We start from the raw sequence: 51,487 nt of genomic DNA on the forward strand, positions 1-51,487 counted from the left end.
GCTGGGGGGTGGTTAACAGCACGGAGCCCGCCGGTGTTTTACCCGGGGACAGAGCCTTTTACCCCCCGGTTACAACGACTCTGACCCCTTGAAACTGCTCTTTCCTGCCCCCTGATACCCTCCCCCCCTGCTTCCTAGGGAGTTTGCCGTTGCTCGTTGTCAGTTGCGCGCCGAGGCTAGACCGCGTTCACGAACGCGCACCCTGCTTCTTCCGCCATCACGTTCGCAAAAATGCCTGACGGCTGCAGAATCACGCCCGGAATCAGGAATGACTTGGCTTTATCGCGTGCGTCGGTTGGATTGAGCTTGTCCTGCTTCGCCACCGTGGACACGATCTGATTGAACGCCATGCCGCAGCCGAGCACGATGGCGCCGTTGGCCATCTGTTTGTCGAGCAATAGTGCGCTGAACGAGTTCTGCATGTCGGTGCTGGCATTCGACAGCATGGGGTTCGACATCGCCCACTTCTTGCCCTTTTCGTCCTTCACCTTGAGCTCCTTGCCCACGCCGTAGGTGGCCCAGAACTCGCTGTTCATGGCCAATGGAATCGCGGCGTGGCGAATCACGATCACCGTGCTCAGGTCGCCCGGTGCGAGCTTCAGCACCTCGGTGTACTGTCGTCCCCAGATGCCCGCGCGGAAGATGCCGACGCCGTCGCGAATTTCCGGCACGTCGAACATCGCCTTGTGCTTGCCGGTGACCCGCTTCGTCCAGCTGGTATCCCACGTTTCGGCACGCGCCTGTTCCCACGACTCCAGTTCTTCGGCCACGGTGTTCAGCGGCAGGGACGTCGGTGCATCGGCGTGAAGCACCGAGGATGCTGCGGCCAGCGCGGCCGCGCTGAGTCCGGCCGTTTTAAGGAAAATGCGACGGTCGCTGCTCATGGAGGAGTATGTAAGGAAAGAAGGGTGGGGAAACATTGTGTAAACGATTTGGGTACCTCGCGCTGTCTGCATGATGGTGTCGGGACGACCGAAAGTCACGGCGCTGCAGCTCGTCCCACTCCCTTTCCCCCCTCCCAATGCAAGTGCGCTCCAAGTTGCTGTTGTGCCTGCTCCTCGCGATTGCCCCCGGAGCAGCAATGGCGCAGCCCGTCGTGCCAACCACGCCGGCCTCGCCGGCCGCCAGCCCCGATACCTCGCAGGCCGCCGCCGTTCGGGTGTACCTCGACTGCCAGAGCAGTCGCTGCGACTACGATTTCTTCCGCGATCAGATGCGCTGGGTAAACTTCGTCCGCGATCGGCTGGTCTCGGACGTGCTGTTGCTGGTCACCTCGCTGCGTACCGGCTCTGGTGGGTCGGAGTACACCATTGCGGCCATCGGGCAGTCCGCCAACCGGGGGCGCGCCGACACGGCGGTGGTGTTCGTGGCTCCGAACGATGCCGACGATGTGGTGCGTCGACAGCTGGCGCGCACCTTTTCGCTGCTGCTTGCGCCCTACGCGGCGCGGACTCCGCTCGCGTCGCGACTCACGCTGAGCTATGCCGCACCCAGCACCGCAGCGGCCAGTCCCAAGTCGGTGAAGGACCCCTGGAATTTCTGGGTGTACCGCGCGTCCGTGAACGGATTCGGCAATGGCGAGAAGCGGCAATCGTTCGTAAATGGCTTCTCCACGATCAGCGCCAATCGTGTTACGCAGTCGCTGAAGGTGAATCTCGGCGCCAATCTGGGATACGATCAGAGTCGCTTCGAGCTCGGTGACGGTACGAAGTTCACGAATATTCAGCGCAACTACGGCGGCAACGCGTTGCTCGTGAAGAGCATCAGCGATCACCTCTCGGCGGGTATTACCGCCAGCTCGCAGTTCTCCGACTACAGCAACTACGATCTCAACCTGCGGGTCACACCGGCGGTCGAGTACAACCTGTTTCCGTACAAGGATTTTACGCGCCGTCAGCTGACCGCGTTCTACGCCATCGGTATCGCGTCGATGCGCTATCAGGAGGTCACGATCTATGATCGCACCACGGAAACGCGTCCGGTACATAATCTCACGGTAGCGTGGAACGCGCGGCAGCCGTGGGGGTCGGTGAACATGTCGTTGTATGGCTCCCAGTATTTGCACAACGTGAGCTACAACAGCTACGGCATCAGTGGATTCACCGACCTGCGCATCGCCAAGGGGCTCGCGATCAACGTGGGCGGCAACTATTCGCGCGTGAACGATCAGCTGTATCTGCGTCGCGGTGCGCTGTCGGACAACCAAGTCATTGCCCGACAGCAGGCGTTGGCGACGAACTACCGATTTTTCGTCCAGCTGGGTATGAGCTATACGTTCGGCTCCATTTACAACACGGTCGTCAATCCGCGCTTCAACGGACGCGGCGGCCAGCAGTTCTAACGAGTCGCGTCCAGCGCCCACTTGACGCGCGTGTACGCGAGGCAAAAGCCATTGCGCTCGGCATTGCGTTGCGACGCACTGCCGGGCAGCGCACCCATGACGGCCAGATCGCAGCCCTGTTCACGCGCGAACGCCAGCCGCGCCGACAGCAGGGCGTTCTGCGCACCGCGTCGTCGTGCCGTGGGAACCGTGCTCGCACCGGCGAGTACCGCCACGCCGTCGTGTATGTGCATGCTGCCGGTCGCGATCGGCTCGCCGTGCGACTCGGCGAAGAACGCGTACGTATCGGTCGCGCGGGCGCTCACCTCCCCCATCGCGCGCACGAACGCCACGATCTCCGGCGACTCACCCCATCCGCTGGCCGCCACCGATGCCCAGTGGTCGGCCTCTCCGTCGCGCGCGAGCCGCACCGATACCTCGGCGCTTACGGATACGCTCGCGGCTTCGATGGGCTGATACAACACGCTGGTGAGCTCGATCGGGTGATAGCCGCGCGAGGACAGTAGTGCGAGCACCGAGAGATCGACGACGGGCGACACTTCGTGCATCACCGCGGCGCCGCGCTCTCGGAAGAAGGCTTCGATGGTGTCCAGCAGCGGTGCAGACGCCGTTTCGCTGACCCCAAGCCCGAACGTCTGCGTGAGCGGCGAGCCCACGCCATCGAACAGGGCATAGGTGCCGCCAACGTCGAGGAGCGTGGCGCCCGACGCCGGGTCGACGGCGGCGCGGGATTGCACGAATGCGGCGTTCGCGTGCCCCTCGGCGCGTTCGATGCGACGGGCGAGGGCGAGATCGGCAAACGGAAAGGTGTGGCGCATGAGTCTATATTTCAGGAATGGTGTCCGCTTCGCTACTCCAGTCGCTCGATCCCCCTGCGGATTTCGCCGGCCGCTTCGTCGGGTCCGGCGTGCCGAAGGGCCAGGTGATGATCATCGCCCTTGCTGGCCTCTACATCCTGCCCGCCATGCTGGCCTGGAAGCGTGGCAGTTCACGTCGCTGGAAGATTACCGCCATCAACCTGCTGCTGGGATGGACGGTGATCGGTTGGATCGTGGCGATGGTGCTCACGTACGCCTACGAGCCGCCACCAACCGGCGAAGTCGACGAAGCGCACGAGCCCGGCGGCGCGCGTCCCCGCTAACGGCCGTACGTCTGCGCGAGATCGCGTAGGCGCACGGTCAGCGTGGTCGGAAGTTGGTCCCACGTGAAGCGGAAGCTCCAGTTGCCCGACTGACGACCGGGGAGATTCATCCGCGTGTCGCTGCCCAGGCCCAGCACATCCTGCAACGGGATGAGCGCCGTATTCGCCACCGACGCGAATGCCGCCCGAATCATGGCCCAGTGGATCTCGTGACCGTCGGTATCGAGATACGAGCGCGCGAACGCCTTCTCCTTCTCGACCGCGTCGGGCTCGCGCGTAGAATCGCCAGCGCCGGATGAATGCCACCACCCGACCGTCGTATCGTTGTCGTGCGTGCCGGTATAGGCCACGAGTTCACGGACATACCGATGCGGAATGAACTCGGACGACGGGCCGTCGAAGGCGAATTGTAGAATCGCCATGCCCGGATACCCGAACTGCAGACGCAGCGCTTCCACCTCGGGCGTGATCAGTCCGAGATTCTCGGCGACGATCGGCATCGGGCCCAGCGCCGAGGTGAGCGCCGTGAAGAGCGCCGCGCCGGGTCCCAGCACCCATCGACCGTTCACGGCCGTGGTGTCTTCAGCGGGCACTTCCCAGAAGGCTTCGAAGCCGCGGAAGTGATCAAGACGCACCGCGTCGAACAGCGCGAGCGACGCGCGCATCCGCTCGATCCACCAGCGATAGCCATCGCGCGACATGGCATCCCAGTCGTATAGCGGATTACCCCAGAGCTGACCCGTTTCGCTGAAATAGTCGGGCGGCACGCCAGCCTGCACAATGAGCGTGCCATCGTCGTGCAACTTGAACAGCGACCGATTCGCCCACACATCGGCGGAATCGTGCGCGACGTAAATCGGCACGTCGCCCATGAGCTGGATGCCCTGCGCCGCGCACGCGTGGCGCAGGGCCTGAAATTGTCCGGCGAACACAAACTGCTCTTTGTAGCAGCGTTCGATGCTGGGGCGCAGCTTCTCGCGCCAGCTGCGCAACGCGTCCGGGTCACGGTGCGCGGCACCGTGCTCCCACGCGGTCCATGCCGCGCCGTCATGCGCCTGTTTGAGCGCCATGAACAGTGCGAAGTCGGGCAGCCACGATTCCTGCTCGCGCACGAAGCGACGCACGAGATCGTCGTACGGCATCGTGGCGAGCCATGCATCGAGCAGCGCGCGTTTGGCCGGGATCACGGTGCCGAAGTCGCATACATGCGCCGAGTTCGGTTCCATATCGTGGCCAAAGTGCGCGCGCGCCTGCTCGGGCACGTGAATCAGCAACGGGTTGCCGGCGAACGACGAGAAGCACTGATAGGGGCTGTCGCCGTATCCGGTGGGACCGAGCGGGAGCACCTGCCAGATCTTCATGCCCGCGTCGGCCAGCCACCGGATGAACCGGAATGCATCGGGGCCCATGTCCCCGATGCCACCGGGAGACGGCAGTGAGGTCGGATGCAGCAGGATGCCGGCGGCACGCGGGAATTGCATTGATGGATAATAATCTTGACATGCTGCAGGCGGGGGTGTTTGATGGCCAGCGGACGTACCCCGTGGTTCTCCTTGGCGCCTTCGCTCATGACTCAGATCACCGCGTTGGACTACGTCGTGATGGCAATCTATTTCGCCGTCGTGCTCGGCATCGGCTGGGCATTACGGCGGAAGATGCGCACGTCGAACGATTTTCTGCTGTCGGGGCGATCGCTGCCGCCGTGGGTCACGGGGCTGGCGTTCCTGTCGGCGAACCTCGGTGCGCAGGAAGTCATCGGCATGGGTGCGTCAGGTGCCAAGTACGGCATCGCGACCGCGCATTTCTACTGGATCGGTGCCATTCCCGCGATGGTATTCGTCGGCATCTTCATGATGCCCTTCTACTACGGCTCGCGCGCGCGATCGGTGCCCGAGTATCTCAAGCTCCGGTTCGACGAGAAGACGCGCACGCTCAACGCGTTTGCCTTTGCGGCCATGACGGTGTTCTCGAGCGGCGTGTCGATGTACGCGATGGGCAAGCTGCTGAATCTGTTGCTGGGATGGGACTTCGACACGAGTGTGCTGGTGTCGGCCGGTGTCGTACTCGCATACGTGTTGCTGGGCGGTCTCACCAGCGCGATCTACAACGAAGTGCTGCAGTTCTTCATGATCGTGTTCGGCTTTGCGCCTCTCGTGTGGATTGGTCTGCGCAACGTCGGTGGCTGGGGCGGCCTGACCAGCAAACTCGCCACCGCGGCCACTGGACGAGGGCTGCCGGAGTACGCCTACACGCACGCGTGGCAGGGGATGGGGTCAGCCTCCACGAATTCCATCGGTATCGAGTGGTTCGGTATGGTGATGGGTCTCGGTTTCGTGCTCTCGTTCGGCTACTGGTGCACGGACTTTCTCGTAGTGCAGCGTGCCATGGCCGCCGATTCGATGACGGCAGCGCGCCGCACGCCGCTCATTGCGGCCGTGCCGAAAATGCTATTCCCGTTCCTCGTGATCCTGCCCGGCATGATCGCGCTGGCGATGGGGGACAACATCATCCCGCCCAAGCTCACCGAGGCCGGCGCTCCGCTGATGGATAGTCTGGGCCATGTCGTGCTCGACTACGACCTCGCCACACCGATGATGCTGGTCAAGCTGTTTCCCACCGGCATGCTGGGGCTCGGGCTCACGGCGCTGATCGCGTCGTTCATGTCGGGCATGGCGGGCAACGTCACCGCCTTCAACACCGTGTGGACGTACGACATCTATCAGGCCCACGTCAAGAAATCGGCGAGCGACGCGCACTATCTCTGGATGGGGCGCGCGGCCACCGTGGGCGGCATCGCCTTGTCGGTGGCCGCCGCGTACGTCGCGGGCGCGTTCAACAACATCATGGAGTTTTTGCAGCTCGTGTTTGCGTTCGTGAACGCGCCGCTGTTCGCCACGTTCGCGCTGGGCATGTTCTGGAAGCGCAGTACTGGACATGGCGCGTTCTGGGGGTTGGTGGCCGGAACCGTCGCGCCTGCCATTCACCATGGCGTCTCGCTGGCGGCGGGCGCTTCTCCCGGTGTGAAGGGCGGATACTTCGCCACGCTGATCAGCTACCCCAGCGAAATGGCGCAGACTTTCTGGACGGCGATCGCGGCGTTCACGACCTGCTTTCTGGTCACGATCGTCGTGAGCTTGGCCACCGCGCCGCGTCCCGACCGTGAACTTGAAGGACTGGTGTATTCCCTGACGCCGAAACCGGTCGATGATGTGCAATCCTGGTATCAGCGACCATCGGTGTTCGCCGTGGGTGTGTTGGCGTGCACGGTCGTGCTCAACGTCATCTTCTTCTAGTCTTGAGGGACTCGCCGGTGAGTGGCTCAGCCAACCTCGATCTTCGAACGCCGATCGGACTGCTCTTCATCGTACTCGGTGCGATACTGGCGATCTTCGGCGTGCTGACCAGAGCGGATACTGTCATGTACGCCCAGTCCGGGGGGATCAATCTCAACCTTGTGTGGGGCGTGGTCATGGTGCTGTTCGGGGGCATCATGACCGCCTTCGCCGTGGTGGCCCGTCGCCAGGCGTAGACCCGGCCAACCGCCACTGTCAGACCCCCTGCGCACCATACAGACATCCTCCAACGCGGAGTTTGTCTGATGGATGCCATCTTACTCGTCGATCACCAGCCCATCACCCCGCCCGCCGGTCCGGCCGGCGTGGTGGTCCGGGCTCTCGTGACCATCTCCGGCACGGTGCCGGCGCACCGGCAGCGCACTCCGCTGGCGATCTCCCTCGTGCTCGACCGCAGCGGGTCGATGGACGGCGACCGATTGGAGGCCGCCAAGGCCGCCTCGATCAGCGCCGTCGAGCGTCTGCATCGCGACGACGTCGTGTCCGTGATTGCCTTCGACGATCAGGTGCACGTCGTGGCACCGCCCGCCCTGCGAGCCCGCCAGCTCCAGCTGGTGCAGCAGCTGAGCGACATCGACAGCGGTGGCAGCACCAACCTCAGCGGCGGGTGGCTCCGCGGTCGTCAGCACATGGAGCAGGCGCTTGGGATGCTCGGCTCCCTCGAAGGATCGTCGCGCCGCATCGTGTTGCTCACCGACGGACACGCCAATGCCGGCATCACCGATCCGTCCACGTTGGTCGAGCTGGCCCGGACCGCCCGCGCGATGGGGATCACCACCACTACCATCGGGGTCGGTGAGGGCTACGACGACGAGCTTCTGCGTTCGATGGCTGACGCGGGCGGCGGCAATAGCTGGTACGTCGAACGCCCCGATCAAGCACAGGACGTCCTCGCCGAGGAGATGGGGAATCTGCTCTCGGTCTCGGCGCAGGGGCTATCGGTAACGCTCACGCTGGAGGACCCGGTGGCGATGTTCGCCACGCACTCGAGCTGGCCCGCCACCGCGGTGGCGAATACGATCACGTTCGATCTGGGCGATCTGTACGCCAGCGAGCCCAAGCCGGTGCTGGTCGAGCTGTTCGTGCCGGCCGATCAACTCGACGCGTTGGCCAGCGGCGGGGCGCCGATCGCAACGCTGGTGGTGTCGGCGGACGTGCTCATCGAAGGCGGCGGGGTTGAGCACCGCGCGATGACCCTCGGCGTGGCGGCGTCGCTGGAGACGCAGTCCACCCTCGTGCCGGCGGTCGAGCATGCCGTGCTGCTGGCTCGAGCCGCCAGGGCCCGCGAGGAGGCGGCACGCCGTCAGCGAGAGGGCGACGCCGGCGGGGCGGAGGACGAAATGCGGATGATGGTGGATTCGCTGTCGAGCAGCGCACTGGCGGCGCATCCGGACTTCGCCGACGAACTGCAGGCGCAGGCGCAGGATCTGCGAGGGCTGGCGGAGCGCTACGAGAGCCGCATGTTCAGCGAGGTCGAAGCCAAGTATCAGATGCAACGCAGCTACAATGCCCGTCGCGGAAAAAAGCAGAATGACCATGTGCTGAGACGAGAGCCGTAACGAGCGCGAGTGTCGGGCCGTAGATTTCGACGATGCGCCCGACACTCCTCGTTTCTGCGACGTTGCTGTTGGCGGCAATGTTGACCCCCCTCTACGATGGGTCACGCCTTGCGGCTCAGCCGCAGCCCGCTCCACGCCGTACCAGTGACCGCCGGGCGGCGGACCCGGCACCGTTGGCGGCTGTGACCACATTGCTCGACATCGACCGCGCGTTTTCAAAGACGAGCAGTGATCTCTCGATGCGGGCGGCGCTCGACGCGATGTTCGCCGACGGCGTCATCGCGCCGTGGCAACGCGGTGAGATCGTGAAGGGAAAGGCGGCCGTCATTCGTGCGCTGCTGCAGTCGCCCGACAGCGTCGCGAAGCTGTCGTGGGCGCCGATCCGCGGTGGTGTATCGGCCGACGGTTTGCACGGCTTCACCTTCGGCTATCTCGCGGCCGAACATCCCGATGGTCGTCTCGCGCATTCGAAATATATCGCGTACTGGGTGCGTGAGCCGCGCGGGTGGCGCGTGGCCGCGTGGAAGCGACGCCCCATCGGTGCGGCGCCACTCGCGTCCGAGCCGCAGGCACCGGCGTTGCCACGGCGCATGGTGAAAGCCACTGTCGACAGCGACGTCATCGCGCGTTACTACCGGAGCCTCGTGAACGCCGAAGTGGGCTTCTCGCAGCTCGCGCAGCGCGTGGGCCTGTCACGCGCGTTCGCCGACATGGGCTCTGCGGATGCGGTGAACATGGGCGGTCCCGATGATCCGCAGTTCGTGGTGGGTGCCGCCAACATTGGGCGCACGGTGGCGCCGAGGCACGGTGATCAGCCGACCACGATCACATGGGGTGCCGATACGGCGTTCGTGGCCTCGAGCGGTGATCTTGGTATTACCTTCGGCGTGATCCGACCCAACGTCCAACAGGATCCCAATGCCCCCGCTCCCGGTGCCGCGTTCTTCACCATCTGGCGGCGTGCCTCGTCGTCAGCGCCGTGGCGCTACATCGCTGAATGAGCTTCAACCTTTTCATCGCACATCGGGACTCACCTATGCACATCTCGGTACGGCGCGCTGCGCTGACGTTCGTTGCCGTGTTGCTGGCCGCGCCGGCCGTCGGCGCTCAGGCGCTCTCGCCGTCGACGCTCGGCCTCAGTGCTGCGGTGCACGGCGTCGGCGGTAGGATGAACACGGCCATCTATAGCGGAGCGAGCGGGAGTGCCGCCTTCGGGTTCGGCGGAGAAATCGCCTATGGCGCATCGCCGCGCTTGTCGCTCGTGGGCCGAGTGGCGCGCATTTCGTCCAAGTCGGAGATCATCACCGAGTCCACCGACTACGCGATGCTGCAGGGCGATCTTGGCCTTCGCTGGATGCAGTCGCCGGGCGCGCGCGTGAGGGCCTTCGCGGAGGCCGGCCTCGCGCTTCGTCGACTCGGGTTCGAGTACGCCGACAGCGCCGGTGTGGTCAGCGATTTCAGCGCCTTCAACGGCGGCGCCACGGTCAGTGCCGGTGTGATGGTGTTCAGGACCGACAAGATGTCGGTGGAGGCCGCTGGCACCTACACCACCGGCAACTTCAGCACGTGGAAAGTGAACGGGCAGGCGGCGTCGTTGGCGCAGATGACGTCCGAGATGCTCGGCGTGCGCGTCGGCGTGCGCTACTGGTTCAAGAAGTAGCGCGGTTTCGATCCAGGAACGCGCGCATGCGCGCGTTCCGCTCCTCGCTCGAGGCGAGATCGCGGAACGACGTATGCTCAGCGAGAAGCCCGTCGCCGAGTGTGGTGTGGTAGGCATCCAGCACTGCCCCCCGTGCCAGTCGCGTGGCCTCCCGCGGATGCGAGGCGATGCGTTGCGCGATCTCAGTCGCGCGGGCCAGCGCGCTGCCGGCCGGCACCACTTCGGAGACGATGCCGGCGCGCAGCGCGGTGGCCGCGTCGATCGGATCGCCGGTAAGGACCAACTGCATCGTCATCGACTTGCCGGCGCTCCTCGCCAACCGTTGCGTTCCCCCTGCGCCCGGCATCCAGCCCAAGGTGATCTCGGGCTGACCGAATCGCGCTGCCGCTCCCGCGACGGCGATATCGCAGCTCAGCACGAGTTCGTTGCCGCCACCGAACGCCACGCCTTCTACCGCGGCGATCATCGGACACCCTGCGCGCCAGATCCGCTGCCAGGCAATCGTGCGGGGATGACGCTCGAGCGCCGGTCCGTCGAGCGCCAGCATCTCGGTGATGTCGGCTCCCGCCGCGAACGCGCGCGCGTTTCCGGCCAGGACAATGCAACGCACGCGGTCGTCCGCATCAGCCACCTCGATCGCGGCGGCCAGCTCGCTCATCGTCTGATGGCGCAGCGCGTTGCGCGCATCGGGCCGGTCGATCGTGATGGTGACGACGCCGTCCACGCATTCGCTCACGAGTACATCGCGTGCGGTGCTCATGCGGGTTCGTCCGGCACGATCGCGGTGGCTTCGATCTCGACCAAGGCGTTGACCTCCATCAACGCGCACACCTGTACCGCCGACATCGCGGGATACACGCGGCCAAGCACTTCGCGGTAGGCCTCGCCCAACGCGGCACCACTCGCGATGTACTGGTTGCGGTCGGTCACGTACCATGTGAGGCGCACAAGATGCTCCGCTGTGGCACCGTCGCAGGCCAACACCTCGACGATGTTGCGCATGGCCTGCTTGGCTTGCTCCACGAAGTCGTCACTCACCATCTGCTGCTGCGCGTTCCACCCGATCTGTCCGGCCACATGAATCTGACGGCCGCGCGCTGACATCCCATTGGCGTATCCACGTGGGCGCGACCATCCGTCCGGCTGTAACGTGCGATGCATCAGCTGTTCTCCTTGAGACGGAATCGCTGAAGCTTTCCCGTGTCGGTTTTGGGCAGCGCGCTCACAAACTGCACTTGTCGTGGATACTTGTACGGCGCAATCGTCGCCTTGACGTGCTCTTGCAGCAGGCGCACGAGCGTCGCGTCGCCTTCAACGCCAGCTCGCAGTACGACAAAGGCGGTCACCACTTGTCCGCGCTCGTCATCGGGAAGCCCGACCACGGCACACTCGGCGACTGCTTCATGCTGCAGCAGTGCGCCCTCAACTTCGGGCGCTCCGATGTTGTAGCCGGCCGAGATGATGAGATCGTCGGTGCGGGCCTTGAAGAACACGTAGCCGTCGTCGTCCATCGTGCAGGCATCGCCTGTGAGATTCCACCCGCCCTGCACGTAGGATGTCTGTCGCGCGTCGGCGAGATAGCGACAGCCAGTGGGACCGCGAACCGCCAGCCGCCCCACCTCGCCGCGGGGCACCTCGCGCATGTCGTCGTCGAGCACGGCGATGGTGTAACCGGGTACCGCCCGTCCGATCGCGCCGCGTCGCCAATCCCTACCGGCCGCGCCGATGAACACGTGGATCAACTCGGTGGCGCCGAGACCGTCGAGCATCTCGAGACCGGTGGCCTCGCGCCAGAGGGTGCGTGTGGCATCGGGCAGGGCTTCACCGGCCGACACGGTCACGCGAAGCGAGGAGGTGTTGAAACACCCCGCACGATCCCGGATCATGATCGCCATATGTCGATAGAACGTCGGAGCGGTAAAACTGATCGTTGCACCGGTGTCGGCGATGGCTTCGAGCAAGCTCTCCGGCGATGCGCGCTCCAGCAATACGACGCTGGCACGCGCGGCCATCGGAAAGCACACGAGGCCGCCGAGCCCAAAGGTAAATGCGATCGGCGGGGTACCGATGCAGCGATCGTTGGGCGTGATGCCCAGTACCTGCTCGGAGAATCCACGGCACATCGCCATCACATCCCGATGAAAGTGCATGCATCCCTTCGGAATCCCCGTGGTGCCCGATGTGAACGCGATGAGTGCGACATCGTCACTCGCCGTGGTGGCCGCAGCGAACGGCGCGCTGTGTCGCGCCATGGCGCGCTCGAGGCCGTCGGCGCCGTCTCCGCCCCAGCATCGTACGGCGCGAACAGATGGTGTCCCAGCCGCGGCCGTGGCCAGATCCTCCAATAGCCGTGCATCGCACAGTGCGGCGTTGCACTGCGCGCGCTCGATCACCATGCGCAACTCACCGGCCCGCAGCATCGGCATCGTGGTCACGGCCACCATGCCGGCCTTGAGCGTGGCCAGCCACGCCACTGTCATGAAGCGGCCGTTGAAGCCGCGGCAGAGCACGCGATTGCCGGAGACGAGTCCGAGATCGTGCACCAGCACGTGCGCCAGCGCGTCGACCTGCGCCGCCAACTGCGCGTACGTGGTCTCTTCCCATCCACCGAGGCTATCCGGCACCACGATCGCTACGCGATCACCGTGCCCTTCCTCAATGGCGCGATCGAGTAGCTCCACCGCCGCATTGAGACGCGGCGGCACCGCGTACACACCCTCGAGCATGATCACCGGCCAGTGCTCGACCGGCGGCAGCTGCGCACGTGCGAAACCATCGACATGGCCGCTCGGGTGCAGCTGCACGGTCATGCGATCAGATGACGTCGTCATGGCGTGATCTCAGCGCTGACGGTGAGCCTTCACGGTCTCGCGGCCGACGAGCAGGCGCTGCACTTCCGTGGCACCTTCGTATATCCGCAACGCGCGCACATCGCGATACAGTCGCTCCACCACTTCACCCACGCGCACGCCACGGCCGCCGTGCAGCTGTAGCGCACGGTCGATCACCTGCTGCGCCAGCTCCGTACCGGCCAGCTTGGCCATTGCGGCCACGCCGGTGCTGCGGCTGCTCTGGGTGTCGCGATGCCACGCGGCCCGATAGGTCATGAGCGCCGCCGCGTCGAGATCGGTGGCCATGTCGCCCAGAATCGCCTGCGCTACGGGCTGCGCACTCAGCGTGGTGCCGAACATGGCGCGTGACTCGGCTTGTGTAAGCGCCTCGTGCATAGCGCGTCGCGCAAATCCCGTCGCGGCCGCGGCTACCGACACGCGGAAGATGTCGAGCGTGCGCATGGCGAGCGAAAAGCCCTCTCCCTCGACGCCGAGCAGCGCGTCGTGCGGTACCACGCACGAGTCGAACGACAGCAGCGCCAGCGGGTGCGGCGACATCACCGTGATGCGCTCGGCGACACGCAGGCCCGGCGTGTCGGCCCGCACGAAGAAGGCACTGATACCTTTGGATCCGGTCGGCTCGGCGCCGCTGCGGGCGAAGACGCAGTAAAAATCGGCGATGCCGCCATTCGAGATCCATGTCTTGGCGCCGTCGAGCTGCCAGCCCGCATCGGTGCGCGTGGCCCGCATACGCATCGCCGCCACATCGGAACCGGCATCGGGCTCCGAGAGAGCGAATGCGGCGATCGCACTGCCCGAGGCCACGCGCGGTAGCCACTCAGCGCGCATCGCGTCGCTGCCCCCCAAGCTGATCGCACCAGACCCCAACCCCTGCATGGCAAATGCGAAGTCGGCGAGTCCATCGTGGGCGGCAAGCGCCTCGCGCAGCAGGCAGAGCGCGCGCGAGTCGAGTGTGGGGAGCGCACCGCCCCATGGCGCCGGCACGCAGTAGCGCAGAAAGCCGGCATCGCCCAGTCGACGCACCCAGGCGCGGCAGGCGTCGTCGACCTCGGCCTCACCATGCGCAAGCGGCTCGGTACCCTGCGCCGCGGTCCACTCGGTCACGGACGTCGCGAGCGCGCGATGCGCGTCGTCGAAGAACGGCCAGGCGAGATGCTCAGTTGCGCCCTGCATCGTCAGTTCCCCTCGAATACGGGGGACTGCTTGGCGGCGAACGCTTCGAACGCCCGGCGGAAATCCTGCGTGCCCATGCACAGCGCCTGCGCCTGTGCTTCCATCTCGATGGCCTGATCGATCGACACGTTCCACTCTTGGGCCAGCATGGTCTTGGTCATGCTGTGCGCGAATGCCGGGCCGTTGGCGAGATCGCCGGCGCGCTTGACGGCCTCAGTCAACAGCGCGTCGCGTTCGACGAGCGCGTTGTAGAAGCCCCACCGTTCGCCCTCGGCCGCGTCCATCGCGCGTCCGGTATACAGCAGTTCCGACGCACGCCCCTGGCCGATGATGCGCGGCAGCAGCGCACAGGCGCCCATGTCGCAGCCGGCGAGGCCCACGCGCGTAAACAGAAACGCCGTGCGCGCCTGTGGCGTCGCCAGGCGCATGTCGGAGGCCATGGCGAGAATGGCGCCAGCGCCGGCGCAAACGCCGTCGACTGCCGCGATGATCGGCTGTGGACAGGCGCGCATTGCCTTGACGAGATCACCCGTCATGCGCGTGAACGCCAACAGCTCGGGTATAGCCATGCGCGTGAGCGGCTCGATGATCTCGAACACGTCTCCACCGGAACAGAAATTGTGCTCGGCACCCGTGAGCACGATGGCACGAATGTCCGATGCGTAACTGAGATCGCGAAAGAGATCGCGCAGCTCGGCGTACGACTCGAACGTGAGCGGATTCTTGCGCGACGGACGGTTCAGGGTGATCACCCCTACGCGACCGTCGTGCGCGGTCGACCACGCGAAGTGCTGCGGCTCGAGCGCCGCCAACGGGTGCCGCATCGCCGTCATTGAATTGGTCATGAGCTGCTCCTGGGAGAACGAACACGATCTTTCACGACGCCAAGCCGCGTGTGCATCGCGCGCTGGTCGTCGGCAGGAAGTGCGGCAAAGATGTCGGAGACCCAGCGCTCATGGGCGTGCGCCATGGCGGCGAAGTGGCGCTTGCCGGCCGCCGTCAGTCGTACGATGGCGGCGCGTTTGTCGGTTGGAGACACGCGCCGCGTGACGAGCTTGTCGGCCTCGAGGGCGCGTACCAGCCACGTGACATTGCCGCCGGTGGTGAGAATGCGCTCGGAGAGTTCTCCCATGCGCAGGCCGTCGGGCGCGCGTTCCAGCTGTGCCATCAAGTCGAAGCGTGGCAATGTAGAGCCGAACTCGCGCTTGAGGGCGCTGTCCAGCTGACGCTCGACGAGCGTGGTCGTCGTGAACAGGCGCAGCCAGAGGCGGAGCGATTCCTGATCGGTCCTCGTCACCCGCCACGCTCCGGTGTACGCTCGTCGTCGGCGCGCCCGTCAATCACGATGGTCTGACCTATGGCCGCGCCGATCGGTGCGGTGCATAACGCGAGCACCGCGTCGGCCACTTCTTCCGACGTCACGATACGCGTCTGCCCGGCATCGGCAAGGATCGACTGCAGTGCATCGTTGGCAGTGCGCCCGGTACGCTGCACGATCCGCTCGACGGCACCGGTCACGAGGTCAGTGTCGGTGTACGCAGGGCATACCGCATTCACCGCCACGCCGCGCGGTCCGGCCTCCAGCGCGAGTGAGCGCGTGAGCCCGATCATCGCATGCTTGGCTGCCGTGTACGCCGTGACGTAGGGCGCGCCCATGAGGCCGGCCACACTGGCCACGTTCACAATGTGGCCAAAGCTGCGCTCGATCATGCCAGGCAACACCACCTGCGACGCGTACACCGGCGCCATGAGGTGCATCGCAAGCATGCGCTCAAATAATGCCGTGTCGCTCTTGAGAAACGGTGCCGATTCGGCGGTGCCGGCGTTGTTCACCAGAATGTCGACGGGCCCCAACGCTTCGGCGGCAGCGACGCACGCGCCGACCAGCGCCTCACGATCGGTCACATCGGCCACGACCACCGTGTATGGACCCGACAATGAGGCCGCCACGGCTTTGGCGCGTGCGGCGTCACGCACCAGCAGCGAGACCCGGGCGCCGTTCGCAGAGAGGGCGCGCGCAATCGCCGCGCCGATGCCGCGGTTCGCTCCGGTCACCATCGCATGGCGGCCGGCTAGCGCCGGCAACGAATCACTCGTATGCAGGCTCATGTGAGCTCTCCGGTGGGCGGTGCGCCCTCGGCGGCAGCGCGCGTCGAGCGCTCGCGTTCAATGAGACGATCCAGCTGTGACTTGCCAGCCAGATACTGCACCGGCCACACGGCGCCGGCGTAGCCGTACTTCGCTGCTTCCATGAGCGTCCACGCCGGATTGGTCAGATGCGGACGTCCGATGGCGACCAGATCCGCGCGTCCCGATGCAATGATCCCGTTGGCCTGATCGGCGTCGGTGATCGCACCGACAGCGATGGTCGCAATGCCCGCCTCCTGTCGTACGCGATCGGCAAAGGGCGTCTGCCACATGCGGCCGTACACCGGACGCTCGCGCTTCACGACCTGCCCGGCGGACACGTCGATCATATCTGCGCCGGCGTCCCGGAACAGTGTGGCGATCGCCACCGCATCGTCATCAGTATTGCCGCCGGTCGCCCAGTCATGCGCGGAAATGCGCACCGAGATCGGCAAGTTGGCCGGCCACACGGCGCGCACCGCGGTGAACACTTCGCGCGGAAACTTGGCGCGCCCCGCGAGATCACCGCCGTAGGCATCGGTGCGACGGTTTGTGAGCGGGGAGAGGAAGCCCGACATGAGATAGCCGTGTGCGAAGTGCAACTCCAGCCAATCAAATCCAGCGGCCACGCCACGCTGCGCGGCCTGCACGAACTCCCCGGTCACGCGCAGCATGTCGTCGCGTGTCATCTCGCGGGCCGTTTGCGAAATACCGTCGAGATACTGAAGCTCCGACGCGGCGATCAACGGCCAGGCCCCATGCTCGAGCGGTTGGTCGATGCCGTCCCACATCGTCTTGGTCGCCCCTTTCGCTCCCGCATGTCCGAGCTGCAGTCCGATCTTCGCCGGCGTGTGCTCGTGCACGAAGCGCACGATGCGGGCCCAGATGTCGCGCTGATCGTCGTTCCACATGCCCGGGCATACGGGCGAAATGCGCGCATCGGGTGCCACGCACGTCATCTCGGTCATCACGAGTCCGGCGCCACCGGTGGCACGAGCGCCGAGATGCACGAGGTGCCAATCGGTGGGCAGGCCGTCGTTGGTGGCCGAGTACTGCGCCATCGGGCTGACGACGATCCGGTTCGGCACCGTGACGCCGCGCATCGTGAACGGCGTGAAGATCGCCGGCGGTGCGGTGGCATCGGGCGCGACCGTCAGCCCAGACTGCTGCGCGAACCATCGTTCGAAGGCGCCCACGTACGCCGCGTCGCGCACGCGCAGGTTCTCATGCGAGATGCGCTGCGAGCGCGTGAGCAGCGAGTAGGCAAACTGCTCGGGGGCCAGCGTGGCGTAACGGTCGACATGTTCGAACCACTCGGTGGAGTTGCGCGCCGCGTTCTGCAGCTTGAGCACTTCCACGCTCCGTTCGGCCTGGTAGCGCGCCAGCGCCGCCGCGATGTCGCCCGGATGGGCCGCCAGCTGCGTGTCGAGCGCAATGGCGTCTTCGAGGGCGAGCTTGCTGCCGGAGCCGATGCTGAAGTGCGCCGTGTGCGCCGAGTCGCCCAACAGGACGAGCGAAATGCGGCGCGTGCTGGTGTCGCCGCGGTCATCACGCGGGATATCGAGCCAGTGGACCCATTCGGCGCAGGTCACGCGGGGGAACCGGATCCACTGCGCCGAGCCACGGAGATGCGCTGCGTTGCTCACGAGTGGTGCTCCCTGCAACGTGTCGGCGAAAAGCGATTCGCAGAACGCGATCGATTCGGCGTCCGTCATATCGGCGACACCGGCCTGCTCCCATACATCGTGCGGTGTCTCCACGATGAAGGTGCTCATCTCGCCATCGAACTGATACGCGTGGGCCTGAAACCAGCCGTGGGCGGTCTCCGTGAAGGCAAACGTGAAGGCGTCGAACCGTCTGGGCGTGCCGAGCCACACGTAGCGGCAGCGGCGCAAATCGATCTCAGGCCGGAAGCCGTCTGCGAATCGCTTGCGCAGGCGGCTCTTGATGCCGTCTGAGACGATCACGAGATCCGCCTTGGCTTCGGCAGCGAGCGCCTCCAGCTGGTCGGGCTGAAGTTCCTGCTGAAAGTGGAGGGCGACGCCCACGTCGCGGCAACGCTGCTGCAAGATGGCCAGGAGCCGCTTGCGCCCCACGCCACTGAAGCCGTGCCCGCCCGAACGCAGGGAGCGGCCGGCAAAGCGGACGTCGATGTCATCCCAACGGTGGAGCGCCTCGCTGATCGCGGCGCCACTCTCCGGATCGGCCGCGCGCAGGTTGGCGACCGTCTGGTCGGAGAGCACGACGCCCCAGCCGAACGTGTCGTCGGGACGATTGCGCTCGATCACCGTGATCTCGGCCTTCGGATCGCGCCGCTTCATGAGCAGCGCGGCATAGAGCCCGCCTGGACCACCACCAACGACGACGACGTTCACCGCATTCGCTCCGTAATGAGGATACCCCTCGACGCTACGATCAATTACTTCAAATATCAAGGAATTGGGTGCCACCGGGCTGTTGCGGCCTCTTGGCGGTGCGTTAAGGCCGGGAGATCGTCACGCGAAGAATACGGTCGAGCTTGGGGAATTCGCGATCCATGTACGCATTGCCGCCGCGCTCGAGCGGTCCCTGCTTGCCCTGTCGCACGCCGCTGCCGGAGTCTTCGCCGTAGCCGCTGTACAGGCTGTCGAGCACCGACATGCCTTCCACGACGGTGCCGAGCACCGTGAACGGCTCGGCGTCGTTGCGCGGGTTGTCGGCGAGGTTCACATAGATCTGCGTGTTGCGCGTGTGCTCGCGACCCGGGCCCTCGTACGAAAAGGCGAACGTCCCGCGCGTGTTACGCGACCGGGGCGGGTCGTCGCGCAGATAGCGACCCTTCCAAGCGGCATTCACCGCCGAGTCGCCGTGCAGGCCCCACTGCGCGATGTACGCGGTGCGCACGCGGTGAAAGCGGGTGTCGGTGAAGTAGCCAAGCCGCGCGAGATTGTAGAGCCGGTCGGCGCCAAGCGGGCCCCAGTCGCGATGGAGTTCGAGCACGAACACGCCTGTGGTTGTTTCGAAGCGGAGACGCGAGAGCGGCGGGGCAGGGCGTGTGAACTCGGCGTTGGCAGGGCTCAGCAGGAGCGGGCGTGCGGTGGTGGTCGACGGCGTGCGATGGCAGGCGCCGATGGCCGCGGCGCAGGCGACCAGCGTGAGCGTTCGGCGCAGCGTTGGAAGCTGTCGGGGAATCGACATGCGGTGATGGTAGTGCGTGCGGGGACTGCGCGTGAGGGGACTGGCCGACCTGCGGTGACCTCACTCTGGACTGCGATGTTTGGGAAGGTAGCTTCCCGCTTACTTACCCCCGCGATCGGCGGGATTCCTTACCACTGGGAGACAATGCACATGCTACCCTCTGCCGTCCGCGAAGCAGCGGCCACCGCACGTCGAGTCATCGTCGCGCTCGGTCTCGTTGCCGTGAGTCTGGCTCCTCGCGCCGACGTACAGGCACAAGCCACCGGTACGATCGCCGGTACCGTGGTGAACGAAAAGAACGGCTCCCCGCTCAGCGACGCGCAGATTCTGGTGGAAGGCCGTACCGTTGGCACCAGCTCTGATGCCGGCGGCCGCTTTCGTCTGGCCGGGCTGACCGGAGCCGGCCAAGTGCAGCTCACGGTACGGCGCATCGGCTTTCAGCCGCGAACGATTGGCGTGACGATCGGTGATGCAAGCGTCCGGATCGCCATGTCGGAGCGCGCCATGGAGCTCACGTCGGTCGTCGTCACTGGCACCGCCGGTGTCGCGGAGAAGCGGGCGATCGGCAACGCGGTGAGCACCGTGAACGCGGCAGAAATTGTCGCAACCCAGCCGGTGAGTTCGTTGCAGGAACTGCTCAACGGCCGCGCCTCGGGCGTCAGCGTGGTGGCAAGCTCGGGACAGGTCGGCAGCGGCTCACGTATTCGCGTGCGTGGTGCCAGCTCCCTGTCCCTGTCGAACGATCCGCTCATCTACGTCGACGGCGTGCGTGTCGACAACACGCAAGCGTCCGGCCCGGCGAATCAGGGCTTCGGTTCGGCGTCCATCTCTCGCTGGAACGACTTCAACCCGGATGACATTGAGAGCCTCGAAGTCATCAAGGGTCCGGCAGCGGCCACGCTATACGGTACCGAAGCATCCAACGGTGTCATTCAGATCATTACCAAGAAAGGCGCCGCTGGTCGCCCCGTGTGGAGTGTCACCGCGCGTGGTGGCTCCAGCTGGGTGCCCGACTTTCTCACGCGTTTCGACGATAACTACGGCACCGTCCCCCGCGCCGGCAGCACCACGGCGCTGGATACGATCAGTATCTCGACCAAGCAGCTGAACGACTCGCTGCAGCGCAAGTTCGGCAACGACGTGTTCACCAACGGTACGCTGCAAGACATCCAGATGTCCGTGTCCGGTGGAACGAGCGCGGTCCGCTACTACGTTGGCGGCGGCTATGAGGAGAATCAGGGTGCCGAACGCGTGAACCGCCTGCGTCGCACCAACCTCCGCGTGAATCTGCAGGCCAATCCCTCGCCAAAAGTGGATCTCCAGACCTCTCTCGGATACACGACGGGACGCACGTATCTGCCGTACGAGTCGGGTGGCGGTGGCGCGGTGTGGGGCACGGTGTTTTCCTCGCCGACGTTCCTATATGGTGGCGTGAACACGTCGTCGCGGAACCCGAACAATCCGCAACTCGGGTTCCGCTCGGGACCACCGAACGCCTACTACGAAGCGTACGATGTGTTTCAGGATGCCGATCGCTTTACGGGCAGCTTCCAGTTCACCAATCGGCCTACGAACTGGCTGAACCATCGGCTCATCGTAGGATTGGATCGGCTCGCCGAGAACAATGAAGACCGGACCCCACGCAACGACATCATCGGGGCCACGTATGCGTCGTTTGCCGGCAGCGGTCTCCCGACGGCCGGCGCGATTTCCACGTCCACTCGCGACGTGACGCTGACCTCGTACGACTACGTCGCCAATGCGGACTTCAAACTGCTCCCCTCGGTCAAGAGTGTCACGTCCGTCGGCGGGCAGATCTATCTGCGTCAATCACGACTGCGCTCGATCAGCGGCACTACGTTTCCCGCCGTGGGTTTGACCTCCATCGCATCCGCCAGCATTCGCAATGTTGGTGGTGATGAACTGGTGCAGAACAACACGGTGGGTGCATTCGTCCAGCAGCAGTTCGTCTGGAACGATCGGTTGTTCCTCACCGCCGCGATCCGGACCGACGACAACTCGGCGTTCGGCACCAACTTCGACGCGGTGACGTATCCCAAGCTGAGTGCCTCGTGGGTGCTGAGCGACGAGCCGTCGCTGCCGATTCCGGCCTTCTTCAACCAGCTGCGCGTCCGTTCGGCCTACGGCGCCAGTGGCTTGCAGCCCGGGGCGTTCGACGCCATTCGCACGTATTCGGCGTCCGGCGGATTTCTCACCCCGTCATCGGCTGGTAATCCGGATCTCGGACCGGAGCGGAGCAGCGAACTCGAACTCGGTCTCGACGCCGGCATGTGGAACGACCGCGTCGGTCTCGAAGTCACGTATTTCGCCGGCTCCACCAAGGACGCCATTTTGTCCCGTCAGGCGCCGCCCTCCAATGGCTTCCCGGGCCTCCAGTTGTTCAATGCGGGGCAGGTGGACCGCAACGGGTTCGAGTGGCTGCTGCGCGGCACGCCGCTACGGCGCGATAACGTATCGCTCGAATTGACGCTCAGCGGATCGGTGAACAGCTATAACATCGCGTCGCTGGGCGGGACCACGGAGTTCGTATCGCTCAGCAGCAACGTCGCGCACAAGGTCGGTTACGCGCCCGGTGCCTGGTGGGACCGCCGCATCGTCAGTGCCGACTATGACGCGGTCACGAAGCGCGCCACGAATCTGCTGTGCGACAATGGGACCGGGGGCACCGTGGGCTGTGCAACGGCACCACGCGTTTTTCTCGGGAACACGGTGCCGAGACAGGAAGGCTCCTTCTCCGCCGGCCTCACGCTGTTCCGCAATCTCCGCGTGAACGCTTTTGTCGACTGGCGCGGCGGCTACAAGAAGCTCGATGGCAACTACCGCGTCCGCTGTGGCGCGTTCGTACTCTGTCGTGAGCTCTATTACCCCGACGAAGTACAGGACAAGACCCTGCTCGCCGCCGTGCAGGCGGGAACGGCATTTACCCATCATCTCATCTCCGACGCGAGTTTTGCGCGGTTCCGTGAACTCGCGGCCACCTATACGCTGCCGCAGTCGTTGGCCCGGCGCCTCGGAGCCAGCCGTGCCTCGATCACCGTGGCTGGTCGCAATCTCGGCCTGCGGACCAACTTCCCGGGCATCGAACCGGAAGCCTCGTTCAATGGTGGTACGCGTGGCGGTGCATTCGGCCAGTGGGAACAGAGTGTGCTGCCGCAGCTCCGTCAGTTTGTGACCACCGTCAACTTCAACTTCTGACCATCATGCCCAAGACGATGAAGGTTATGACCGCGGTGATCATGCTCGGATTCACCGCCGCCTGCAGCAATTTCGACCGCTTGCTCACGGTACAAACGCCAAGCCGACTGGCTGAGTCATCGTATCTCGTGCCCGGCAATGCCGCGCTCATCTCAGCCAGTGCCGTGTCCGACTATGAATGCGCACTGGGCGGCTACATCGTCGCCAGCGGACTCGGCGCCGGCGAACTCGTGGACGCCACCCAAACCGCCGCCCGCTGGAATTACGACCGACGCAACGTGGAAGCGGTGGACGCGCTCTACTCCTCATCGGGGTGCGAAGGCATCGGCGTGTATACGCCGATCAGCACGGCGCGATACACCAACGACCAAGCCGTAGCCAAGCTCGAAGGATGGAGCGACACCGAAGTCCCCAACCGGCAGCGACTCATCGCGATCAACTCCGCGATGGCCGGCTACAGTGTGCTGTTGCTCGGCGAAGGGTTCTGCGAAGGCGTGATCAACCTCGGGGCGTCCCTCACGCCGGCCCAGCTCTTCGATTCGGCGGAAACGCGATTCACCCGCGCCATTGCCGCCGCCACGACCGCGGGTGATGCGGCCGTGCTCAATCTCGCCTACGTAGGGCGGGCGCGCGCGCGAATCAACAAAGGGGCCAAGGCGGGCGCGGCCGAAGACGCGGCGCGTGTACCGGTGGGCTTCGTCTACAGCGCCACCGCCGATGCAACGATCGGTCGTCGCAACAATCGCATCTTCCAGCAGGTGAACCAGTCGAACAACACGTCGGTGGCGCCGGCGTATCGTACGTTGAATGATCCGCGGGTGTCGGTGACTGATATCAATCGGACCGCGGCCGACCAGGTGAACCGGCTGTGGAATCAGAACAAGTACGCCAGTCTGACGGCGACGTACCCGATTGCCTCGGGTATCGAGGCGCAGCTGATTCTCGCCGAGGCGCGCGGTGGTGCGGAAGGCGTGAACATTCTCAATGTGCTTCGCGCACGGACCGGCGTGGCGATGCCGGCGTTGTCTGCCGCGGAAACGGCCAACTTCGACAGCGCGGTGGCGGAGGAACGTCGCCGCGAGCTGTTCCTGCAGGGGAATCGCTGGTTCGATGCGAAGCGGTTCAACATCGCGCAGGTGCCGGCGGCCGGGGTGCTCTATCCCAAGGGCGGCAGCTACGGCACGCAGCGCTGCTGGCCGCTGCCTGACGTGGAGAAGCTCGCCAACCCGAATTTCGGCCGGTAGGCGGTGAGTAGGGGGCGGGCGCCAGTGGCGGCCCGCCCCGCTATGGCGGGCGCATTCGCCTGCTACGAAAAAACGCGACGAAGGTGTCGCGTTTTTTCCGTTCGGTATGGCCGAGGCGGCGATGTCGAGGCCGCGGTCGAATCCTAACTGCCTCGCGCGCCGTACGTTGGCCCATGCCCACCGACGAAGCGTTACGCGCGCTCGACGCGCTGAACGCGCGCGTGATGCAGTACCCCGCCGCCGCGCGCCTCACGCTGATGTGCCGCATTTTGCTCGCGGTCGCCTTCATTCCCACCGGCAGCGTGAAGCTGATGGGCGAGCGGTTCACCTCACTGGGGGTGAACACCTCCGTGGGGGCGTTCTTCGAAGCCATGTATCAGACCGGCGCCTATTGGCGGTTTCTCGGCCTCTCGCAGGTGGTGGCGGGCCTGCTGCTGCTGATTCCTGCGACCGCGTTCTATGGTGCGGTGCTGTTCCTACCGATTCTCGTGAACGTCGTGGTGATCACGATCGCGATCGAGTTCACAGGGACGCCGGTGATCACGGTGGCGATGCTGCTGGCTAATCTGTGGCTGCTGGCGTGGGACTGGCCCCGGTGGCGCGCGGTGCTGATCACGGACTCGTCGCGGCCCGTCGTGCGCGGGTGGTCGCGCCTGGAGCGGGCTGGGTGGCTGCTGGGCGCGGCGAGTGTGGCGGCGTTCTTCTTCGCGGTGCGCGGCGTGGCACTGCAGGGGACAGCGGGGGTGGTGGTGGGGCTTGGCGTGATCGGCGGGGCGATGGTGGTGACGGCGTGGGTGCGGGCGGCGCGGGGGCGGTAGGGGGACGCAGGGCGAATTAACCACGATGTACTTGACCATAGTTTGGCATGGTTTGCGATAGACAATGAGACTGGCCGAATCTGGCTGCGTGTCCTGGCCAACAGCCGGTGCTCGGTTCACATTGCCCGAGAGTGTCCGGATTGCCCCTGACTCAATCCTAAGAAAATGACCGATCGCCCGCGTTCAGGATGGGAATCCAGCTTTGCTGATTTTCGCGCAGCACCGGCAAAGCAAATTCGCGAGAGCCTCGCGGCATTCGTGATTGATGCGTCCCCGGAGCAGCATCGTGCGTGGGCGGATTCGATCCCGCCGCTTCAGTCTGAGGTTTCCGAAGTACTCATAAGAGATGAGCTCGCTCGCCAATACTCCGCGATATTGGAGTACGAACTGCCGATGGAATCGCGTCGACCCGACGTGGTGTTGCTGGTCGGAGCTGGCGTGATGGTGGTCGAGTTGAAGGGAAAGCTCACGCCAAGTCAGGCTGATCTCGATCAGGCGGCCGCCTATGCGAGAGACCTTCGAAACTATCATCGCGAATGTATTGGGCGGGATGTCACCGCCGTACTCGTGCCGACGCGTGCACGCGGCTATCAACATGAGATTTCCGGCGTTCATGTGACCGGACCGGACGCACTGGACGCCGTGGTGGAAAACCTTACGCGTGCAAAGCGCGAGCCCGTTCTGACTCGTGAAGCGTTTCTTTCAGACGGCGCCTATTGTCCGCTGCCTACGATTGTCGAGGCCGCACGAGAGCTCATGGCTTCTGGTTCGCTTCGCAAGATTGAAAGAGCGCATGCCGCGACGGAACCTGCGATCGACGAGATCAAGCGTATCGTACATCAAGCGGCGCTCACCAAGTCACGCCACCTCATCCTGTTGACTGGCATACCCGGTGCGGGCAAGACACTGGTCGGCTTGCAGACGGTCCATGCGCGGTACCTCGATGACCTCGCGGTGGCGCGAGCCGACGGAAAGCCTACCGCTCCGGCGGTGTACCTGAGCGGCAACGGCCCTCTCGTCGAGGTGCTGCAATACGAGATGCGCGCCGCCGGCGGCGATGGGAAGACGTTTGTTCGCGGTGTGAAGGAGTACGTCAAACGCTACTCCTCGGCACGGTCACCGGTGCCGCCCGAACATGTGCTGGTCTTCGATGAAGCGCAGCGAGCCTACGACGCGGATCAGGTTCGTGCAAAGCATGATCGCGTGGATGCGCGAAGCGAGCCGGAAGAATTCATCGGATTCGCAGACCGCATTCCAGAATGGTGTGTCGTGGTCGGACTCATTGGCAACGGACAGGAGATCCACATCGGCGAAGAGGGCGGACTCGGGCAATGGAAGACGGCGGTAGAGGGGTCTTCCAAGAGCGCCGAATGGACAGTCCACGCTCCAGCCGCGGTGGCCGGACTCTTCAAGGGAGGAGCCGTACCTTTCGAGAACCGGCCTGCTCTCAATCTCGATCGGGAATTGCGTTTCCACTTCGCGGGCGATCTGCACCGTTATGTCGCTCTCTTGCTCGACGGCGCGGCGCCCGTAGATCTTGCGCCGATTGCGCACCAACTCGACGTTGGTGGCTATCACCTGCGCATCACTCGTTCGCTCGACGCTGCGAAGAGCTACCTGCACGAGCGATATGCCGACGACGCACGCGCACGCTTTGGCATGGTCGCATCGTCACGCGACAAAGCGCTCGAGGCGTTCGGCGTCCCCAATGACTTTCAGTCGACCAACAAATTCATGAAGATCGGTCCGTGGTATGGCGACGACGAGTCCGACTATGGAGGACGAAGCTGTCGTCGGCTCGCCTCCTGCGTGACGGAGTTCGGCGCTCAGGGACTCGAGCTCGACGCGGCGTTGCTGGCGTGGGGAACTGACTTCCTTCGATGCGGAGGTGCCTGGTCCAATACGCTGGCACGCAGATACAAGCGCGGAACGAAGATCAAGGATCCGTACCAACTTCGACTCAACGCGTACCGCGTGCTGCTGACACGAGGTCGTGATGGGACGGTTCTCTTCCTGCCGCCGCTGTCGTCTCTCGACGAAACACACGCGTACTTCACCGCGGCGGGGATGAAATCTCTCGACTGACGCCCTACTGCGTCACCCCCATCAAGTACTTCGCATACCACCCCACATACCGGTCGTACCGGTCCTTCACAAAACTTGGCCGCGAGATCCCGTGGAACTGCCCGGGATACACGATCATCTGACTCGGCACACCCAGTGACTTGAGCGCCTGATACATCTGCTCACCGCCGGCGATGGGGACGTTGAAGTCCTTCTCGCCACCGAGGAACATGGTAGGTGTGGTGATGCGGTCGGCGTGCCAGAAGGGATACGACAGCTTCTCCCACAGCTTCGGATTCTTCCACGGCGCGCCGAGTTCGTTCTCATACTGGTAGATGTACTGGTCGCTGCCGTACATCGTGGTCTGCAGCGCGCTGCCGGCGCCGCTGGTGGCGGCTTTGAAGCGGGTGGTCGTCGCGATGGTGTAATCGGTGAGGATGCCACCATAGCTCCAGCCGCCGATCCCCATCCGCGTCGTATCCACCACGCCGGTGGCGATCACGTGATCGACACCGGCCATCAAGTCCTGTACTTCCTTGTTGCCCCAATCAGCGAAGATGGCCTTCTTCCACGCCTGCCCACGTCCCGAGCTACCGCGATAGTTCACCGCCAGCACGAGGTAGCCGTTGGCCGCGAACAGTTCACGCTCGAACGAGAACGCGTGCTGATCCTGTCCGTTCGGGCCGCCGTGAATGCGCAACATGAGCGGATACTTCTTGCTCGCATCAAACCCGGCGGGCTTCACCAGCAACGCGCCTACGGTGAGGCCGTCTTTGTTCTTGAACTGCACGTCTTCGGTGGTGCCCAGCGCAAGCGACGAAAAGATCGAGTCGTTCACATGCGTGAGCGCGCGCAGTGCGCCGTTCTCGAACGCGTACACTTCTCCCGAGCGCGTAGCCGTCGCGGTATTCACCACCACGCGACCGCTACTCGATGCGTCGTACGAGCTGACGGCGCGCCGTCCGTCGAGCACGCGCGTGACGGCGCCCCCACTCACCGGCGCCGTGGCAAGATGCACCGCGCGGTCGTCGCCCAGCAGAAAGCGCAGCAGCTTGCCGTCCGCACTCCACGACAGCGCGCTCACATCGCGATCGAGCGAGGTGGCGATCAGTCGCGCCGTTCCACCCGCACTCGGCACCACGGCAATCGTATTCTGCGTGTACGCCGACAGCTGCGGCTCGCTCCCCTGCAAATAGGCAATGAACTGCCCGTCAGGACTCCACACCGGGCTCGCATCGGGGCCGCTCCACGTCGTGAGCCTGACCGGCGCGGCGCCCGCCGTCGCATCGATCGCGTAGAGATCGGCATTGTTTGTGCGATCGGGATCGGTGCCACTGCGCTCGCTCACGAACGCGAGGCGCTTGCCATCGGGCGACCACCGCACCGACTGATCGTCGAAGTCACCGGTCGTGATTTGCACCGCCTTCTTGGTGGCCACATCCACGATGTACACATGATCGCGCAGACGATCGAGATAGCCCGTGTTGTCGCGCTTGAAGGCATAGCGATCGAGCACGATCGGCTTCGGGTTCTTCGTCTTCAACGAGTCAGGCTTGGCGTCGTCGGGATCAGGGTCGTGCGACACCACCGCCAGGCGGGTGCCGTCGGGTGACCACTCGTACTCGCCCACCCCGCCCTTGAGGTCGGTGAGACGCACCGCATCGCCGCCCGCACGATCGAGCAACCACACCTGTCCGCCCTTCGACTCGTAGCGTCCAGACACGAAGCTCAGATAGCGGTTGTCCGGGCTCCATCGCGGATTGCTTTCGCCTTCCGGAGAACTCGTCATGCGGATGGTGCGGGTGCCCTCGTAGTTCACCATCCAGACATCACTGTCGCTCTTGTCCTTCGCCGAGTCGACGGTGGTGACGGTGTACGCGATCCAGGCGCCATCGGGGGAGATGCGACCAGCCCCGACGTCACGCACGCGATAGATGTCGGCGCTGCGGATCGGGCGAGGGGACTGCGCGGACGCCGTGGTGGCGGCGCTGGCGAGGAGGGCGAGGAGGAAAGGGCGCATCATAAAAGGCTGTGGGCTGTGAGCTGTGAGCTGTGAGCTGTGAGCTGTGGGCTATGGGCTGTGGAGGCTGTGGGCGTGCCCATGGCGCAGAGCCCACAGCCAACAGCCCGCGGCCCACAGCCCAAAGCCCCCTAAGAAACCTTGGCCACCCGGGGTGCATACAGCTCCATGTCCCGCCCCAGCAGCAGCGTCGCCATCACCAGCGTCGCACTGATCCAGAATGGGCTTTGCATGCCGAACGTGTCGAACGCAAACCCGAGCAGAATCGGAAAGCCGACCCGTGTAATCCCGCCGTACGTTTGCTGGACGCCCATGTACAATCCGCGCTCCGAGCCGGCGACGACGCGCGACAGCATGGCCGTCACACACGGGAACGTGAAGGCCGTGCCGAGCGGCAGCATGCCGACGGCCAGCGCCAGCGTGACGTAGTCGCGCGAGAACGAGAGGCCGATCAGTCCGACGGCGAGGAACACCACCCCATATCGGCTCAACCGTGCTTCGCCGAAGTGGTCGACGATCTTGCCCAGGAACAGCGCGCGCACCACGACGCTCAGCACGCCGATGTACATGAAGAAGTAGCCGATCGTATCGGCCGTGACGCCGAAGCGCGCGGCGAGGAAGAGCGCGAGAATGGCGGTCGTTCCCTGAAAGGCGCCGATGGCGATGGCGTAGATCAGCACCAGGCGCGAGGCCGGCTCGCTGGGGTGGGTGATCACGCGCAGCACGGCCTCACGCGACCCTTTGCGGATTGGCTTCGATCCATCGGCGTTAAGGGCCGCCGGCCTTCGGACTTCGGTGAGGTATTTCGACGCGAAGACGATGTTGATGAGGCAGAGTCCTGCTGCCACCAGTCCCGGCGTGTGTGGGCCCCAGTGCTGCACCCAGCTGCCGATCACCGGACCCAGTGCGACACCGGCGTTGGTGGCGGCCGAAAGCCAGCCGAGGCTCTTCGCGCGATCTTCCGGACGGGTGGCATCGGCCACATAGGCCTGAATCACACTCACCGTGCCACCGCCCGCGCCCTGGACGATGCGCGACAGCAGTAGCAGCCACAGCGAGTCGGCGTAGGCGAACACGGCGTACGCCACGGCACTCGAGGCCAGGCCGACGATCAGCGCCGGACGACGACCATGCTTGTCGCTGAAGCGGCCCCACAGCGGCGCGCTGAGCAGCTGCGCGACACTGAACGAACTGACGAGCAGCCCGACGACGAATCCACCGGCCCCCAGATCCTTCGCGTAGAACGGCAACAGCGGCAAAATCATCAACAGGCCGAGCATGTCGATGAACGCCGTGACCATCAACACCGAGAGTTTCCCGAACGCGGCCTGACCGCCGTCGATTGGGTGCTCGTCGGTGTGTGAAGTTGGTGCCGTCACTCGCGTACCATCATGGGAAAGGGCTCTGTTGCCGAAGCGGTGACGCGAGGATCGTCACTCGGTTTTGCCGAGCGCCGCAGGCGCGACACTCCGTCCAACGACGCCCGCCAAGGCGATGATCGTGAGGACGTAGGGAATCATCTCCACGAACTGACTCGGGATCATCTGCGAGCCCTGCAGCTGAATCTGCAGCGTTTCGGCTCCGGCGAACAGGAGACAGGCGACCGCCACACGCACCGGCTCCCAGCGCCCGAAGATCACCGCGGCTAGCGCAATGAAGCCGCGGCCTGCCGTCATGCTGTCGGAAAACTGGTGCTGGTCGAGGGCGAGATAGGCACCGCCGAGACTCGCCAGAGAGCCGGCGATCAGCAGACCCTGCAGTCGCAGCCGGGTAACGGCCACACCCAACGTGGCGGCCGCTTCAGGCTTCTCACCCACGGCGCGCGCGCGCAATCCGAATGGCGTGCGATACAGCACCCACGCCAGCACGGGGAGCGCGGCGAGCCCCATCCATACCACCGGATTTACAAAGCTCGCGAACATGCCACCGGCGCCTTCGCCACCGAAGCCCGGCACGCGCGGCGAATTGCTGGCACTGTCGAAGATGCGGCGCAGATAAAAGCGCGTGGCGGCCACCACCAGCAGGTTGATCGCCACGCCGACCACCACCTGATTGGCCTTGTAGCGCAGCGTGGCGACGGCCAACACCGCCGTCACCATCGCACCGGCTACCAGCGCACCCGCCAAGCCGGCCCACGGATTGCCGCCGTAGTAGCTCCCCAGGGCCGCGCCGAACGCGCCGGCCAGCATCATCCCTTCGAGACCGAGCGCGATGATGCCCACGCGCTCCGACATCACCCCGCCGGCCGCTGCCAGCAGATACGGAATGGCGATGCGGATGGTCTGCAGCAGGAAGGTGAGCAGAATCATGCCACCCCCTTCCGCGCATCGCGGTAGAACGCGGCGGTCACGTTGGCCGCGGCCGCCCGCAGTTGCTTCTGCACTTCCGGCACCGCGGTTGCGACGGCGAGAATCACCACCGCCGTGAGAATATCGGTGAGCTGCTTGGGCACGATGGCGTTCACCGCCAGTCCGCCTTGTGACAACGTGGCGAACAGCAACGCGGCGCCGAGAATGCCGAACGGATGATTACGTCCCACCAGTGCCACCGCGATGCCGAGGAAGCCCGCACCACCGGCGAAGCCTTCTTCGTAGTAGCCCTTGTAGCCGAGCACGAAATTCATGCCACCCAATCCGGCCAGCGCGCCGGACAGGCACATCGTGACCAGCAACACGCGCGGCACGCGCACGCCACCGTACTCGGCGGCATCGGGCTGCAAGCCCACCGCGCGCAGTTCATAGCCGGCCCGCGTGCGGAACAGATACCACCAGCTCGCCACGGCGGCGAGCACCGCAAACACAATCGTGAAGTTCGCCGCACTGCCCCGGAACGCCGCGAAGCTGTCGGCGAATCGCGGCATCATGCCGGCCACGATCGGCGGCGTATGCAACGTTTCCGGCACGTGCAGCTTCGATGACACCATCCAGTTCAGGAACGCCAGCACGATGAAGTTGAGCATGATCGTCACGATCACTTCGCTCGCGCCGAACTTGGCGCGCAACGCGCCGGGTACCGCACCGACACCGGCGCCCACCAGCATGGCAGCCAACAAACAGAGCGGCACGGCCACCAGTGCGGGAGTGCCCGCCGGCAGCAGCATGCCCAGCAGCGCCGCACCGAATCCACCGGCGGCGAGCTGTCCCTCGGCGCCCACGTTGAACAGTCCCGCGCGGCCGGCCAGCGCGAAGGCAAGCCCGGTGCAGGCGAGGGTCGTGGTCTTGTAGAGCACCTGGCCGATGCCGTAGGCGTTGCCCCACGTGCCTTCAACAAGCAGTCGGAACACGGTGCTCGGCGCTTCGCCGAAACTCAGAATGAGCAGGTCGCCCACCACCGCGGCAATCGCCAGTGCCACCAACGGGGGCAGGAAACCACCCGCCAGTCCAATGCCGGCGCGCGCGGGCAACTCCGCCATCGCGCGCACTTCACCGGTGCTCTGCATATCCCGCTGCTGTTCGCGCGGCGGCGTCGCTGGACCGGTGCTCATACCGCCGCTCCCGTCATGTATGGACCCAGCTGCTCGGCCGTGCACTGCGCGGCCGGCAACACGGTCACGAACCGTCCGCCATACATCACCGCAATGCGATCGGACAGCGCGAGTACTTCCGGCAAGTCGGCGCTCACCAGCAAGATGCCCTTGCCGGCATCGCGCGCCGCACGGAGCTGCGCATGAATGAACTCGATGGCGCCGACGTCCACACCACGTGTGGGCTGCGCCGCGAGCAACACGCTGAACTCCCGGCCCATTTCGCGCGCGATCACGATCTTTTGCTGATTGCCGCCCGACAACGCCCGCGCCGGCAACGATGGCATCGCGGGCCGGATGTCGAACCGTTGCACCTGTTCGGCAGCGTTCGTGGCAATCCGCGCCGTGTCGAGCGCGCCGAACGATCCGAAATGATGCTGACGACCGAGAATGAGATTCTCGGCGATGCTATAGTCGAGGATCAGACCGCGCCGATGCCGGTCTTCGGGAATATGCGACAGTCCGAGATCGGCCCGCTCGCGCACCGAGCGTGTGCCGAAATCATGCGACGCAAGCTGCACGCGCCCCGATTGGACGGCGCGCAGTCCGGCGATGGCCTCGAGCAACTCCGTCTGGCCGTTGCCTTCCACGCCAGCAATGCCGAGAATCTCGCCCGGGCGGATTTCGAAACTGAGTTCGTTCACCGCGCGCGTACCGCGGTCCGAGATGACCGACAGGTTCGTCACGCGCAACACCGGCGCGGCCGATGACTCAACGGCGGCCGGTGCAACCCACGAGTCGGCATCGCCCTGCGCGTCGAGATGCAGCTGCACATCGCGGCCCACCATCGCGCGCGCAATGTCGCGTGGCGTCGTGCCTTCGGTCGCGAAGCGTGACATCGTCATACCGCCACGCATCACGGTGATCGTGTCCGACACCGCGATCACTTCGTCCAGCTTGTGCGTGATCAGCACGACCGTACCACCGTCGGCCTTGAGCGCGCGCAGCACGGTCCACAGGTCGCGCACTTCGGGCGGGGAGAGCACCGCCGTGGGTTCGTCGAGAATGAGAATCTTCGCGCCGCGATACAGCGCCTTCAGAATCTCGACGCGCTGCGCTTCGCCGACCGACAGGTCAGCCACCTTCGCTTTCGCATCGACGTGCAGTCCGCACTTCTTGCACAGCGATTCCACCTCGATGACCGCGCGGTGCAGATCCACCTGCATCCCTTTGCGCGGCTCCATGCCCAGAATCACGTTCTCGGCCACGGTGAGCGTCGGCACGAGCATGAAGTGCTGATGCACCATGCCGACGCCGGCGGCGATCGCGTCCTGCGTCTTCCAGCCGGTCACGTCCTTGCCGTTCAGCAGCACCGAGCCGGCATCCGGTGCGTACATGCCGGCCAGTACGCGCATCAGTGTGCTCTTGCCCGCGCCATTCTCGCCGACCAACGCGTGAATCTCGCCCTTGGCGACGTCGAGGCACGCATCACGGTTGGCGACGACGGCACCGAACGTCTTCACGACGCCCGTCATCCGAATGGCCATCGTGTCCGATGCACTCATGGTCATTTCGTGCCCGGTCGCGTGCTTGGCACCGTGATGCGCCCGGCCACGATGTCGGCGGTGAGCGAATCGAGTTTCGCCCGTACAGCGTCGGGAATCAGCATCTTGTTGTTGGCGTCGTACACGTAGCCGACGCCGTTTTCGGCGAGACCGAACTGCTGGATGCCACCCGTGAACGTGCCGTCCTTTACCGCCTTCGCTGCCTGGAAGACGGATTCGTCGATGCCCTTCACCATCGACGTGAGCACGTGGCCGGGCGCTTCGCTGTACTGGTCGGCGTCGACGCCGATGCCGAACTTGCCAGTCGTGCGCGCGGCTTCGAACACGCCGAGTCCGGTGGAGCCCGAGGCGTGGAAGATCACGTTCACGCCCTGGTTGTACATCGCCAGCGCCATCTCCTTGCCGCGTCCCGGATTGCGAAACGCTTCCGGCGTGACGCCGGCGTAGTTCACGATCACGTCGCAGTCGGGGCAGACGTGCCGCACGCCGGCCCGGTAGCCCGCCTCGAACTTGTGAATGAGCGCGATGTCCATACCGCCAACAAAGCCCACCTTCTTGGATTTGCCGACCAGTGCGGCGAGCGCGCCGACCAGAAACGAACCTTGCTCCTCGCGGAACTTGAGCGCCACGAGATTGGGCGGCATGGGCAGCGGGTTGCCCACGCTGTCGGTGGCCACGGCGTAGTCGACGTCGGCGAATTTGACGTTCGGGTACTCCTTCGCCAGCACGTTGATATCGTCGGTGAAGATGAAGCCGACGGCCACCACGAGGTCCATCCCTTCGGCGGCCAGCAGTCGCAGGCCCGCTTCACGATCGGAGCCTTCGCCCGGCTCGATGTAGCGCACGCGCGCGCCCAACGCCTTGGTGGCACGAAGGCCACCGAGGTAGGCACCGTCGTTGAACGACTTATCGCCGCGACCGCCGACGTCGAAGACGATCCCGACATCGAGACCTTCGGAGGTGTCGGCGACCGTCGCCCCGGCGGGGTGGACGGTCAGGAGGGCGACGTGGGCGAGGAGGAGCGCCCCGATGAGGTAAAGAGTCCGGCGCATGGTGCGGAAGCTTCGCCGGATGGAACCGCTGCGGGAAGGGGCAAACGGGCCAAACGGTGTGAACGGCGCATGGCGTTATCGCGTGGCCGGTGCCGCCCGCCAGAGGCCATTCAACATGTCGCTGGCAAAGAGGCCGCTCGGTGACCAGTGGACGCCCCACACGTAGACGGGCGCGCCTCCGGTGCCGACGTATGAGGCCCGCTCGCGCGACATTTTTGCCAGATCGCACCGTCCGTCGGTGGTCTTCTGCGCGACCGTGCAGGTCGCGAGGTCGCCCCGCACGTCGAGCACCCGCACGCCACCATTGTAGAAGGCGGCATAGGCGAAGCCCTGCGCTTCGTCCACCGAGAAGTTGTGCGTTCCGGCGCCGGGCACGGAATACACGGCTACCTCGACCGGCGCCGCGAGATTGCTGATGTCCACCACGTGCACGTCGCCCACGCTCGAGGAGCCGATCGCCCCGGGGCCTTCCTGACCTACCAGCAGATACTTCTTCGTCTGCGAGACGGGATCGTGCACCCACCACGCGTTGTGCGCTTGACCGCCCACCGTGCGGGCCCGGCCCAGCAATCGCGGGGCGGACACGGTGCCCCCCTGCGCTCCGATATCCCAGATCCCTACACCGTCATTCCATTCGGCCGTGAAGAGCAGTCCTTCGCGCACGAAGACGTCGTGCACGAAGGGGTTACCCATGGCCTGTGACCAGACGGTGCGCGGCGCTGACGGCGTGCTGAGGTCGAGCACCACCAGCCGCGACGACACGCCATTCGACTGGTTAACCGCGCAAAACGCGTACAGCACGCCGTTCACGCGCGCCAGTTCGGCCGTGTGCACGCCGTACTGCAACTCGCCTCCGGTGGTGCGCGTGATCAGCTGTGGCGCCCGCGGATTCGCCATCGAATAAATCGCCACGCCCCCGTTGGGATTCGCTTCGATGGCCACCAGCATGATGCTGCCGTCGTCGCTCACCTGCACGTCACCGGTGGTGGTGGCATTGGCCACAAATACGTTGTCCAGCAACTGCGGCTGATCAGCGCTCACGTCCCAGATCTTGACGGCATTGCCGCGAGAACCGGCGCGGGTGCCCCACGTGGTGGTGTACGCCGTGGTGCCACGCACCCAGACCTCGGCCGTGTAGCGCTCTGGTACGGCACCTTGTCCGAGATGGGTGAGCAGCCCCGGTAGCGGTGGCGGCGGCACGGTCGTGGTGGTATCGGCGGGCTTGGTGACCTGCGTGGGCGCGCTCTCGCCGCCACCGCACGCGGACAGGGCGATGACCGCCAGTACCGCCGTGACAGTCGTGCTGAGCCGGCGCACGAAACGAATTCGAGTCATTGAGGCGGGTGGCTGAGGGAGGAACCTCTCGAAGACATACCCGCCCGCACCGCTGCCGGCAACACGTAGCGCCCCATCCGACGGCGCATGGTCCCCGCATGGACCCGTGCCCCGATCGAGAGCGACCACTGCGTCTCCGATCCGTAGAACTCCGCCGGCACGAACACGGCGGGTGTGCGCTGCGCGCGGGCAGTGGCGCGCGCCACCTCCAGAAAGGGTGTGACGTGCGTGCCGCGCAATCGAGGAAGACTCGTCGCCGGCGCAGCCAGCTGTACCGTGCCGATCGACCAGCGGGTGATGCCGACCAGCTGAAAGTCGACGTGTCCGTTGGGAGTGCGAAACAGATCGAGCAGGCGTTCGCTCTCCGGACGGTCGGTGCGTTCGGCCCGCCCCGACAGTGCCCAGCCGCGATGCACAATGCTCGATTCCAGCAGCGTGCTGGCGAAGCGAAACACGCGCTGCGTGCCGAGCGACTCGTCGGTGCGCGCGATCTCGAGGAGCGCGTAGCGGTTGGCGGGCACGTCGTATCGCAGCGAGGCGCTGAGCTGCCGGTGATCGAAGGCGCCACCCTGCGTGAGGCCGGGGCTCCGCACGAATGCCGAGCTGACCTGGGCCTCGAGCGAGCGCCGTGGCGACACGGTCAGGCGCGTGCTGCGCGAATCGCCCACGCGTGACCACTGGGGGCCGGTGAACGGGCCGACCGGCTCGTCGCCGTTGAACCAACTCTGCTCGAGGGTGATCGCGCGATCGCCGCGGGCGAACTGCAGCGCGCCCATGACGAGCACGCGTTCGATGATCTGGGCGTGATGATGATTCACCGGATACTTCACGAACGGCCGCATCATCGGGTCGTCGGTGCCGTACGGTGTGAAGCCTTTGCCGCCGGCCAGCGTAGCGCGAAGGCCGCCGCGCGCGGGCGTGGCCACGGCCAGCATGGCTTCGTGCACCAACGTGTGTGGATGGCGACGGTCGGCGTAGCCCTCGCCGTACATGCCGGCATTGAGCTCACCGCGGCGGAGGGTGTACCCCTCGAAGTTCAGGGTGCCGGTGAAGCGCAGCGCGCCCCACGCGGCGTCACCCATGAGGTTGGGCTGCGTGAGGTAGCCCTCGGTGTAGCGACGGCCGAGCAGGGCCGGATTGGCCGTGGTGAGCAGTCCCGTGGCCATCGCGCCAAGGTGATACCGGGCCGAGTCGGCGGCGGGATCGTGCGGCATATGCTGAGCCCTGCCGACCGCGGGGAGGAGCGCGGCGAGCAGGGCGGTAATACGAGACAGCGTGCGCACAGTCAATGAAGCGGTCGGCATACCGAAGTCTGTCCCCGCTCTACCGGATCGCGCGAGCCTACCGCGCGATCCGTCTGTGATCTGCGAGCCTACGCCTGCTTACGGCGACGAGCCACACCGGCCATCACCAGTCCGCCGGCCGCCATCAGCGCGAACGTGCTCGGCTCCGGCACGCTGGTGCTCGGCATCGCGTTCGCGCTAAACGTGAAGTCGTCGAGGGCGAAGTTGAATCCCTGCGAGCCGTTGCCGCCAATGGTGACGCTGGCGATGTCCTGGTTCTCGCTGGAGAAGCCGAAGAACTGCAGGCCGTTCTCGTTGTTGATGCCGAGCTGGCTGCTGGTCGAGCCATTCCGGAAGGCGATGATCACGTCGAATTGGCTACCCATCAGGTAGTTCGTGAGGAATCCGAAGCCCTGCACGGCGCCGTCGAAGGTCGCCGTGAGCGGTCCGACCGTGCCGTAGTTGTTGAACATTCCGACAAGGAACCCACCGTCGAAGCCGCCGCCGGCATCGATCAGCAACGGGCCGCTCGACACGGAGTAGGTCACGCCGGCCTTGATGGCACCGGGGAGCACCTGATTCCACGATCCGACGTTGTACGAACTCAGCGAGTTCAACGTCGAACCGAGCGGGAAGGCGGCGTTACCGAGGAAGTTCTCCGTGGTCACAGCGCCGACGGCATTCACGAACGCCGTGCGGTCGGACCAGGTGGTGATCTGCGCCTGCGCGCGGGTGGCCACGGTAGACAGCGCGGCGAGCAGCGCGAACGGGACGGCAAGGGCGCGGGTGGAGCGGATCACGAAGCCTCTGAGGCGATGGGGTGCGATTGAGCGACACCCACCGGTAGGGCAAAATCGTAGCCAGAATGGCTGAGTTTGGCTGGATTTCATTAACCGTCTGTCATTTAACGGCTTATGCCACATTCCTGAAAATTGTGACCTTATTCCGCGCGAGTTATGTGTGGCATGGGGTGCATGACCTGTGGTTCATGCACCCCACCATCCACTGCACTGCTTACTTGAGCGCCTTGTACCGGTAGCTCATGATGCCGGCGCCGGTCGCCTTCAGCGTCACCGACTTCGTTTCGCCCTTCTTGATCGGGCCAACCGCTTCCGTCGCCGTGGCCACGACCGCGCCCGCGAGATCCATGAACTCGACCGTCAGCGAATACTGACCGTCCTTCGCCGCCACCTGCTCGAGGCCGAGCGTCAGCGTCGCTTGGTCCTTGCGACGATCGAAGCTCGTGACGTCGACCTTCACTGGCAGCGCTTCGGCGTACGTCTGGTACTTCACCAGCGAATCGGTCCACGCCTTCACTTCAACCGGCTTCTTGGCCGTCTGTGCCGCCTTGGCCAAGCCCTGCGACGCGTAGGCGAACAGCATCCAGCCGTCGAAGTTGTTCGGGTCGAGTTCGACGAGCTTGCGCGCCGGCTCGAACATCAGGGTGAACTGGTCCTTCGAATAGTGCGCCGCTGCCACGTTACGCTGGGCATCGCGGTTGAACGGGTTCTTGACGGTGGCCGCCTTGAACAGCTTGAGCGCGTCGTCCGACTTGTTGGCCCGCGTCGCGATCACGCCGGCCGTCGCCAGTGCGATATCGGTGGCCGACGCCTGCGTGAGCAGCGGCGTGTACACCGTGGGAATCAGCGCCGTGTCCTTGGCGACCGTGAGTGCATCCGCCCACGACAGCAGCAGATTCGGGGCATCCGGGCTGTCCGGCGTCATCAGCATCAACGCCTTGAAGCCTTCCGCCGCTTCACGCGCTGCCGCCTGCTGTTCGGCGCCCGTCTTCGACTGGGCGTCTTCGAGCTGGCTCATGGCCGCGTAGTACATGCTGCTGTTCTTCAGGTCGCGGTACGTGGTGTCGTCGGCCGCATACTTGACGACATGTTTCCAGTGCATGATCGCATTCGCGCGGTTGTTGCGCGCGTTGGCGACACTGGCCAGCACGTAGTGTGGGTACGGGTTGGTGGCCGACATCATCATCGAGCGCTTCGCGAAGTACTCGGCCGAGTCGAGCTTGCCGCCGTTCGAGGCATCGAGCGCGGCCTTCGTCGCCGCCAGCCACACTTCGTTCATGCGCATGGCGGTGATGTCGGCTTCGCACGTCGGCACCGCGGCCACGATCGCCTTGTAGGCCACGTCCATGTTCACGATGACGTCGTACGGTTCGGCGGGATTCGTGATGAATCCGAGCTCGCTGCGCGCCGGAGCATCGACGATGCCGGGCTCGACGCCCCACATGGTCAGCGCCTGCACGAGCGTGAGGTTGTAGCCACCGGGATTCTTCGCGAAGCGCTCGGGCTTCGTGTCGAGTTCCTTGATGATGTCGCGCAGCACCTTTTTCCGGGCGTCCGGCGTGGCCGCGCTGCGGGCACTCTGGAACTTGAGCGACATCAGCGCCAGTTCCTTTGGGCTGTTCTGATCGATGACGCACTGCGGCGCTACGCCACCACCGGGCTGGGCCGTGAGGGCGGAAGGCACGAGAGCTACTCCGGACAGCGACACCGCGGTCGCAACGCCGGCCATGAACGTCAAACGCATGACGTCTCCAAAGCGAAAAAGAGCGGGAGAATGGGCCAGCAAGCCGGCCAGGGGTTCTGTTGGGGACCCAGTGTCCTAAGTTGAAACTACTATGACTGACCGGATCCGCACGCGGTTCCTTGTTATTGGCAGTGGAGTCGCAGGACTTCATGCTGCCTGGCGCGCCTCGGCTCATGGACCGGTGACGGTCCTCACCAAGCGCACCCTCTTCGATTCCGCGACGGCGTATGCCCAGGGGGGCATCGCGGCCGCCTTAGGCGCTGGAGACTCGCCCGACCTGCACCGACAGGATACGCTCGCCGCGGGAGCAGCGCTGTGCGACGCCGAAGCCGTACAGGTGTTGGTTGAGGAAGGACCGGCCCGTGTGCGCGAGTTGCAGGCGGCCGGAGCCCGCTTCGACCTCGATCCCGATGGCGATTTCAAGCTCGGGAAGGAGGCGGCCCACTCACGTCACCGCATTGTGCATGCCCACGGCGACCAAACCGGGGCGGAAGTGGCCCGGACGCTGGTAGCCAAGGTACGTGAGTCACCGAATATCCAAGTGGTCGAGATGGCACGGGTGCTCGACCTGCTGCTCCTTCACGATGAAGAGGGGGTGCAGTGCGCCGGCGTTCGTGCCAGCATCGCCGGACGCGCCGTGGAAATCGTCGCCGACGCTACGGTGCTGGCCACGGGTGGTTGCGGCCAGATTTATCGGTACACCACGAACCCGCAGGTGGCCACCGGCGACGGCTTTGCCATCGCCCATCGGGCCGGGGCCCGGTTGGCGGACATGGAATTCGTGCAGTTCCATCCCACCGCGCTCGACACGCCTGAGAATCCGCTGGCCCTCATTTCCGAGGCGGTGCGCGGCGAAGGGGCCATCCTGTTGAATGGACGCGGGCAGCGCTTCATGCCCAAGCGCCATCGGTTGGCCGAACTGGCCCCGCGCGATGTCGTGGCTCGCGAGATTTTCCGCGAGCAGCAGCAGTACGGCACGGTGTTCCTCGATGCCACCAAGCTCGGCGCCGAGTTCGCGACGCGCTTTCCGGGCATCCTCGCGATCTGCCGCGCCCGCGGCATCGATCCGGTACACGAGCCGATACCCGTCACGCCGGCCGCCCACTACATGATGGGCGGGGTCATGACCGACCTCGCCGGCCGATCCAGCATCGCGCGGCTGTATGCCGTGGGCGAAGTGGCCCGCACCGGTGTGCACGGCGCCAACCGCCTCGCGTCCAACTCGTTGCTGGAAGGGCTGGTGTTCGCCGAGCGCGTGGCCCGCGACATGGTGGAGACACCGACCGACTTGCCGGTGCCCGAGCCCACCGATTGGGAAGTGCCGTCGCTCGACGATCGTGGCGCCGCACAGGTGGCCGCCGACGAGATCCGCGAGCTCATGTGGACCTACGCGTCGATCGCCCGCACCGCGCCCGGCCTGCGCCGCTGTCTTGCCGCCTTGCAGCAAATCGGCGAGCGACTGCCACCCGGCGCCACCGAAGAGCGGAATCTGCACACCACCGCCACGCTCGTGACGGAAGCCTCGCTCATGCGCAAGGAGTCGCGTGGAGGGCACTTCCGGAGCGATTTTCCGAAGACCCGCCGGAAGTGGCAGGACCGACATATCACGTGGTAACAGCAAAGTAGGGAGTACGAAGTATGGGGTAGGGAACTGCCTCGACACGACTCCCGACCCCCTACTCCGTACCCCATACTCCGCAGTTAACAAATGACGATTTTAGAGGCCCACTACGATCCCGCCCTCGCCGAAGAAATCCGCGCCCTCGCCAAGGAGCGGAATGCGGTGATTCTCGCCCACAACTACGAGCGTCCGGAAATTCAGGACGTCGCCGACTTCGTGGGGGACTCGCTGGGGTTGTCACGCGAGGCCGCGAAGACGGAGGCCGACGTGATCGTGTTCTGCGGGGTGCACTTCATGGCCGAAACGGCGGCGATTCTGTCGCCGCAGAAAACGGTGCTGCTTCCCGACCTTGCCGCCGGCTGCTCGTTGGCCAGCACGATCAACGCCGAACAGTTGCGGTCGTGGAAGGCGCAGCATCCGGGGGCGGTCGTCGTGGCGTACGTGAACACGACCGCCGAAGTGAAGGCCGAAAGCGACTATTGCTGCACGTCGGGCAACGCGGTCGAAGTGGTGAACGCGATTCCGGCCGACAAGGAAATTCTGTTTCTCCCCGACATGTTTCTGGGCGCGCATGTGCGCCGCGAATCGCGTCGCGAGAACATCCATGTGTGGCTCGGCGAGTGTCACGTCCACGCCGGCATCGATCCCGAACACATCTCGAATATGCGCGCGCAGCATCCCGGCGCCGAGTTCCTGATTCACCCGGAGTGTGGCTGTGCCACGCCGGTGGTGGAAGCGATCAGCGCTGGCGCCATTGACGCCGACAACGTGCACATTCTCTCCACCGAGGGCATGATCAAACGTCCGAGCCAGACCGATCAGGACACGTTCATCGTGGCCACCGAGATCGGCATTCTGCACCGGCTACGCCGCGCCAATCCCACCAAGCACTTCATTGCCGCGAACGATCGTGCGCAGTGCGCGTATATGAAAGTGACGACGCTGCCGAAGGTGCGCGACGCGCTCCTGCATATGCAGCATCGAATCACGGTGCCGGATGATATCGCCGCCCGCGCTCGCATTTCGATCGAGCGCATGGTGTCGATCGGCGGCAATTCCGGCGTGAGTCCCTTTGGCCCCGAGGATCCCGGCGAATGAGTGCCTTCCACCCGCCCCTGCGTCCCACGCCGTCGAACGGGTTGCCCGCGATGACGCCCCGGACGATCACACCGCTCGGGACTCGCGCGGTGCAGCCTTCGACGCTGGCATTTCCGCTGTCCGATGCGGACCTGGCAGCGCAGGTTCGGGTGGCACTGCAGGAAGATCAGGCGTTCAACGATGTGTCCACGCTGGCGACGGTCGTCAGCAGTCGTCATGTGCGGAGCGCAATCGTGGCGCGGCGCGACGGCGTGATTGCCGGCGTCCCCCTCGCGGTCGAAGCATTCCGTCAGCTGGACAGTGCGGTCACGATACGCGTGGAAGCCGAGGACGGCACCCGCGTGAAGGCGGGCGATTTTGTTATGCACATCAGCGGACATGCGCGTGGCATGCTGTCAGCCGAGCGCACGGCGCTCAACTATCTGCAGCACCTGTCGGGGATCGCCACGATGACCTGTCGCTTCGTCGATGCCGTGGCCGGTACGTCGGTGCAGATCCTCGACACGCGCAAGACCACGCCCGGCTGGCGCGCGCTCGAGAAGTACGCCGTGCGCGCCGGTGGTGGCACCAATCACCGCCTGGATCTGCGCAGCGGTGTGCTGATCAAGGACAATCATCTTGCCGCGATCGGTGGCGACATTGCGATGGCGGTGACGCGCGCCCGTGGGCTGGCGATGAGCGGGACGGCGATCGAAGTCGAGTGCGACACCCTCGACCAGGTCGATGCGGCAATCGCCGCCGGCGCCGATTGGGTGTTGCTCGACAACATGTCGCTCGAGCAGCTGCGCGAAGCCGTGGAGCGGTGCCGCGGTAAGGTGATCACCGAAGCGTCTGGTGGCGTCACGCTCGACACGGTGCGTCGCATCGCGGAGACGGGCGTGGATCGCATCTCCGTCGGCGCGCTCACGCATTCTGCACCGGCGCTCGATCTCGGTCTCGATTTCGACGGTCTATAAGGTTTCCTGAAGGGCTCTCCTCATGCCTGTTCGTCTCCCACCGCTCACCGATCGCGCCTCCCGCATCCTGCTGGACGGACTCGTCGACTACGCCGGACTCTTCGCGCCGGCCGCGCTCGCGATGCCCAATGCGGTGCGCAATTATGCGCACTATCGCGCGGCGGGCGCCGGCTGGATCCTCGGGCGTTTCATCTGTCCGGCGCAGTCGCTCGTCCTCTTCTCCGAGAAGGCGGATCCACTGTTGCCCCGTGATGCGGGAGCGATCCCGTGGCGCCTCTCGGTGACCGCCAGCGCGGATCTCGCCAGCGACCTCGCTGAGATCGCGGCCTTCAACGAACGGCACCGCGTCTGCTTCGACGAATGTGGCGCCAAGGTCGATACCTACGAAGTCAAGGCCACGTCAGTTGGCGACATCGAACGCATCGCGGCGGCGACGCCGCGCGATCTGAACACATTCTTCGAGATTCCACTCGACGGCGACGTTGACGCGTGCGTCTCCGCCATCGCGCGCGCCGGACGCCATGCAAAGGTGCGCATGGGCGGTACCACCGCCGACATGATGCCCTCGCCGGAATCGGTCGTGCGATTCTTCAAGAGTTGTTTCGCGCACGGCGTCACGGCGAAGGCCACCGCGGGCTTGCACCACCCGCTGCGCGGCACGTATCGGCTCACCTATGAGCCCGACGCGGCCACTGGTCGCATGTACGGCTTCCTCAATGTCGCGCTCGCCGTCGCACACCTCGACAATGGTGGCAGCGACGCTGAAGCGATCCAGTTGCTCGAAGAAGCCGACGCCGGACGCATCGAGTTCAGCGATTTGCACGTGGCATGGCACGGACCCGAACGCACGATCACCTTCACGCGTGACGTGCTGCTGCAGATGCGCGAGCATGGATTGGTGAGCTTCGGTTCCTGCTCCTTTACCGAGCCGGTGGACGAATCGCGCGCCTTGGGCTGGCTCTGATCTGACCGCAGCGGCGCAGCGGCCGACACGCTAGAATCCCCGCATGTCGATCGATCCAACCAACGATCCCACCCTTCGCTCCTGGGTGCAGACGGCCAATCTGCGCGGTGCGGATTTCCCGATTCAAAATTTGCCGTTCGGCATCTTCCGTCGAGCTGGCACCCGTGAAGCACCACGTGTCGGCGTGGCCATCGGCGCCGCCATCCTCGACGTGGCGGCCTGTCTGGCCGCCGGACTGTTCGACGAAGACGGCGACGCGCGCCATGCGGCGACGGCGTGCGCTATGCCGACGCTCAACGAGCTGATGTCGCGCGGTGCGCTGGCCCGTCGTGCGCTGCGAAATGCCATCTCGGCGCTGCTCGCGGACACCGCGCCGGTGCATCAGCGGCAAATCGCGGAGCATGCGCTGGTGCTGCAGGCCGACGCCGAGCTGTTCCTGCCAGCGCAGATCGGCGACTACACCGACTTCTATGCATCGGTGCATCACGCCACCAACGTCGGGTCGATGTTTCGCCCCGACAACCCGCTGCTGCCGAACTACAAGTGGGTGCCCATCGGCTATCATGGGCGCGCCTCCAGCATCGTGGTGTCGGGCACGCCCGTGCGTCGCCCGATGGGTCAGCGCAAAGGCCCCACCGACGACGTACCGTCGGTCGGACCCTCGCGCCTCCTCGACTACGAACTCGAGCTCGCAGCGTTCGTGGGCACCGGCAACGCGCTCGGCGTATCGATCCCGATGGAGCAGGCCAACGAGCATCTGTTCGGTCTGTGCTTGCTGAACGATTGGTCGGCCCGCGACATTCAGGCCTGGGAGTATCAGCCGCTGGGTCCGTTCCTCGCCAAGAATTTCGCGAGCACGATCAGTCCGTGGGTGGTCACACTCGAGGCACTCGAGCCGTTCCGGATGCCATTGGCGCCGCGCGCCGAGGGCGATCCGGATCCGCTGCCGCATCTCACCAGTGCCGACGACCGCGCGAAAGGTGGGTTTGGTATTACGGTGGAGACCTGGCTGCGCACGACGCGCATGCGTGACGGCGGCGAACCGGCTGTGCGGCTCACGCAGGGACAGGCCACCGATCTGTACTGGTCGATGGCACAGCTGCTGGTGCATCACGCCAGCAGTGGCTGCAACCTCCGCCCCGGTGACCTGCTGGGCAGCGGCACGATCTCTGGTCCGGCCAAAGCGAGCCGGGGCTGTCTGCTCGAACTCACGTGGCGGGGGGCTGAGCCGCTCGAGCTGCCCAACGGGGAGACGCGCCGCTTTTTGGAAGACGGAGACGAGCTGGAGATCACGGCCTTCGCCGAGCGCGAGGGAGCCGTGCGCATCGGCTTTGGACGCTGCGTGGGGATGATCCTGCCGGCGCAGTGACCGACCTGCTTTTTGCCCGCTCGCAGATGGCCATGTCGCTGGCCTTCCACATCATCTTCGCGGTGGTGGGGGTGGGCATGCCCGCGCTCATGGTCATCGCCGAGTGGCGGTGGCTTACGTCGCGCGACCCGGTGCACCTCGAACTGGCCAAGCGATGGGCCAAAGGCACGGCGATTCTGTTTGCCGTCGGTGCCGTCTCGGGTACCGTGCTGTCGTTCGAACTCGGTCTCCTCTGGCCCACGTTCATGGAACACGCCGGGGCCGTGATCGGCATGCCATTCTCGCTCGAAGGTTTCGCGTTCTTCACCGAAGCCATCTTCCTTGGCATCTACCTGTACGCGTGGAAGCGCATTCCGCCGCGCGCGCACTTCGCGGCTGGTGTGGTGGTCGCGGTCAGTGGTGCCCTCAGCGGCGCGTTCGTGGTGTGCGCCAATGCCTGGATGAACGCGCCGGCCGGCTTTCGTATGGTGAACGGACACGTCACCGATGTCGATCCGGTGGCGGCCATGTTCAACGCCGCCGCACCGTCGCAGATCGTGCACATGACGCTGGCCTCGTTCGCGGCTACCGGGTTCGCCGTGGCGGGTATTCATGCGTTCGCGCTGCGTCGCGGCACACCGCATCGAGCCTTTCATCGCGCGGCCCTGCAGATCGCGTTGTGGGTGGGCCTTCCCGCCGCGCTGGTGCAGCCGCTGTCGGGTGACTGGAGTGCGCGCAGCGTCGCGGAGCGGCAGCCGGTGAAGCTGGCGGCGATGGAAGGTCATCTAAGAACGGGACCGGCCGCCTTCGTGATCGGTGGCTGGCCCAACGCCGAAACGCTGGAGCACACGGGGGCGATCGAGATTCCCGGTGCGCTGTCGTTCCTGCTGCATGGAGATCGCACCGCCGTCGTGAAGGGCGTGGACGCGGTGCCGCCCGATGAGCGCCCGCCGCTGGCCATCGTGCATCTCGCCTTTCAAATCATGATTGCCTGCGGCTCGATCATGGCGGCGCTGTCGGTGTGGGGCGCGTGGCGCTGGTGGCGCCGTACGCGGGGCAGTGGGAGCGCGCTCCCCGACGACCGTCGGTTCCTTACGGCACTCGTGTTGGCCGGCCCGCTTGGCTTCATCGCCCTCGAAGCCGGATGGACGGTCACTGAGGTCGGGCGGCAGCCGTGGATTGTGCAGGGCATCCTGCGCACCGCCGATGCCGTCACGCCGATGCCCGGACTCGTGGTGTCGTTCGTACTGTTCTCCGCGTTGTACATCGGTTTGGCGGTCACCGTGGTGTTCCTGCTCTGGCGTCAGATCATCAAGACGGGTGTGTCGCAGACCTCGATGGGTCTCACCTCCGAACTGCCGATTCCGACGCCGGGATCGACCGCGAGCTACCAAACGCCGTGATGTCGGCGGCCGTCGCCACCGAGCTCACCTGGACACTGCCGCACGCGGTTGCCGGCACCATGGTGCTTTCGCTCAACGCGTACGTGTTGCTGGGTGGCGCGGATTTCGGTGGCGGTGTGTGGGATCTTTTCGCGCGCGGGAAGGATCGTGACGCGCAGCGCGTGCTGATCGCCGACGCCATCGGTCCGATCTGGGAAGCAAACCACGTGTGGCTGATTCTCGTGGTCGTGCTGCTCTTCTCGTGCTTTCCCAAGGCGTTCGCGCACCTCGCGACGGAGCTGCATATCCCGATCACGGTGATGCTGGTTGGCATCGTACTGCGCGGGTCGGCGTTCACCTTCCGTACCTACGACAGCAAACGCGACCACGTGCAGCGCCGGTGGGGCCGGATCTTTTCGGTGGCGAGTTTGCTCACGCCCGTCATTCTCGGCGTCTGTCTCGGCACCGTCGCCAGTGGCGCGGTGCCGATCCGGTCCATCGAGGTCCTGCGTACCGTCACCTTCGTCGAACGGTTCATCGATCCGTGGGCGCGCTCTCCCTTTCCATGGGCCGTGGGGCTGCTCACGCTCGCGTTATTCGCGTTCCTGGCCGCCTCATACCTCACGGTGGAGGCGACCGACGACCGGATGCGTGATCTGTTCAAACGCCGGGCGCAGCAATCGCAGGTCGCGTTGCTGGTGCTCGCGGCCACCACGCTGGTGATCGCCCGCGCCGAGAATCCACTGCTCTTCCAAGGGCTCACACAGGGGCGGACGGCGCTGACGATGCACGCGGTCACGAGCGTCGCGGCGGCCACGTCGTTCTGGGCGCTGGCGACGCGACGCTTTCAGGTGGCCCGCCTGGCCGCTGCCGCGCAGGCCAGCTTCCTCCTCTGGGGATGGGCGTGGACGCAGTATCCGTGGATGCTGCCGCCGGATCGCACCATCACCGCCTTGGCGGCCCCGCGTGTGACGTTGCAGTTGACGCTTGGTACATTGGCGGTGGGCACCATGATTCTGCTGCCGAGTTTCGTCTACTTGTTTCGCGTCTTCAAGACTCGGGAAGGCGGCGAGTAGCCCTCGCATTGTGATCGCGTGCGGCTCAGATTGACGGATGCGCCCTGACCTGATTCGCGTCGTGCTCGTGGACGATCACCAGATTGTCCGCTCCGGACTCAAAGCCGTTCTCTCGACCGCGAAGGACATCACGGTCGTGGGAGAAGGCGGCAGCGGGAAGGATGCGCTCGTCCTTGCGGAACGCCTCGATCCTCACGTCATCGTGATGGATCTCTCCATGCCCGACATGGACGGACTCACTGCCACCCGCGAGTTGCAGAAGGCGAATGTCCTGCGCCCGCCGACACCCGGTGAGCCGATGACGCGCCGTGTACTCGTGCTCACCATGCACACCGAAGACGAACATCTCGTGGCGCTGCTCGAAGCAGGTGCCGGTGGCTACCTGCTCAAGTCGGTGGCCGATCGCGAGCTCGTCGACGCCGTGCGCACCGTCGCCGCCGGTGACGTCTATGTGCAGCCCACCGCCGCCCGTGCCCTCGCCCGCGGGTTAGCGCGACGAGACGGCAACGCGGAAGAGCGGGCCCGTTTTGAAAAGCTCACCGACCGCGAACAGGCCGTGCTGAAGATGGTCGCTGAAGGCTTTACGGCACCCGAGATCGGCGAGCATCTCACGATCTCACCGAAAACGGTGGACACGTACAAACAGCGTATCGGCGAAAAACTCGGTCTGTCGCATCGCACCGACTACGTGAAGTTCGCCCTCAAGCTCGGCCTGCTCAAAAACGACGCGTAATCAGCTGCACCCTTCGACGTACTGTACCTGCGGGACGCGTCCGCCGCGAAACGTCTCCACCTTCTTGCCATCGGTCTCGAACACGATGCGCAGCTCGCTGTTGGCTGGATCGCGTGGGGTGACTACGAGATAGTGGCCATCCGTGTACTTGTGCGGCTGCACCTCCACCTGGCCGACGTATCGCTGCTGCACCTCGGCCTCCGTGCTGCCGATCTTGATGCCTTCCGGTGTGGCAATCGCCGGATTGCGCACGTCGATGCGCACCACGCGCCCGCCCTCGGCCATGATCAGCACGCCCGGCGGACCATCGCGCCAGCTCAGGTAGCTGCAGGCGGTGGAATCGGTGTCCACCAGGCGAATGCCAGCGCTGGTCACCCCGGCGACTTCGGCGAGAGTCATGCCGACGCGCACCGGTCCAATGCCGCGTTCGGTGAGATCCATCGGCCCGGCGATGCGCTCCGTGCGCGCAGGCGTCGTGCCGGCGCGGCTGCTGTCCGGAGCCGTCTCCCGGCGAGGTTCAGCGCACGCGACCATCGCGAGCATGGACGAGACCATCAGCATTCGTGTCATACGATCGTTCGCTCCACAGCCGCCTGTTGCTCCGCCTTGGTGAGGCTCCACGCCGGAAGCGGTGGAACGGTAACATCCATCAGCGCATCACTCGTGCCGTAACCCTGTTCGGCGCGGATCCGGGCGGCGATACCACGGCGCAAGTCGTCGATTGCTTCGCCGGCGTCGCCGTCGAGCTCCATGCGGATCGCGCGGAATCGACGGCCCGATTCGATGCAGAACAGATCGGTCAGCGCGATCTCGCGCTCGCACTCGCCTGCCCCGCGCTCGTCGATGAGCCGCTGCGTGCGGGCAATCGTGGTGGCGCGTGCGTAGAGCTCGATCGCCATGTCGGCGAGCCGCTCCACCACCAGTTGGCGATGCAGAATCTCCTTCTTGTGCGTCACGATCATCTTCTGCGTCGCGGCGGCGAGCGCGGCCACGTGCTTCTCCACGAACTCCGCGTGCTTGCGCAGCGAGGGGTGAAAGGTGACGTCGAACCGATCCTTCTTCCCCAGCGCGGAGGCCACGCGTTCCGCGGCGTAGCTCGACACCAGCACCCAGTTTTGAATCGGATTCTTGAGCGCGCCTGACAATTCCTTCAGTTCTTCGGCCGGCCCCTGAATGCCATTCAATCCGATGAACAGCCGCAGGATTTCGTTGGCGCCTTCAAAAATGCGGTTGATGCGCGCATCGCGCAGATAGCGCTCGTACGGCCACGGCTTCACAAAGCCGCGTCCACCGGCGAGCTGCACCAGCTCGTCGGCCGTGCGCCACACCAGTTCACTCGCAAAGACCTTCGCGCACGCGGCCTCGAGTGCGGCATCGACACTGTCTTCATCGAGCGCCGCCGCCAAGGCGCCGACCATCGCGTCCACGGCGTACGTCTCCGCCGCAATCGTGGCCATCTTGCGCTGCGTAATCTCGAACGACGCCAGCGGACCGCCGAACTGCGTCCGCGCCTCGGCGTAGCGGGCGAATTCGGCGAGCAATCGTTTGCATCCCGACGCGCAGCCAGATGCCAGCGACAGCCGGCCGGCATTGAGCGCGTTGACGGCCACGCGGAACCCCTTGCCCACCTCGCCGAGCACGTGATCGTCGGGCACGAAGCAATCCTCGAACACCAGCTCGGCCTGCGTCGAGGCGCGGATACCGAGCTTGGCCACCGTGCCGTCAATGCGGAAACCCGGCATGTCGGGGCGCACGATGAACGCCGTGGGGCGCATGATCGTCTCGCCGTTGCGTTCGATCGGTGTTTGCGCGAAGGTGGCGATCATGCCAGCGCGCTGTCCGTTGCCGATCCAGTGCTTGCGTCCGTTCAGCAGCCAGCCTGTGTTGTCCGCGTTGCGGCGCGCCGTGGTGACGATGTGCTGCGCGTCGGAGCCGGTTTCGGGTTCGGTCAGCGCGTACGCCGCCAGCATCTCACCACGCGCGAGTGCCGGCAGATAGCGCGCCTTCTGTTCGTCGTTGCCGAACAGCACCAGCGCCTTGCCGCCAAGTCCACAGTGCACGCCGATCAGGACACCCAACGAGGCATCGACCGATGCGACCGCGCCGAACACGCGTGCGTACGCGCTCGCTGAGAGCCCAAGGCCCCCGTATTCCTTGGGCGTCGTGAGGCCGAGCAGGCCGGCCTCGGCAAACGCCTTGATGACCGGCTCGCCCAGCGCCTCGTTCTCATCCATCTGCCGCGGATCGATCAGCCCCGACGCCACCATGTCGTTCAGCGCGACAATCAGCCGATGGACCGTGGCTGCTTCGTCGGGGCGCCGC

43 protein-coding genes are annotated in these 51,487 nt (G+C 65.3%); 19 read left to right on the top strand and 24 right to left on the bottom strand.

From position 1 onward, the window contains the following. Positions 1–176 precede the first annotated feature (176 nt). Positions 177–884 (bottom strand): hypothetical protein, encoded by a 708-nt coding sequence (locus RMP10_RS14450; protein WP_310570913.1) that lies wholly within the window; start codon positions 882–884, stop codon positions 177–179. A gap of 137 nt (positions 885–1,021) precedes the next feature. Between RMP10_RS14450 and RMP10_RS14455 the strand changes: the two genes are divergently transcribed. Next, positions 1,022–2,341, top strand: a complete 1,320-nt coding sequence (locus tag RMP10_RS14455; RefSeq protein WP_310570914.1) for a hypothetical protein — start codon at positions 1,022–1,024, stop codon at positions 2,339–2,341. Here the strand turns inward: RMP10_RS14455 and RMP10_RS14460 are convergent. Beyond that, on the bottom strand, positions 2,338–3,159 hold the full coding sequence (locus RMP10_RS14460; protein ID WP_310570915.1) for a GNAT family N-acetyltransferase: 822 nt from the start codon (positions 3,157–3,159) through the stop codon (positions 2,338–2,340). The genes RMP10_RS14455 and RMP10_RS14460 overlap by 4 nt on opposite strands. A 17-nt stretch (positions 3,160–3,176) precedes the next feature. Between RMP10_RS14460 and RMP10_RS14465 the strand changes: the two genes are divergently transcribed. Continuing rightward, positions 3,177–3,482, top strand: a complete 306-nt coding sequence (locus RMP10_RS14465) for a superinfection immunity protein (protein ID WP_310570916.1) — start codon at positions 3,177–3,179, stop codon at positions 3,480–3,482. Here the strand turns inward: RMP10_RS14465 and malQ are convergent. After that, positions 3,479–4,963 carry a 4-alpha-glucanotransferase gene (gene malQ / locus RMP10_RS14470; RefSeq protein WP_310570917.1) on the bottom strand — a complete coding sequence of 495 codons (1,485 nt, stop codon included), beginning with the start codon at positions 4,961–4,963 and terminating at the stop codon, positions 3,479–3,481. The genes RMP10_RS14465 and malQ overlap by 4 nt on opposite strands. A gap of 87 nt (positions 4,964–5,050) precedes the next feature. Here malQ and RMP10_RS14475 point away from each other — a divergent pair, with 87 nt between their 5' ends. The 5 genes from RMP10_RS14475 (at position 5,051) to RMP10_RS14495 (ending at position 10,054) form a co-directional block, all read left to right on the top strand. After that, positions 5,051–6,775 carry a sodium:solute symporter family protein gene (locus tag RMP10_RS14475; protein WP_310570918.1) on the top strand — a complete coding sequence of 575 codons (1,725 nt, stop codon included), beginning with the start codon at positions 5,051–5,053 and terminating at the stop codon, positions 6,773–6,775. 17 nt (positions 6,776–6,792) lie between these two features. After that, the gene (locus tag RMP10_RS14480) at positions 6,793–7,011 is read left to right on the top strand and encodes a hypothetical protein (protein ID WP_310570919.1); all 219 of its coding nucleotides are present in this window, start codon (positions 6,793–6,795) and stop codon (positions 7,009–7,011) included. Between the two features lie 69 nt (positions 7,012–7,080). Beyond that, positions 7,081–8,394 (top strand): VWA domain-containing protein, encoded by a 1,314-nt coding sequence (locus RMP10_RS14485; RefSeq protein WP_310570920.1) that lies wholly within the window; start codon positions 7,081–7,083, stop codon positions 8,392–8,394. Positions 8,395–8,426: 32 nt separating this feature from the next. Continuing rightward, positions 8,427–9,395, top strand: coding sequence for a hypothetical protein (locus tag RMP10_RS14490; RefSeq protein ID WP_310570921.1), 969 nt, complete (start codon positions 8,427–8,429; stop codon positions 9,393–9,395). After that, positions 9,392–10,054 carry a hypothetical protein gene (locus RMP10_RS14495; RefSeq protein WP_309669504.1) on the top strand — a complete coding sequence of 221 codons (663 nt, stop codon included), beginning with the start codon at positions 9,392–9,394 and terminating at the stop codon, positions 10,052–10,054. Before RMP10_RS14490 ends, RMP10_RS14495 begins: the two co-directional genes overlap by 4 nt. Here the strand turns inward: RMP10_RS14495 and RMP10_RS14500 are convergent. From RMP10_RS14500 to RMP10_RS14540, 9 genes are all read right to left on the bottom strand, one after another. Next, positions 10,044–10,814: an enoyl-CoA hydratase-related protein gene (locus RMP10_RS14500; protein WP_310570922.1), complete on the bottom strand. Its 771-nt coding sequence runs from the start codon at positions 10,812–10,814 to the stop codon at positions 10,044–10,046. The two genes, RMP10_RS14495 and RMP10_RS14500, sit on opposite strands and share 11 nt — an antisense overlap. Further along, positions 10,811–11,215, bottom strand: coding sequence for a RidA family protein (locus RMP10_RS14505; RefSeq protein ID WP_309669506.1), 405 nt, complete (start codon positions 11,213–11,215; stop codon positions 10,811–10,813). Before RMP10_RS14505 ends, RMP10_RS14500 begins: the two co-directional genes overlap by 4 nt. Next, the gene (locus RMP10_RS14510) at positions 11,215–12,852 is read right to left on the bottom strand and encodes an AMP-binding protein (protein ID WP_345785801.1); all 1,638 of its coding nucleotides are present in this window, start codon (positions 12,850–12,852) and stop codon (positions 11,215–11,217) included. The genes RMP10_RS14505 and RMP10_RS14510 overlap by 1 nt, the downstream gene beginning before the upstream one ends. A gap of 42 nt (positions 12,853–12,894) precedes the next feature. Beyond that, complete coding sequence (locus tag RMP10_RS14515) at positions 12,895–14,079, bottom strand: acyl-CoA dehydrogenase family protein (protein WP_310570924.1); 1,185 nt, start codon at positions 14,077–14,079, stop codon at positions 12,895–12,897. A gap of 2 nt (positions 14,080–14,081) precedes the next feature. Next, complete coding sequence (locus RMP10_RS14520) at positions 14,082–14,924, bottom strand: enoyl-CoA hydratase family protein (protein WP_310570925.1); 843 nt, start codon at positions 14,922–14,924, stop codon at positions 14,082–14,084. Then, entirely contained in the window at positions 14,921–15,376 is a 456-nt protein-coding gene (locus tag RMP10_RS14525; protein ID WP_310570926.1) for a MarR family winged helix-turn-helix transcriptional regulator, read from the bottom strand. Before RMP10_RS14525 ends, RMP10_RS14520 begins: the two co-directional genes overlap by 4 nt. Then, entirely contained in the window at positions 15,373–16,188 is an 816-nt protein-coding gene (locus RMP10_RS14530; RefSeq protein ID WP_310570927.1) for an SDR family oxidoreductase, read from the bottom strand. The genes RMP10_RS14525 and RMP10_RS14530 overlap by 4 nt, the downstream gene beginning before the upstream one ends. Continuing rightward, positions 16,185–18,581: a bifunctional salicylyl-CoA 5-hydroxylase/oxidoreductase gene (locus tag RMP10_RS14535; RefSeq protein ID WP_310570928.1), complete on the bottom strand. Its 2,397-nt coding sequence runs from the start codon at positions 18,579–18,581 to the stop codon at positions 16,185–16,187. Before RMP10_RS14535 ends, RMP10_RS14530 begins: the two co-directional genes overlap by 4 nt. 103 nt (positions 18,582–18,684) lie before the next feature. Then, positions 18,685–19,383, bottom strand: a complete 699-nt coding sequence (locus RMP10_RS14540; RefSeq protein ID WP_310570929.1) for a peptidylprolyl isomerase — start codon at positions 19,381–19,383, stop codon at positions 18,685–18,687. Between the two features lie 150 nt (positions 19,384–19,533). On the opposite strand from RMP10_RS14540, the gene RMP10_RS14545 reads away from it, so the two are divergent. The 4 genes from RMP10_RS14545 to RMP10_RS14560 all read left to right on the top strand — a co-directional run bounded on the left by RMP10_RS14545 (position 19,534) and on the right by RMP10_RS14560 (position 26,746). Further along, positions 19,534–22,599, top strand: a complete 3,066-nt coding sequence (locus RMP10_RS14545) for a SusC/RagA family TonB-linked outer membrane protein (protein WP_310570930.1) — start codon at positions 19,534–19,536, stop codon at positions 22,597–22,599. A 5-nt stretch (positions 22,600–22,604) separates the two neighbouring features. After that, on the top strand, positions 22,605–23,843 hold the full coding sequence (locus RMP10_RS14550; RefSeq protein WP_310570931.1) for a RagB/SusD family nutrient uptake outer membrane protein: 1,239 nt from the start codon (positions 22,605–22,607) through the stop codon (positions 23,841–23,843). A 173-nt stretch (positions 23,844–24,016) separates the two neighbouring features. After that, positions 24,017–24,661 carry a hypothetical protein gene (locus tag RMP10_RS14555; RefSeq protein WP_310570932.1) on the top strand — a complete coding sequence of 215 codons (645 nt, stop codon included), beginning with the start codon at positions 24,017–24,019 and terminating at the stop codon, positions 24,659–24,661. A gap of 165 nt (positions 24,662–24,826) precedes the next feature. Next, on the top strand, positions 24,827–26,746 hold the full coding sequence (locus RMP10_RS14560) for a DNA/RNA helicase domain-containing protein (RefSeq protein ID WP_310570933.1): 1,920 nt from the start codon (positions 24,827–24,829) through the stop codon (positions 26,744–26,746). Positions 26,747–26,750: 4 nt separating this feature from the next. On the opposite strand, the gene RMP10_RS14565 is transcribed toward RMP10_RS14560, so the two are convergent. From RMP10_RS14565 to RMP10_RS14610, 10 genes are all read right to left on the bottom strand, one after another. Continuing rightward, positions 26,751–28,748, bottom strand: coding sequence for a S9 family peptidase (locus tag RMP10_RS14565; RefSeq protein WP_310570934.1), 1,998 nt, complete (start codon positions 28,746–28,748; stop codon positions 26,751–26,753). Between the two features lie 128 nt (positions 28,749–28,876). Next, positions 28,877–30,124, bottom strand: a complete 1,248-nt coding sequence (locus RMP10_RS14570) for an MFS transporter (RefSeq protein WP_310570935.1) — start codon at positions 30,122–30,124, stop codon at positions 28,877–28,879. 54 nt (positions 30,125–30,178) lie between these two features. After that, positions 30,179–31,054, bottom strand: a complete 876-nt coding sequence (locus RMP10_RS14575; RefSeq protein ID WP_310570936.1) for an ABC transporter permease — start codon at positions 31,052–31,054, stop codon at positions 30,179–30,181. Continuing rightward, entirely contained in the window at positions 31,051–32,229 is a 1,179-nt protein-coding gene (locus tag RMP10_RS14580) for an ABC transporter permease (protein WP_310570937.1), read from the bottom strand. The genes RMP10_RS14575 and RMP10_RS14580 overlap by 4 nt, the downstream gene beginning before the upstream one ends. Beyond that, positions 32,226–33,773 carry an ABC transporter ATP-binding protein gene (locus RMP10_RS14585; protein WP_310570938.1) on the bottom strand — a complete coding sequence of 516 codons (1,548 nt, stop codon included), beginning with the start codon at positions 33,771–33,773 and terminating at the stop codon, positions 32,226–32,228. The genes RMP10_RS14580 and RMP10_RS14585 overlap by 4 nt, the downstream gene beginning before the upstream one ends. Positions 33,774–33,775: 2 nt before the next feature. Next, on the bottom strand, positions 33,776–34,825 hold the full coding sequence (locus tag RMP10_RS14590) for a BMP family ABC transporter substrate-binding protein (RefSeq protein ID WP_310570939.1): 1,050 nt from the start codon (positions 34,823–34,825) through the stop codon (positions 33,776–33,778). A gap of 75 nt (positions 34,826–34,900) precedes the next feature. After that, positions 34,901–36,160, bottom strand: a complete 1,260-nt coding sequence (locus RMP10_RS14595) for a hypothetical protein (RefSeq protein ID WP_310570940.1) — start codon at positions 36,158–36,160, stop codon at positions 34,901–34,903. Further along, complete coding sequence (locus tag RMP10_RS14600) at positions 36,157–37,464, bottom strand: hypothetical protein (protein WP_310570941.1); 1,308 nt, start codon at positions 37,462–37,464, stop codon at positions 36,157–36,159. Before RMP10_RS14600 ends, RMP10_RS14595 begins: the two co-directional genes overlap by 4 nt. A gap of 68 nt (positions 37,465–37,532) precedes the next feature. Next, positions 37,533–38,243: a PEP-CTERM sorting domain-containing protein gene (locus tag RMP10_RS14605; RefSeq protein ID WP_310570942.1), complete on the bottom strand. Its 711-nt coding sequence runs from the start codon at positions 38,241–38,243 to the stop codon at positions 37,533–37,535. Positions 38,244–38,457: 214 nt separating this feature from the next. Beyond that, positions 38,458–39,987: a hypothetical protein gene (locus RMP10_RS14610; protein WP_310570943.1), complete on the bottom strand. Its 1,530-nt coding sequence runs from the start codon at positions 39,985–39,987 to the stop codon at positions 38,458–38,460. Positions 39,988–40,078: 91 nt separating this feature from the next. Between RMP10_RS14610 and RMP10_RS14615 the strand changes: the two genes are divergently transcribed. The 8 genes from RMP10_RS14615 (at position 40,079) to RMP10_RS14650 (ending at position 49,165) form a co-directional block, all read left to right on the top strand. Continuing rightward, a complete protein-coding gene (locus RMP10_RS14615) occupies positions 40,079–41,602 on the top strand; it encodes an L-aspartate oxidase (protein WP_309669530.1) in 1,524 nt (507 codons plus the stop codon). A gap of 93 nt (positions 41,603–41,695) precedes the next feature. Further along, entirely contained in the window at positions 41,696–42,706 is a 1,011-nt protein-coding gene (gene nadA, locus RMP10_RS14620) for a quinolinate synthase NadA (protein ID WP_309669531.1), read from the top strand. Next, the gene (gene nadC, locus RMP10_RS14625; RefSeq protein ID WP_310570944.1) at positions 42,703–43,662 is read left to right on the top strand and encodes a carboxylating nicotinate-nucleotide diphosphorylase; all 960 of its coding nucleotides are present in this window, start codon (positions 42,703–42,705) and stop codon (positions 43,660–43,662) included. Before nadA ends, nadC begins: the two co-directional genes overlap by 4 nt. A gap of 22 nt (positions 43,663–43,684) precedes the next feature. After that, a complete protein-coding gene (locus RMP10_RS14630; RefSeq protein WP_310570945.1) occupies positions 43,685–44,626 on the top strand; it encodes a hypothetical protein in 942 nt (313 codons plus the stop codon). 43 nt (positions 44,627–44,669) lie between these two features. After that, entirely contained in the window at positions 44,670–45,995 is a 1,326-nt protein-coding gene (fahA, locus tag RMP10_RS14635) for a fumarylacetoacetase (RefSeq protein WP_310570946.1), read from the top strand. Beyond that, positions 45,992–47,377 (top strand): cytochrome ubiquinol oxidase subunit I, encoded by a 1,386-nt coding sequence (locus tag RMP10_RS14640; protein ID WP_310570947.1) that lies wholly within the window; start codon positions 45,992–45,994, stop codon positions 47,375–47,377. The genes fahA and RMP10_RS14640 overlap by 4 nt, the downstream gene beginning before the upstream one ends. Continuing rightward, entirely contained in the window at positions 47,377–48,432 is a 1,056-nt protein-coding gene (locus tag RMP10_RS14645; protein WP_309669536.1) for a cytochrome d ubiquinol oxidase subunit II, read from the top strand. Before RMP10_RS14640 ends, RMP10_RS14645 begins: the two co-directional genes overlap by 1 nt. Before the next feature lie 37 nt (positions 48,433–48,469). Next, positions 48,470–49,165 (top strand): response regulator transcription factor, encoded by a 696-nt coding sequence (locus RMP10_RS14650; RefSeq protein WP_310570948.1) that lies wholly within the window; start codon positions 48,470–48,472, stop codon positions 49,163–49,165. Here the strand turns inward: RMP10_RS14650 and RMP10_RS14655 are convergent, their stop codons facing one another. Both RMP10_RS14655 and RMP10_RS14660 read right to left on the bottom strand, forming a co-directional pair. Next, positions 49,166–49,735, bottom strand: coding sequence for a hypothetical protein (locus tag RMP10_RS14655; protein ID WP_310570949.1), 570 nt, complete (start codon positions 49,733–49,735; stop codon positions 49,166–49,168). Continuing rightward, on the bottom strand, positions 49,732–51,487 hold a 1,756-nt coding region (locus tag RMP10_RS14660; RefSeq protein ID WP_310570950.1), incomplete at its 5' end, for an acyl-CoA dehydrogenase family protein. The genes RMP10_RS14660 and RMP10_RS14655, both read right to left, overlap by 4 nt.

It is taken from the genome of Gemmatimonas sp., assembly GCF_031426495.1.
In the GTDB taxonomy this organism is placed as follows: domain Bacteria; phylum Gemmatimonadota; class Gemmatimonadetes; order Gemmatimonadales; family Gemmatimonadaceae; genus Gemmatimonas.

Coding starts and splice junctions, on each gene's coding strand:
- RMP10_RS14610 (WP_310570943.1), bottom strand. CDS start 39,987: ATGCGTTTGACGTTCATGGCCGGCGTTGCGACCGCGGTGTCGCTGTCC.
- RMP10_RS14495 (WP_309669504.1), top strand. CDS start 9,392: ATGAGCTTCAACCTTTTCATCGCACATCGGGACTCACCTATGCACATC.
- RMP10_RS14515 (WP_310570924.1), bottom strand. CDS start 14,079: ATGCAGGGCGCAACTGAGCATCTCGCCTGGCCGTTCTTCGACGACGCG.
- RMP10_RS14590 (WP_310570939.1), bottom strand. CDS start 34,825: ATGCGCCGGACTCTTTACCTCATCGGGGCGCTCCTCCTCGCCCACGTC.
- RMP10_RS14505 (WP_309669506.1), bottom strand. CDS start 11,215: ATGCATCGCACGTTACAGCCGGACGGATGGTCGCGCCCACGTGGATAC.
- RMP10_RS14615 (WP_309669530.1), top strand. CDS start 40,079: ATGACTGACCGGATCCGCACGCGGTTCCTTGTTATTGGCAGTGGAGTC.
- RMP10_RS14460 (WP_310570915.1), bottom strand. CDS start 3,159: ATGCGCCACACCTTTCCGTTTGCCGATCTCGCCCTCGCCCGTCGCATC.
- RMP10_RS14580 (WP_310570937.1), bottom strand. CDS start 32,229: ATGAGCACCGGTCCAGCGACGCCGCCGCGCGAACAGCAGCGGGATATG.
- RMP10_RS14450 (WP_310570913.1), bottom strand. CDS start 884: ATGAGCAGCGACCGTCGCATTTTCCTTAAAACGGCCGGACTCAGCGCG.
- RMP10_RS14630 (WP_310570945.1), top strand. CDS start 43,685: ATGCCTGTTCGTCTCCCACCGCTCACCGATCGCGCCTCCCGCATCCTG.
- RMP10_RS14465 (WP_310570916.1), top strand. CDS start 3,177: ATGGTGTCCGCTTCGCTACTCCAGTCGCTCGATCCCCCTGCGGATTTC.
- fahA (WP_310570946.1), top strand. CDS start 44,670: ATGTCGATCGATCCAACCAACGATCCCACCCTTCGCTCCTGGGTGCAG.
- RMP10_RS14650 (WP_310570948.1), top strand. CDS start 48,470: ATGCGCCCTGACCTGATTCGCGTCGTGCTCGTGGACGATCACCAGATT.
- nadC (WP_310570944.1), top strand. CDS start 42,703: ATGAGTGCCTTCCACCCGCCCCTGCGTCCCACGCCGTCGAACGGGTTG.
- RMP10_RS14490 (WP_310570921.1), top strand. CDS start 8,427: ATGCGCCCGACACTCCTCGTTTCTGCGACGTTGCTGTTGGCGGCAATG.
- RMP10_RS14475 (WP_310570918.1), top strand. CDS start 5,051: ATGACTCAGATCACCGCGTTGGACTACGTCGTGATGGCAATCTATTTC.
- RMP10_RS14560 (WP_310570933.1), top strand. CDS start 24,827: ATGACCGATCGCCCGCGTTCAGGATGGGAATCCAGCTTTGCTGATTTT.
- RMP10_RS14500 (WP_310570922.1), bottom strand. CDS start 10,814: ATGAGCACCGCACGCGATGTACTCGTGAGCGAATGCGTGGACGGCGTC.
- RMP10_RS14540 (WP_310570929.1), bottom strand. CDS start 19,383: ATGTCGATTCCCCGACAGCTTCCAACGCTGCGCCGAACGCTCACGCTG.
- malQ (WP_310570917.1), bottom strand. CDS start 4,963: ATGCAATTCCCGCGTGCCGCCGGCATCCTGCTGCATCCGACCTCACTG.
- RMP10_RS14530 (WP_310570927.1), bottom strand. CDS start 16,188: ATGAGCCTGCATACGAGTGATTCGTTGCCGGCGCTAGCCGGCCGCCAT.
- RMP10_RS14645 (WP_309669536.1), top strand. CDS start 47,377: ATGTCGGCGGCCGTCGCCACCGAGCTCACCTGGACACTGCCGCACGCG.
- RMP10_RS14585 (WP_310570938.1), bottom strand. CDS start 33,773: ATGAGTGCATCGGACACGATGGCCATTCGGATGACGGGCGTCGTGAAG.
- nadA (WP_309669531.1), top strand. CDS start 41,696: ATGACGATTTTAGAGGCCCACTACGATCCCGCCCTCGCCGAAGAAATC.
- RMP10_RS14600 (WP_310570941.1), bottom strand. CDS start 37,464: ATGCCGACCGCTTCATTGACTGTGCGCACGCTGTCTCGTATTACCGCC.
- RMP10_RS14655 (WP_310570949.1), bottom strand. CDS start 49,735: ATGACACGAATGCTGATGGTCTCGTCCATGCTCGCGATGGTCGCGTGC.
- RMP10_RS14550 (WP_310570931.1), top strand. CDS start 22,605: ATGCCCAAGACGATGAAGGTTATGACCGCGGTGATCATGCTCGGATTC.
- RMP10_RS14545 (WP_310570930.1), top strand. CDS start 19,534: ATGCTACCCTCTGCCGTCCGCGAAGCAGCGGCCACCGCACGTCGAGTC.
- RMP10_RS14455 (WP_310570914.1), top strand. CDS start 1,022: ATGCAAGTGCGCTCCAAGTTGCTGTTGTGCCTGCTCCTCGCGATTGCC.
- RMP10_RS14595 (WP_310570940.1), bottom strand. CDS start 36,160: ATGACTCGAATTCGTTTCGTGCGCCGGCTCAGCACGACTGTCACGGCG.
- RMP10_RS14520 (WP_310570925.1), bottom strand. CDS start 14,924: ATGACCAATTCAATGACGGCGATGCGGCACCCGTTGGCGGCGCTCGAG.
- RMP10_RS14555 (WP_310570932.1), top strand. CDS start 24,017: ATGCCCACCGACGAAGCGTTACGCGCGCTCGACGCGCTGAACGCGCGC.
- RMP10_RS14575 (WP_310570936.1), bottom strand. CDS start 31,054: ATGATTCTGCTCACCTTCCTGCTGCAGACCATCCGCATCGCCATTCCG.
- RMP10_RS14485 (WP_310570920.1), top strand. CDS start 7,081: ATGGATGCCATCTTACTCGTCGATCACCAGCCCATCACCCCGCCCGCC.
- RMP10_RS14565 (WP_310570934.1), bottom strand. CDS start 28,748: ATGATGCGCCCTTTCCTCCTCGCCCTCCTCGCCAGCGCCGCCACCACG.